60 protein-coding genes, 2 tRNA genes, 1 pseudogene and 1 riboswitch are annotated in these 57671 nt (G+C 37.9%); of the genes and pseudogenes, 8 read left to right on the top strand and 55 right to left on the bottom strand.

Annotation, left to right across the window (positions count from 1 at the left end):
• Window positions 1-28 precede the first annotated feature (28 nt).
• The 17 genes from lysS to HF876_RS12395 form a co-directional block, all read right to left on the bottom strand.
• Window positions 29-1519 carry a lysine--tRNA ligase gene (gene lysS, locus HF876_RS12475; RefSeq protein ID WP_169360382.1) on the bottom strand — a complete coding sequence of 497 codons (1491 nt, stop codon included), beginning with the start codon at window positions 1517-1519 and terminating at the stop codon, window positions 29-31.
• A gap of 159 nt (window positions 1520-1678) precedes the next feature.
• Window positions 1679-2704 carry a tRNA dihydrouridine synthase DusB gene (gene dusB, locus HF876_RS12470; RefSeq protein ID WP_169360381.1) on the bottom strand — a complete coding sequence of 342 codons (1026 nt, stop codon included), beginning with the start codon at window positions 2702-2704 and terminating at the stop codon, window positions 1679-1681.
• Complete coding sequence (locus HF876_RS12465; protein ID WP_169360380.1) at window positions 2701-2925, bottom strand: helix-turn-helix domain-containing protein; 225 nt, start codon at window positions 2923-2925, stop codon at window positions 2701-2703. The genes dusB and HF876_RS12465 overlap by 4 nt, the downstream gene beginning before the upstream one ends.
• Window positions 2877-3398 carry a 2-amino-4-hydroxy-6-hydroxymethyldihydropteridine diphosphokinase gene (folK, locus tag HF876_RS12460; protein WP_169360387.1) on the bottom strand — a complete coding sequence of 174 codons (522 nt, stop codon included), beginning with the start codon at window positions 3396-3398 and terminating at the stop codon, window positions 2877-2879. The genes HF876_RS12465 and folK overlap by 49 nt, the downstream gene beginning before the upstream one ends.
• Window positions 3392-3757 (bottom strand): dihydroneopterin aldolase, encoded by a 366-nt coding sequence (gene folB / locus HF876_RS12455; RefSeq protein ID WP_169360379.1) that lies wholly within the window; start codon window positions 3755-3757, stop codon window positions 3392-3394. Before folB ends, folK begins: the two co-directional genes overlap by 7 nt.
• Window positions 3758-3760: 3 nt before the next feature.
• On the bottom strand, window positions 3761-4618 hold the full coding sequence (gene folP, locus HF876_RS12450) for a dihydropteroate synthase (protein WP_169360378.1): 858 nt from the start codon (window positions 4616-4618) through the stop codon (window positions 3761-3763).
• Between the two features lies 1 nt (window position 4619).
• Window positions 4620-5459, bottom strand: a complete 840-nt coding sequence (gene pabC, locus HF876_RS12445) for an aminodeoxychorismate lyase (protein ID WP_169360377.1) — start codon at window positions 5457-5459, stop codon at window positions 4620-4622.
• Window positions 5460-6047 (bottom strand): aminodeoxychorismate/anthranilate synthase component II, encoded by a 588-nt coding sequence (gene pabA, locus HF876_RS12440; protein WP_169360376.1) that lies wholly within the window; start codon window positions 6045-6047, stop codon window positions 5460-5462. It lies immediately after the preceding gene.
• Entirely contained in the window at window positions 6044-7465 is a 1422-nt protein-coding gene (locus HF876_RS12435) for an anthranilate synthase component I family protein (protein WP_169360375.1), read from the bottom strand. Before HF876_RS12435 ends, pabA begins: the two co-directional genes overlap by 4 nt.
• A 133-nt stretch (window positions 7466-7598) precedes the next feature.
• Window positions 7599-8522: a cysteine synthase A gene (gene cysK / locus HF876_RS12430; RefSeq protein WP_169360374.1), complete on the bottom strand. Its 924-nt coding sequence runs from the start codon at window positions 8520-8522 to the stop codon at window positions 7599-7601.
• Between the two features lie 378 nt (window positions 8523-8900).
• Complete coding sequence (locus HF876_RS12425; RefSeq protein WP_169360373.1) at window positions 8901-9830, bottom strand: peptidyl-prolyl cis-trans isomerase; 930 nt, start codon at window positions 9828-9830, stop codon at window positions 8901-8903.
• A complete protein-coding gene (gene hslO, locus HF876_RS12420; RefSeq protein WP_169360372.1) occupies window positions 9814-10695 on the bottom strand; it encodes an Hsp33 family molecular chaperone HslO in 882 nt (293 codons plus the stop codon). Before hslO ends, HF876_RS12425 begins: the two co-directional genes overlap by 17 nt.
• Window positions 10696-11478, bottom strand: coding sequence for a type III pantothenate kinase (locus HF876_RS12415; RefSeq protein WP_169360371.1), 783 nt, complete (start codon window positions 11476-11478; stop codon window positions 10696-10698).
• 110 nt (window positions 11479-11588) lie between these two features.
• On the bottom strand, window positions 11589-13622 hold the full coding sequence (gene ftsH / locus HF876_RS12410) for an ATP-dependent zinc metalloprotease FtsH (RefSeq protein WP_169360370.1): 2034 nt from the start codon (window positions 13620-13622) through the stop codon (window positions 11589-11591).
• 154 nt (window positions 13623-13776) lie between these two features.
• The gene (hpt, locus tag HF876_RS12405) at window positions 13777-14319 is read right to left on the bottom strand and encodes a hypoxanthine phosphoribosyltransferase (RefSeq protein ID WP_169360369.1); all 543 of its coding nucleotides are present in this window, start codon (window positions 14317-14319) and stop codon (window positions 13777-13779) included.
• Window positions 14320-14334: 15 nt separating this feature from the next.
• Complete coding sequence (gene tilS, locus HF876_RS12400; protein ID WP_169360368.1) at window positions 14335-15726, bottom strand: tRNA lysidine(34) synthetase TilS; 1392 nt, start codon at window positions 15724-15726, stop codon at window positions 14335-14337.
• A 67-nt stretch (window positions 15727-15793) separates the two neighbouring features.
• Window positions 15794-18166 carry a SpoIIE family protein phosphatase gene (locus HF876_RS12395; protein WP_169360367.1) on the bottom strand — a complete coding sequence of 791 codons (2373 nt, stop codon included), beginning with the start codon at window positions 18164-18166 and terminating at the stop codon, window positions 15794-15796.
• Window positions 18167-18462: 296 nt separating this feature from the next.
• Between HF876_RS12395 and HF876_RS12390 the strand changes: the two genes are divergently transcribed.
• From HF876_RS12390 to HF876_RS12380, 3 genes are all read left to right on the top strand, one after another.
• Window positions 18463-18536 (top strand) — tRNA-Met (locus HF876_RS12390).
• Between the two features lie 7 nt (window positions 18537-18543).
• A tRNA-Glu gene (locus tag HF876_RS12385) sits at window positions 18544-18615 on the top strand.
• A 67-nt stretch (window positions 18616-18682) separates the two neighbouring features.
• Complete coding sequence (locus HF876_RS12380) at window positions 18683-19414, top strand: nucleotidyltransferase domain-containing protein (protein WP_169360366.1); 732 nt, start codon at window positions 18683-18685, stop codon at window positions 19412-19414.
• A gap of 462 nt (window positions 19415-19876) precedes the next feature.
• Here HF876_RS12380 and HF876_RS12375 read toward each other — a convergent pair whose 3' ends face one another.
• From HF876_RS12375 to HF876_RS12245, 27 genes are all read right to left on the bottom strand, one after another.
• Window positions 19877-20335: a DinB family protein gene (locus HF876_RS12375; protein WP_169360365.1), complete on the bottom strand. Its 459-nt coding sequence runs from the start codon at window positions 20333-20335 to the stop codon at window positions 19877-19879.
• 586 nt (window positions 20336-20921) lie between these two features.
• A complete protein-coding gene (locus tag HF876_RS12370) occupies window positions 20922-21353 on the bottom strand; it encodes a S1 domain-containing RNA-binding protein (protein WP_169360364.1) in 432 nt (143 codons plus the stop codon).
• 143 nt (window positions 21354-21496) lie between these two features.
• Window positions 21497-21895, bottom strand: coding sequence for an FtsB family cell division protein (locus HF876_RS19265; protein ID WP_251556968.1), 399 nt, complete (start codon window positions 21893-21895; stop codon window positions 21497-21499).
• Between the two features lie 11 nt (window positions 21896-21906).
• On the bottom strand, window positions 21907-22425 hold the full coding sequence (gene yabQ / locus HF876_RS19375; RefSeq protein ID WP_169360363.1) for a spore cortex biosynthesis protein YabQ: 519 nt from the start codon (window positions 22423-22425) through the stop codon (window positions 21907-21909).
• Window positions 22422-22724: a sporulation protein YabP gene (yabP, locus tag HF876_RS12355; protein WP_169360362.1), complete on the bottom strand. Its 303-nt coding sequence runs from the start codon at window positions 22722-22724 to the stop codon at window positions 22422-22424. Before yabP ends, yabQ begins: the two co-directional genes overlap by 4 nt.
• 170 nt (window positions 22725-22894) lie before the next feature.
• Window positions 22895-23185, bottom strand: coding sequence for an RNA-binding S4 domain-containing protein (locus HF876_RS12350; protein WP_169360361.1), 291 nt, complete (start codon window positions 23183-23185; stop codon window positions 22895-22897).
• Window positions 23186-23189: 4 nt separating this feature from the next.
• The gene (gene yabN / locus HF876_RS12345) at window positions 23190-24650 is read right to left on the bottom strand and encodes a bifunctional methyltransferase/pyrophosphohydrolase YabN (protein WP_169360360.1); all 1461 of its coding nucleotides are present in this window, start codon (window positions 24648-24650) and stop codon (window positions 23190-23192) included.
• Window positions 24651-24662: 12 nt separating this feature from the next.
• Window positions 24663-26273 (bottom strand): putative polysaccharide biosynthesis protein, encoded by a 1611-nt coding sequence (locus HF876_RS12340; RefSeq protein ID WP_169360359.1) that lies wholly within the window; start codon window positions 26271-26273, stop codon window positions 24663-24665.
• A gap of 85 nt (window positions 26274-26358) precedes the next feature.
• On the bottom strand, window positions 26359-26895 hold the full coding sequence (spoVT, locus tag HF876_RS12335) for a stage V sporulation protein T (RefSeq protein WP_169360358.1): 537 nt from the start codon (window positions 26893-26895) through the stop codon (window positions 26359-26361).
• An 88-nt stretch (window positions 26896-26983) separates the two neighbouring features.
• Window positions 26984-30511: a transcription-repair coupling factor gene (gene mfd / locus HF876_RS12330; RefSeq protein ID WP_169360357.1), complete on the bottom strand. Its 3528-nt coding sequence runs from the start codon at window positions 30509-30511 to the stop codon at window positions 26984-26986.
• 91 nt (window positions 30512-30602) lie between these two features.
• Complete coding sequence (locus HF876_RS12325; RefSeq protein WP_169360356.1) at window positions 30603-30833, bottom strand: anti-sigma-F factor Fin; 231 nt, start codon at window positions 30831-30833, stop codon at window positions 30603-30605.
• Window positions 30834-30879: 46 nt separating this feature from the next.
• A complete protein-coding gene (gene pth / locus HF876_RS12320) occupies window positions 30880-31443 on the bottom strand; it encodes an aminoacyl-tRNA hydrolase (protein ID WP_169360355.1) in 564 nt (187 codons plus the stop codon).
• Between the two features lie 235 nt (window positions 31444-31678).
• Window positions 31679-32293: a 50S ribosomal protein L25/general stress protein Ctc gene (locus tag HF876_RS12315; protein WP_169360354.1), complete on the bottom strand. Its 615-nt coding sequence runs from the start codon at window positions 32291-32293 to the stop codon at window positions 31679-31681.
• A gap of 79 nt (window positions 32294-32372) precedes the next feature.
• On the bottom strand, window positions 32373-33332 hold the full coding sequence (locus HF876_RS12310; RefSeq protein WP_169360353.1) for a ribose-phosphate diphosphokinase: 960 nt from the start codon (window positions 33330-33332) through the stop codon (window positions 32373-32375).
• Between the two features lie 25 nt (window positions 33333-33357).
• Entirely contained in the window at window positions 33358-34728 is a 1371-nt protein-coding gene (glmU, locus tag HF876_RS12305; protein ID WP_169360352.1) for a bifunctional UDP-N-acetylglucosamine diphosphorylase/glucosamine-1-phosphate N-acetyltransferase GlmU, read from the bottom strand.
• Window positions 34729-35092: 364 nt separating this feature from the next.
• Entirely contained in the window at window positions 35093-35407 is a 315-nt protein-coding gene (locus HF876_RS12300; RefSeq protein WP_169360351.1) for a DMT family transporter, read from the bottom strand.
• A complete protein-coding gene (locus tag HF876_RS12295) occupies window positions 35407-35748 on the bottom strand; it encodes a DMT family transporter (protein WP_169360350.1) in 342 nt (113 codons plus the stop codon). The genes HF876_RS12300 and HF876_RS12295 overlap by 1 nt, the downstream gene beginning before the upstream one ends.
• Before the next feature lie 62 nt (window positions 35749-35810).
• A riboswitch (guanidine-I (ykkC/yxkD leader) is annotated at window positions 35811-35909 on the bottom strand.
• Window positions 35910-36002: 93 nt separating this feature from the next.
• Complete coding sequence (spoVG, locus tag HF876_RS12290; protein WP_169360349.1) at window positions 36003-36290, bottom strand: septation regulator SpoVG; 288 nt, start codon at window positions 36288-36290, stop codon at window positions 36003-36005.
• 286 nt (window positions 36291-36576) lie between these two features.
• Complete coding sequence (locus tag HF876_RS12285) at window positions 36577-36948, bottom strand: RidA family protein (protein ID WP_169360348.1); 372 nt, start codon at window positions 36946-36948, stop codon at window positions 36577-36579.
• A complete protein-coding gene (gene purR, locus HF876_RS12280; RefSeq protein ID WP_169360385.1) occupies window positions 36926-37777 on the bottom strand; it encodes a pur operon repressor in 852 nt (283 codons plus the stop codon). The genes HF876_RS12285 and purR overlap by 23 nt, the downstream gene beginning before the upstream one ends.
• 57 nt (window positions 37778-37834) lie before the next feature.
• Window positions 37835-38701 (bottom strand): 4-(cytidine 5'-diphospho)-2-C-methyl-D-erythritol kinase, encoded by an 867-nt coding sequence (gene ispE / locus HF876_RS12275; protein ID WP_169360347.1) that lies wholly within the window; start codon window positions 38699-38701, stop codon window positions 37835-37837.
• 213 nt (window positions 38702-38914) lie between these two features.
• On the bottom strand, window positions 38915-39091 hold the full coding sequence (locus HF876_RS12270; RefSeq protein WP_144541539.1) for a small, acid-soluble spore protein, alpha/beta type: 177 nt from the start codon (window positions 39089-39091) through the stop codon (window positions 38915-38917).
• 131 nt (window positions 39092-39222) lie between these two features.
• Entirely contained in the window at window positions 39223-39486 is a 264-nt protein-coding gene (gene veg / locus HF876_RS12265; protein ID WP_144541541.1) for a biofilm formation stimulator Veg, read from the bottom strand.
• Between the two features lie 152 nt (window positions 39487-39638).
• The gene (gene rsmA, locus HF876_RS12260; protein ID WP_169360346.1) at window positions 39639-40520 is read right to left on the bottom strand and encodes a 16S rRNA (adenine(1518)-N(6)/adenine(1519)-N(6))-dimethyltransferase RsmA; all 882 of its coding nucleotides are present in this window, start codon (window positions 40518-40520) and stop codon (window positions 39639-39641) included.
• The gene (gene rnmV / locus HF876_RS12255; protein WP_169360345.1) at window positions 40517-41086 is read right to left on the bottom strand and encodes a ribonuclease M5; all 570 of its coding nucleotides are present in this window, start codon (window positions 41084-41086) and stop codon (window positions 40517-40519) included. Before rnmV ends, rsmA begins: the two co-directional genes overlap by 4 nt.
• 168 nt (window positions 41087-41254) lie before the next feature.
• Window positions 41255-42472, bottom strand: a complete 1218-nt coding sequence (locus tag HF876_RS12250; protein ID WP_169360344.1) for a G5 and 3D domain-containing protein — start codon at window positions 42470-42472, stop codon at window positions 41255-41257.
• 122 nt (window positions 42473-42594) lie between these two features.
• The gene (locus HF876_RS12245) at window positions 42595-43365 is read right to left on the bottom strand and encodes a TatD family hydrolase (RefSeq protein ID WP_169360343.1); all 771 of its coding nucleotides are present in this window, start codon (window positions 43363-43365) and stop codon (window positions 42595-42597) included.
• A gap of 619 nt (window positions 43366-43984) precedes the next feature.
• Here HF876_RS12245 and HF876_RS12240 point away from each other — a divergent pair.
• The 3 genes from HF876_RS12240 (at window position 43985) to HF876_RS12230 (ending at window position 45404) form a co-directional block, all read left to right on the top strand.
• A complete protein-coding gene (locus HF876_RS12240) occupies window positions 43985-44518 on the top strand; it encodes a spore coat protein (protein ID WP_169360342.1) in 534 nt (177 codons plus the stop codon).
• 31 nt (window positions 44519-44549) lie between these two features.
• A complete protein-coding gene (locus tag HF876_RS12235) occupies window positions 44550-44972 on the top strand; it encodes a spore coat protein (RefSeq protein ID WP_169360341.1) in 423 nt (140 codons plus the stop codon).
• Between the two features lie 216 nt (window positions 44973-45188).
• The gene (locus tag HF876_RS12230) at window positions 45189-45404 is read left to right on the top strand and encodes a spore coat protein (RefSeq protein WP_205964094.1); all 216 of its coding nucleotides are present in this window, start codon (window positions 45189-45191) and stop codon (window positions 45402-45404) included.
• A 562-nt stretch (window positions 45405-45966) separates the two neighbouring features.
• Here the strand turns inward: HF876_RS12230 and metG are convergent.
• Complete coding sequence (gene metG, locus HF876_RS12225) at window positions 45967-47940, bottom strand: methionine--tRNA ligase (RefSeq protein ID WP_169360340.1); 1974 nt, start codon at window positions 47938-47940, stop codon at window positions 45967-45969.
• 334 nt (window positions 47941-48274) lie between these two features.
• Between metG and HF876_RS12220 the strand changes: the two genes are divergently transcribed.
• Complete coding sequence (locus HF876_RS12220) at window positions 48275-48550, top strand: AbrB/MazE/SpoVT family DNA-binding domain-containing protein (RefSeq protein ID WP_144541581.1); 276 nt, start codon at window positions 48275-48277, stop codon at window positions 48548-48550.
• Between the two features lie 120 nt (window positions 48551-48670).
• Here HF876_RS12220 and rsmI read toward each other — a convergent pair whose 3' ends face one another.
• The 10 genes from rsmI to HF876_RS12170 form a co-directional block, all read right to left on the bottom strand.
• Window positions 48671-49543 (bottom strand): 16S rRNA (cytidine(1402)-2'-O)-methyltransferase, encoded by an 873-nt coding sequence (gene rsmI, locus HF876_RS12215; protein WP_169360339.1) that lies wholly within the window; start codon window positions 49541-49543, stop codon window positions 48671-48673.
• On the bottom strand, window positions 49515-49805 hold the full coding sequence (locus HF876_RS12210) for a GIY-YIG nuclease family protein (RefSeq protein ID WP_169360338.1): 291 nt from the start codon (window positions 49803-49805) through the stop codon (window positions 49515-49517). Before HF876_RS12210 ends, rsmI begins: the two co-directional genes overlap by 29 nt.
• Complete coding sequence (locus tag HF876_RS12205) at window positions 49792-50538, bottom strand: tRNA1(Val) (adenine(37)-N6)-methyltransferase (protein ID WP_169360337.1); 747 nt, start codon at window positions 50536-50538, stop codon at window positions 49792-49794. Before HF876_RS12205 ends, HF876_RS12210 begins: the two co-directional genes overlap by 14 nt.
• Before the next feature lie 62 nt (window positions 50539-50600).
• Window positions 50601-50957 (bottom strand): DNA replication initiation control protein YabA, encoded by a 357-nt coding sequence (gene yabA, locus HF876_RS12200; protein ID WP_169360336.1) that lies wholly within the window; start codon window positions 50955-50957, stop codon window positions 50601-50603.
• 24 nt (window positions 50958-50981) lie between these two features.
• Complete coding sequence (locus HF876_RS12195) at window positions 50982-51797, bottom strand: PSP1 domain-containing protein (protein WP_169360335.1); 816 nt, start codon at window positions 51795-51797, stop codon at window positions 50982-50984.
• Window positions 51790-52806, bottom strand: a complete 1017-nt coding sequence (locus tag HF876_RS12190) for an AAA family ATPase (protein ID WP_481900290.1) — start codon at window positions 52804-52806, stop codon at window positions 51790-51792. The genes HF876_RS12195 and HF876_RS12190 overlap by 8 nt, the downstream gene beginning before the upstream one ends.
• Before the next feature lie 58 nt (window positions 52807-52864).
• A complete protein-coding gene (locus tag HF876_RS12185; RefSeq protein WP_169360334.1) occupies window positions 52865-53305 on the bottom strand; it encodes a YaaR family protein in 441 nt (146 codons plus the stop codon).
• A gap of 24 nt (window positions 53306-53329) precedes the next feature.
• Window positions 53330-53659, bottom strand: a complete 330-nt coding sequence (locus HF876_RS12180) for a cyclic-di-AMP receptor (RefSeq protein WP_142643831.1) — start codon at window positions 53657-53659, stop codon at window positions 53330-53332.
• A gap of 49 nt (window positions 53660-53708) precedes the next feature.
• A complete protein-coding gene (tmk, locus tag HF876_RS12175; protein ID WP_169360333.1) occupies window positions 53709-54350 on the bottom strand; it encodes a dTMP kinase in 642 nt (213 codons plus the stop codon).
• A gap of 2 nt (window positions 54351-54352) precedes the next feature.
• Window positions 54353-55774 (bottom strand): aminotransferase class I/II-fold pyridoxal phosphate-dependent enzyme, encoded by a 1422-nt coding sequence (locus HF876_RS12170; RefSeq protein WP_169360332.1) that lies wholly within the window; start codon window positions 55772-55774, stop codon window positions 54353-54355.
• A 233-nt stretch (window positions 55775-56007) separates the two neighbouring features.
• Here HF876_RS12170 and HF876_RS12165 point away from each other — a divergent pair.
• Window positions 56008-56557 (top strand): annotated as a pseudogene (locus HF876_RS12165) (cupin domain-containing protein).
• Window positions 56558-57671: the final 1114 nt, after the last annotated feature.

Here is a 57671-nt window from a genome sequence, read left to right as displayed (position 1 = left end):
TAGTAGTAGTGTCCCTTTCTTAAACTCTTTAATCTCTATGACGCATAGTAGGGAATAATAAAACATCGCGAATAGATGGGGAGTTTGTTAATAACATTACCAAACGATCTATTCCAATTCCTAGTCCACCTGTTGGTGGCATTCCATATTCTAATGCCTCTAAGAAATCTTCATCCATTTCATGTGCTTCATCGTTTCCTGCAGCTTTCTCTTCTAATTGCGCTTCAAAGCGATTACGTTGATCGATAGGATCATTTAACTCTGTGAAAGCATTAGCATGCTCACGACGAACAATAAACAGCTCAAAGCGATCTGTAAAACGTCCATCCTCTGGATTTTTCTTCGCAAGTGGAGAAACTTCCACTGGATGTCCATAGATAAATGTTGGTTGTACTAGAGTTTCTTCTACTTTTTGTTCAAAGAATTCATTTAGTACATGTCCCACTTCCATAGAAGGTTTTACTTCTACTCCATGTTCTTTAGCCAAGGCATGAGCTTCTTCTTTCGTCATCTCTTTCCAGAAATCAACTCCTGAAGTCTCTTTGACTGCATCCGCCATATGCCAGCGTCTCCAACCAGGAGCAAGATTGATCTCATCATCTCCATACATAACTGTAGTAGAGCCAAGAACTTCTTGAGCAACATGTGCTACTAGATTTTCTGTTAGATTCATGATGTCTTTATAGTCAGCGTATGCCTCATATAACTCAATCATTGTAAATTCAGGATTATGACGAGTAGATACACCCTCATTACGGAATACACGGCCTATTTCATAAACCTTTTCTAAACCGCCCACAATTAGGCGCTTTAAGTGTAATTCAATTGCAATTCGTAAATAAAGCTCCATATCTAATGCATTGTGATGAGTAATAAACGGACGAGCGGCTGCTCCCCCTGCCACAGTATGTAACAATGGTGTCTCTACTTCTAAATAGCCTTGGCTATCTAAGTAACGACGCATAGATTGAATAATACGGCTTCTAGTGATAAAAGTGTTTTTGCTTTCAGCACTAGTCATTAAATCTAAGTAGCGTTGACGGTAGCGTTGTTCAACATCTTTTAAACCGTGGAACTTCTCTGGCATTGGACGTAAGGATTTAGTTAAGAAGGTAAACTCTGTTGCTTTTACTGACAATTCACCTACCTGAGTTCTAAATACTTTACCTCGAACTCCTACGATGTCACCTAAGTCTGCTGTAGTAAATAGCTCGTAAGCATCTTCACCAATTGCATCTTTTCGTACATATATCTGAATTTGGCCGCCTAGGTCTTGTATATGCGCAAACCCAGCTTTTCCTTTTCCACGCTTCGTCATGATTCGCCCAGCTATTATTACTTCGTGAGGCGTTTCTTCTAACTGCTCTTTTGTGAACTCTTCAAATTCAGAAACAACTTGATCACTTAAATGAGTTCTTTCAAACTTTCCGCCAAATGGATCTAATCCTTTTTCTTGTATCGTAGTCATCTTCTGGCGTCTCACCAAAAGTTGATCATTTAATTCTTCCATGTTAGACATTTCCTTCACTCCTTTTACAATCTATTATTCGCAAGTATCCTTTACGTTGCATTTATTGTACACAATTTCAGTGTTTACTTCATCTTTTATTTCTGTCACTGACCTGACGACTAAATAAAAAACGGAAAGAGCCGTCACTTGATGTGACAGCCCACTAAATTAAGCAAGAATTGTGCTAGCCTCATTATATTCCTTTAAAGACTCTTCTGCAAAGAAGCGCAAGTAATCCTTAAGCTCTTGTGCAGTTTCTGTTTGGTTAATCATATTTCTAGCCGTCCCGTTTCCACGGATTCCTTTAAGATACCAAGCTGCATGCTTACGCATTTCCCGGACCGCAATACGCTCTCCCTTAAGAGCAGTTAGACGATCAAAATGCAGTAAACATACGTCAATCTTCTCTTGCGCAGTAGGTTCAGGCTTTAACTGTCCCGTTTCAAGGTATTCTACTGTACGATAAATCATCCATGGATCACCTAATGCTGCTCGTCCGATCATTACACCATCGACGCCTGTTTCATCTAACATACGTTTTGCATCTTGTGGAGTGTTCACGTCCCCATTACCGATGACGGGAATATTAACTGATTCTTTCACTTGTCGTATTAGATCCCAGTTTGCTTCCCCCTCATACATTTGTACACGAGTGCGCCCGTGAACGGCAACGGCTGCTCCACCGGCACGCTCGACTGCTTGTGCATTTTCTACCATATATAAGTGTTCTTCATCCCAGCCTGTACGCATTTTTACACTTACAGGTTTTTTTACATTATCTACAACTGCAGATACCATCTCATATATCTTGTTAGGGTCTAAGAGCCATCTTGCCCCAGCCTCACATTTTATAATCTTATTCACTGGGCAACCCATGTTAATATCAATAATATCAGCTGAAGTGTGCTGATCAACATATTGCGCTGCAGCTACTAGTGTTTCTTTTTCTCCGCCAAAGATTTGCAAAGACAATGGATTTTCACGTTCATCAATGTAAAGCATGCTTAATGTTCTTTCATTTTTTTGAACAATTCCCTTATCGCTAATCATTTCTGCATAGACAAGTCCCGCTCCAAACTCTTTAACCGTTAGACGGAATGCTGAGTTACAAATACCAGCCATAGGTGCCAAAACCACCCGGTTATCCATTACATGGTTACCAATTTGAAATGGCTTAGTCGGTGCATTTGTCATTTATCTTCACCTGCCTCTATTTCTCCTTTTAATTCTTCTAGCTTTATATCAAGTATGGCAGCAATCTTTTCCAACTGTGCTTCGGTTGGAGCTCGCTTACCTTGTTCAATTTTCCCAAGTATAGACACAGACATATCCATTTCTTTTGCAAGCTCGACTTGCTTGATCATCTTTAACCTTCGAAATGCACGAATGCGTCGACCCCATCGAACTTTCTCCATAAATGGACGCCCTCTTTCTGGTCATGCACTAAATTCGAAAAAGCTTGTTTTGTCCGCGGATCGATTATATTAGGATTTAACTCCATAAGCGGAACAAGCACGAAGCCTCTTTCCGCCATCCTAGGATGAGGAATAATGAGGTCTTCTGTTTTCATATTTTCTTCATTATACAACAAAATGTCAAGGTCTACTGTTCTTGGACCCCAGCGAACTATTCTCTTTCTCCCCAGTAAGTCCTCTATTTCATTGCATTTTCCTAATAATTCATGTGGAGTAAATAAAGTCTTCAGTTCTACAACTATATTTAAAAATGCCGCTTGGTCCACGTAACCGACTGGAGCTGTCTCGTAGACCGACGACACCTTCAGAAACTCTATCTGTTGTGTCTCCTTCAATAAACCAACTGCTTCTTGTAAAAATTCTAATCGATTCCCTATATTCGATCCTAAGGAAATGTATGCTACGTTCATAATATACCCCTCGTTATATCAACAGCTACCGAAGTGTAGTGGCCTACTATAGGAGGGTTTGGTTTTACTAGATGTATTCGGCATCCACTTACTTTTTCCTTATACTGCTCCAGTATTCGAGAAGCAATTCTTTCCGCAACAGCTTCTATTAACAAGTAGGGTTTTCCCTCCACGATCTCCTTACAAAGCTCAAACACCTCAGCATAGTTAACCGTCTCGTCTAAATTATCTGTTTCCCCGGCTTTTTTTAAGTCACAGGCAAGAGTCACCGTTACTTTAAAAATTTGCCCGAGCTTTGTTTCCTCTGGAAGTGCCCCATGAAATCCGTAAAATTCTAAATCATTTAAATGTATATAGTCCATCTGTTAAGCCTCCGCTTTCATCTCGATGCCTTTACCTAATAAAGCATCCATCATTTTCGTCATTCTTGCCATCTCCTTGACATCATGAACTCTCACTATATGACAGCCAAGCTGGACACCATAGCATACTGTCGCTCCAGTACCCTCCATACGTTCGTCCACTGGCAAATTTAATACATTACCAATCATACGTTTACGGGAAGTAGCCAACAATACTGGGTAGCCCATATCCACGAGGTCAGCTAAATGCTGCATCATTAAAATATTTTGATCATGAGATTTTGCAAATCCTATACCTGGGTCTAACCAAATATTTTCATGAGGTACACCTGCTGTCCTGGCAATATGGATGCTTTCTTCTAAATCCTTCTTCGCCTCTATCCAAAGATCTACATAGTCCTCACCATCTCGATTGTGCATGAGTATAATTGGGACATTGAATTCGGCTGCCACATTGGCAATCTCCGGATCTTTCTTAGCTCCCCAAATATCATTAATGATGTGCGCCCCGGCCTCTATAGCTGCTCTAGCTACAGCTGATTTATACGTATCAATAGAAATGATTGCATCCACTTGTCGGCTAATAGCTTGAATGACCGGCACAACACGTGCAATTTCTTCTTCATCAGATATTGGCGTGTATCCTGGTCTAGTGGACTCTCCCCCAACATCTATTATTTTTGCTCCTTCGGCTACCATTTGTTTTGCTCTACCGACAGCCTGCTCTATCTCGTTGAACCTTCCACCATCCGAAAAGGAATCCGGTGTAACATTAAGAATGCCCATTATAATCGTTTCATTTCGAAAATCTAGAGTAACTCCTCCAGCTTTAAATGTTTGTAAATTATGTTTTAAATTCATGTTATGCTCTCCTTTTTCCCTGAATACACGCAACATATTGTTTGTGGAGCTCTTTGTAAACAGGACCGAGATTTCCTAAAAACTGTTTCCCGCCAATACTTTTAATCGGAACCAGCTCCTGAACTGCGTTTGTTATAAAAACCTCTTCCGCAGATTCTAAATGATTCTTTGTGTAAAAACCTTCTTCTATATCGCTTGTACAATTTTTTAAAATCCATTTTCTCGTCGTTCCATTTAATATTCCAGTCTCAACAGAGGGAGTATATACTTTCCCGCCATTTACCCAAAAGACATTTGAAGTAATACCTTCTGCCACATAACCTGAGGCATTTATAAAAATCCCTTCCTGAACAGCTAGTGAGTCTAGTTCAAGCCTAGCTTGAACATTGTTTGCAAAGTGGTGGGATTTATGACGAATGCTGCTCTCTGGAGTATTTCTGACAGTCTTTAACCATACTGCCGACTTCTCTTTACCACGTATCATCGGAGGAAGGGGCTTTCGATATAAAATAACGGTTGGTTCCTGATAATTGTTTGGCTGTAATCCCAGATCATGAATACCTGCACTAACGTTTAAACGAAAATACCCGTCTTCCCCTTTATTCGCTTCTGTTAATAAATTCACAGCCTCCAAAATGGCCTGCTTGTCATATGGCAAGTCTATACGAAAATCGGCCAGTGCCTCTGTGAGTCTCAACCAATGCTCATCCCATAAAAATACGTTGCCATTGTAAGTACGAAACGTTTCGAAAAAGCCAAGGCCATATAAGAAGCCATGATCATAGGCTGATACCGTTAATTCACTAGCTTTATATAATTGCCCATTCTTCCAAGCCTCCATTTAGGATAGCTCCTTAGCATAGCAGTGGTCATGCACAAAGTTTTGGATTAGTTTTTTTCCTTCCTCCGTCATGATAGACTCCGGGTGGAACTGTACACCCTCTACTGGAAAATCCTTATGGCGTATTCCCATTATTTCTCCCTCCGCTGTCCAGGATGTAATTTCGAGATTGTCTGGAAGTGAGCCCCTCTCTACTATTAAAGAATGATAGCGAGTAGCAAGGAACGGGTTAGGCATATTCTTATTAACACCTTTACCATCATGAAAGACCGGAGACGTTTTCCCATGCATCAGTCGTTCTGCACGAATTACATTCCCCCCAAACGCTTGGCCAATGGATTGGTGTCCCAAACAAACCCCTAGTAAAGGTATTTTCCCGGCGAAATAGGTGATTACTTCTAAGCTGATACCTGCCTCGTTCGGGGTACAGGGACCTGGAGAAACAACTATAACTTGTGGTGATAATTGTTCGATGTCTTCTATTGAAAGCTCATCATTACGAACAACCTTTATCTCTACCCCACACTCTCCGATATATTGTACTAAATTGTAAGTAAAGGAATCATAGTTATCAATCATTAGAATCATTTGCTTGCTCCTTCCGCCATAGCCTTTGCCTGCCATAAAGCCTTTGCTTTGTTTATGGACTCTTTATATTCTGCACTAGGCTTTGAGTCAATTACTATACCTGCTCCTGCTTGGATATGAGCCATTCTATCTTGTATAAATGCAGTCCGTATAACGATATTAAGCTCTATATCCCCGGTATATCCAAGCCATCCTATAGAACCTGTATATAGTCCTCTTCGAACAGGCTCTAACTCATCTATGATTTCCATGGTTCTTATTTTTGGTGCTCCAGTAATGGTTCCACCTGGGAACATTGCTCTAACTATTTCTGCATTTGTCGCCCCTTGGCGTAGCTGCCCCTTAACATTTGAAACAATATGCATGACATGGGAATAACGCTCAATCACCATAAACTCATTTACTTCCACTGTGCCATAAGCTGAAACACGCCCTAAGTCGTTCCTCTCCAGATCTACAAGCATGACGTGCTCAGCACGCTCTTTTTCATTTTCAATTAGCTCATTGGCCAATAAAAGATCTTCTGCCTCGTCTTTCCCTCTTGGCCTTGTACCAGCGATGGGTCTTGTAGATAGCTCCAGCCCCTTTTTCTTTACTAATAGCTCAGGAGATCCTGATACGACAGTAAACTCCGGTGACTGTATATATGCCATATAAGGAGAAGGGTTGAAGGTACGCAATGCCTCATACATTTCAATGGCAGATGCTTTTAACTCTTTAGATTGACGGACTGATAAGTTAACTTGGAAAACGTCTCCTTGAGCAATATATTCTTGAATTTTTAGCGTAGCTTCTTCAAATTCCTCTGAACTCATCGACACATATAGCTCCGATGAATCCTCTTGAACTTCCATTGCAGCTCCTGGCAAGAAGATTCTAGAGGATATGCCCTGATCGGCTGCCTGTTTGTATCGCTCTTCCATTTCCTCTAAATCCTCACTACTGCTAGAGAGCTTCATCAATGTTACTGTTTCAGTCTCCACATCCAACACAGCCCAGCTATCTAATAGATAAAAGTATATATCCGGTATATGCAAATCATCTTCTGAATGGGTTGGTAGCACTTCTATCTTTCTAGCATAATCGTAGCTAATAAATCCAGCTGCTCCCCCTTGAAAATCAGGAAGGCTGTTATCGTAAGAAATCTTATAGTTTGCAATGAGACGCTCGAGCTCATCTAAGGGTTCGCCCTCTATAGATTCCTCCCCTCCTTCTCTCCACTTAACATGGATACCCTTCTCCTCAGACCTAATAGTAGCTAATGGATTCCAGGCCGCTACAGAAATATGACCGCCTCTCCCACTCTCTAAGAACAGATGATGTGTTTCGTTTTTGGTAAGCTCTCTATATCCATAAAAAAATGCCTCTTTAGACATTTGGAATGAATGTGTATGAAGATGTAATCCCACTATTTTCATTTCCCCCCTAAAAACAATCTGACTTCATCTTAACGTGAAACTGTTACTTTTTGCCACAAAAAAGAGAGGAAGTAAACAAACTCCCTCTCGTTACATCAACTCTTATGAAATTAACTTTCGAAACATATATAAATTAGTCTTCAAATTGATAAAGAGGTGTACTCAAGTAACGTTCCCCGTTGTCAGGGATAACTGCAAGAACTTTTTTCCCTTTACCAAGTTGTTTCGCTAACTGAAGCGCTCCATAAATAGCAGCACCTGCAGATACTCCACCTAAGATTCCTTCACTTTTAGCAACTTCACGAGAAGTAGCATAAGCATCCTCGTTAGAAACTTGAATAATGGAATCATATAACTTAGTATCTAATACTTCTGGTACAAAGCCAGCGCCAATCCCTTGAATTTTATGCGGTCCTGGTTTACCACCAGAAAGGACACTTGAATCTTTTGGTTCAACTGCAGCAATGTGGATATTCGGGAATTTTTCCTTTAACACGCCACCAGCACCTGTAATTGTACCACCAGTACCGATTCCAGCAACAAATCCATCTAATTGGTCAAATGCTTCTACAATTTCAGGACCAGTTGTTAAACGGTGTACCTCTGGGTTTGCAGGGTTATTAAATTGTTGTGGCATAAACCAACCGTTTTCATTCGATAGTTCTAGCGCCTTCGCAATTGCACCCTTCATACCATCAGCTCCAGGTGTTAACACTAATTCAGCACCATATGCACGAAGTAAATTTCTACGCTCTAAGCTCATTGTGTCTGGCATTACTAATACAGCTTTATATCCTTTTGCTGACGCAATCATTGCTAGCCCGATTCCTGTGTTACCACTTGTAGGCTCAATAATTGTGCTTTCTGCATTTAATTTGCCTTCTTTTTCAGCATTTTCAATCATTGCTAGAGCAATACGATCTTTTACACTGCTTCCAGGGTTAAAATATTCTAATTTCACATAAACCTCAGCATCTTCTGGGCTAGTCACTCTGTTTAATTTAACAATCGGTGTTTTACCTATTAAATCTGCTACACTATTCGCTAATTTTGCCATTCTACGATTCACTCCTAATCCCTACTTGATTGATAGGTTTTATTTCCTATATCATATCAATCTTTGAGAACTACTGTCAATTAATACAGTTCGCCAAATAAAGTAAATTTTATTATTGACTACTCTTTTAAAATAAGCAGTTCACACACATTTCCATAATTACTAACCTACCCCTTTTACTACAGTACAAACAAAAATTTAAATTCTTGTCCTATATATTCTACGGGACTTTAGACTCTTATATACATTTGTTTTCAAAAATGAATCCATTTCGAGTAGCAGCATGGTATATTCCCGACAATCTCTTGCGTCGTCTAAAAAAAACGCCCTCCAATGTTAGATTCATCCAACACTGGAGGGCGGTTTAAAGTCTTATTTTTACTGTTCGCCATATATCCATTCTGCTTTATATTCCTGCCAGAATGATTCTTGTGTTACAGATTGATGTATTTGACTTAGTGCCAACTCTCTCTTTATATGACCTTCTACTTTCTCATAAGAGAATGCTTGTCCTTCAAATATATCCTTTACAAGTGCTATTGCATAACGGCCATCCTTAAGAGCGATAACTCCGCTAGTCTTTCCTTCTTTAACTTTCTCTAATGCCTCAACTAAAGCTTCATCTATCGAATCAGTACCTTTAGAGATATAACCCACGTCTCCACCTAAGCTTGCAGAACTTGGATCTGTCGAACGCTCTCTTGCCAGACCATCAAAGGACGATTCATCCTTGAGTTCTTTTAAAACAGCTTTCCCTTCCTCTTCTGTAGCCACGTAAATAACGCTAGTACGGTAGGAAGTTGGGATATTATATAGATTTTTATTATTTTCATAGAAATCCTTTATATCCTTTTCCTTTACATTAACATCTTTTGCTAATACCTTCTCTAAAATAAGGCGAGATCGAATTTTCTTTCGTAATATCTCATCGTCATATGCTTGAAGGGAAGTGTCTGTACCTTCCCTTGTGGACCTAATAAGCGCTAGCTCCAGATCTATCTCTGCGTCCGTTACTTTAATATCGTTTTTCTTCGCAGCAGCCTCCATGACTTCTGCGTTTACCATATCTAATAATACTTCTTTTCCATAAATTGTTTCCATGGAAGCCATCCATTGCTCTTTCGTAATAATCTTTCCATCAACTGAAGCGACTTCTTCGGATGCCTTTGCTTGTTGATCATTTGGTATTAACCAAGCTATAAACCAAAGTAAGTTTCCAAGTAAAAGTATACCTAGTACAATAAGTACCGGTTTCGTTTTTAAACGTCGTTTAGGTTGAGTTGGAACATTATTATGAATTGATTTCATCGATAAAAGACTCCAATTCATTTACTGAGTAATTATATTTTTCCATACAAAAATGACATTGAGCCTCAGCACCACCATCTTCTTCAATCATGTCCCGGATTTCACTTTCCCCAAGACTGATAATTGCACTACCAAATCGATCTTTAGAGCAATTACATTCAAACTGTACTGGCATCTCATTTAATATTTGAACGTTTTCTTTCCCAAGAATTTCAAATAATAGTTCCTCTGGAGTCAATCCTCTTTCGATTAACTTAGACACCGGCTCCATCTTATTTAAATGTTCTTCTATAATTGTAATAGTCTCGTCATCTGTCCCTGGTAATAACTGAATGATAAACCCACCAGCAGCCAAAATGGAGTTGTCTGGGTTAACCAATACTCCTAGACCTACTGAGGACGGAACTTGTTCTGAAATAGCGTAATAGTAAGTGAAATCCTCTGCAATTTCTCCAGAAACTATTGGTACTTGTCCCGTGAAGAAATCTCGCATTCCTAGATCTTTGACAATTGTTAAAGTACCCTCTGTTCCAACTGCACGACGAACATCAAGCTTACCTACTGAGTTTAAGTCGAAATGTACTTGAGGATTTGTTACATATCCACGCACCTCACCTTTAGCATTGCTATCGATGATCATAGGACCAATAGGACCGTTTCCTTCTACTTTAACTGTTAACTTATCGTCACCCTTTAACATTGCTCCCATCATAACTGCAGCGGTCATAGATCTACCTAATGCGGCAGAAGCAGTTGGCCACGTTTGATGACGCTGCTGTGCCTCACCTACCGTACCTGTTGTGCGAACTGCAAATGCTCTAACACTTCCTTCAAAAGCTAAAGCTCTAACTAAATAATCATTCATTTATCTCATACCTCTTTCATCTATATTTCGTTGATAAATTAAATACAATCCTTTTAACGTAAGAAAAGGATCAATCATATCCATAATCGTTGTTTCATTACCTATTAAAGGAGCAAGTCCTCCTGTAGATATAACTTTAGGATTCACTTTAGAAACTTTTTTCATCCTATTTACAATGCCCTCCACTTGCCCAACGTATCCAAATACGATACCAGATTGCATGGCGGAAACTGTATTTTTGCCGATTACATGCTCTGGAGTTGTAAGTTCTATTCTAGGAAGCTTACTAGCCTTTTCAAATAATGCTTCTGTTGAAATACCGATTCCCGGAGCTATAGCACCACCCAAGTATTCACCTTTTTCATTTACATAACAGTAAGTGGTTGCAGTACCAAAGTCCACAATAATTAAAGGTGCTCCATATTCATGAATAGCTGCTACTGCATTAACAATACGATCGGCACCGACTTCACGAGGATTTTCATATTTTATATTCAATCCCGTCTTTACACCGGGACCTACAACTAAGGGTTTTATACCAAAATACTTCTTACACATCGCTTCTAAGGAGAACATAATTGGCGGCACTACTGAGGAAATGATAATACCTTCTATTTGTTCGAAAGTTATATTAACATGAGAAAAGAGTGCTTTGACCTGCATCCCGAACTCATCCTCTGTTTTACGACGGTCCGTCTCCATTCTCCAGTGATGAATCAGCTGATCATTATGGTAAATTCCTAGGACAATATTTGTATTTCCTGTATCAAGCACAAGTATCATGAAGATTTTCCTCACTTTTACGTAGATTTCCAACACATCATACCATATTTCCCGAGAAATAAAAAAGCTGAGTGACTCGCCTAAAGACGAAAATCACTCAGCTATATATTTTATTTATCAGTTGGACGTTTTTCTTGAATTGGATCTGAAGTACTATCTGTACGTTCTTCTAGAATAGGACCTGTCTCATGAGACGTGCCTTTTTCTGATGGTAAATCACCGATTGTCGGATCAGAAGAAGCTCCTGTAGCATCGGAATCCTTTTCCTTACTCAAATCAACCTTTTGATCGTTTTGATCGTATTCACGAACAGGTAGTGTTCCATGCTCTTGTAAATGTAAAATTTGAGCAGCATCTAACGTTTCAACATCTAATAACGTATTTGCGATTAAATCTAACAAATCACGTTTCTCTGTTAAGATCTGTTTAGTTCGTTCGTATTGCTCTTTGATCATCGTTTGCATCTCATGATCAATTTCATATGCAATCTTATCGGAATAATTTTGCTCTGAGTTAAAGTCACGACCTAGGAAGACATTTCCTCCTTGAGTTTGACCAAATTGCATTGGTCCTAGCTTGTCACTCATACCATATTCCGTAACCATTTTTCTGACGATACCAGTAGCACGTTGGAAGTCATTATGAGCTCCTGTAGAAACTTCTCCAAAGACGATATCCTCGGCAACACGACCACCAAGTAATCCTGAAACTTTATCCAAAAGCTCTGGTTTAGTCATGAAGTAACGATCTTCTTTTGGAAGCATTACCGCATATCCACCAGCTTGGCCACGAGGTACAATAGTTACTTTATGAACGACTTCTGCGTCATCTAGTGTTAAACCTACTACTACGTGTCCAGCCTCATGGAAGGCAACAATTTTACGTTCTTTTGGAGATATTACTTTCCCAGATTTAGCTGGTCCAGCAATAACTCGGTCTGTTGCTTCATCAATGTCTGACATATCAATTTTTGTTTTGTTTCTTCTAGCAGCTACCAGGGCAGCTTCATTTAGAAGATTTTCTAAATCTGCTCCAGAGAATCCTGGTGTACGTTGAGCAATTGCTTTCAAATCCACCGTATCATCTAAAGGCTTGTTGCGTGCATGTACTTGAAGCACTGCTTCGCGACCTTTAACATCTGGGCGACCTACTGTAATTTGACGGTCAAAACGTCCAGGACGTAGAAGAGCCGGGTCTAGAATGTCTGGTCTGTTTGTAGCTGCGATGATAATAATACCTTCGTTAGCTCCAAAACCATCCATCTCAACAAGTAATTGGTTTAGTGTTTGCTCACGCTCATCGTGACCGCCACCAAGACCTGCTCCACGTTGACGACCAACTGCATCAATTTCATCTATGAAAATAATACAAGGCGCATTTTTCTTTGCATTTTCAAACAAATCACGTACGCGGGATGCACCGACCCCAACGAACATCTCTACGAAGTCAGAACCACTAATAGAGAAGAATGGCACTCCTGCTTCACCAGCTACAGCACGTGCTAGTAACGTTTTACCAGTACCTGGAGGACCTACTAAAAGAATCCCTTTAGGTATACGTGCTCCAATTTCTACAAACTTGCGTGGATCTTTCAAGAAGTCTACAACTTCTACTAACTCTGCTTTTTCTTCATCTGCCCCAGCAACATCTGGGAATTTCACTTTTTTCTTGTCGTTATCATACAGTTTTGCTTTACTCTTACCGAAGTTCATCACACGGTTACCACCGCCTTGAGATTGGCTCAATAAGAAGAAGAATAAAATGATGATAATCAAGAAAGGAAGTAGACCGGTAAAGAACTGTACCCAGCCACTAGTTTTTGAAGTTTCAATAACATCAATTTGTACATTATTTGCAGTTGCTAGTGAATCTATTCTCTCTAGCACTTTTTCACTATTGTAAGGAAGTTTAGTTAAAAACTTTTCTCCTTCTTCATAGCCCTTCATAGAACCTTCTATAAAGTAAACTCCTTGTTCAGGTTGCATTGAAAAGCTAGTAACATCACCTTTTGAAAGTGAAGTCATAAATTCATCATAACGAATATTTTTAGTAGGGGTATTATTTGTATTGAACGTAGCAAATATTCCTACAATCACAAAAAATATCAATAAATACAATATGGCGTAGCGCAATGCTCGATTCATTCCTAGCCTCCTCACAAGGTAAACAGAAAAACTAATGATTATCTTAACATACGTTTTTTTTGGCGTACAATGAAAAGCCTTCTAAAAAAGAACAAAATTTTAAGGCTTTGTTCATATCTATTAATGGCTTTCATAGAGCCTCGCAGCTTCTAATTTAAAAAGAGTAAACTTCTTTTTTAAGAACACCCACGTACGGTAAGTTTCTGTATTTTTCTGCGTAATCTAATCCATAACCAACAACAAAAGCATCTGGAACTATAAAACCAACATAATCAGCTTCTAACTTTACTTTTCTGCCTGTCGGCTTATCCAATAATGTGACAATCTTAATAGATTTTGCTTTACGATACTTGAATAGATCTACTAAATAGCTTAATGTCATCCCACTATCAATGATATCCTCAATAATTAAAATATCTCGGCCCTCTACACTTGTATTCAAATCTTTTACAATTTTCACTTCACCAGAAGAAACAGTAGCATTTCCATAGCTAGAAACGTCCATATAGTCCATTTCGATGTATGTATCTACTCGTTTCATCAAATCAGACATAAATGGCATTGCACCTTTTAAAATTCCGATAGCAAGGGGAAATTGGTCCGCATAATCTGCAGTAAGCATAGCTCCAAGCTCATTTGTTTTTTCTTGAATTTGTTCTTCTGTTAATAAAATCTCTAGAATATCTTTCTCTAGCATTTCTAGTCCCCCTAGTCATTTATCTCGCTTTACAAACATCACATAGTTCTGCGAGCTGTATTGCTTTGAAAATAATTCTCCGTAGCGTAAGCCAATTACTGCAATTATATCATTGTTAGCTTGCACAAGCAGTGGCCAACTCATCCTATCCTCTGGTAAGACCTTCTCATCGATAAATAAACGGGAAACTTTTTTAGAAGAGGACATTCCCTTGATACGTATTCGATCACCTTGTACCTTCTGTCTTATAGAAAGCGGAAAGTGGTGGTTTTCTAATTGTACAAACCATTTCTCTTGGGAAAGATCGTCTGTTAAGTTTCGCGTTAAGTAGATGGAAAAGCCAGCACCGCAATTGATCCAACAATCTTCCGACAAAACAAATTCCCCACGTATAACAGGTGCCGTTTTATGAGCGCTAAATTGTATGTGGTTGTAATGGCGAGTGAGATGAAAAGCATTTGGTAAGTGTAATACCTCATTACCTTCATGATTATTGCAAGCGGCGAGAATGGATTCAATCAATCGATCGTTAAGTAGTATATCGGAGTTTTTGTATAGATACTCTAATAGTAGTAGAATCACTCTTCTTTGTAAAGCAATGGGAACTGTAGAAAAGCTTAGAGAATCTATAACCAATGCCCCTTCCTCATTAACCGTCACAAGCTGTTCATACTTTTTGGCCGCTATCTCTTGAAGGTACTTTTCATCCTGAAGCTGTTTCTCTACAAAATGCATTATGCGATCGCTTATATTTGGATTTTCTTCTTTCAAGAGAGGCACTAATCGATGGCGAATTCGATTTCTTGTATATGTATGTTTGTCATTGCTTGGGTCATGTCTATGAAGTTGTTGTTGGTCCTTTAGATAGGTTGCAATCTCTTGCTTTGTAACACCTAAAAAAGGACGGATTATTTGACCACTTGAAAAAGGTCTCTTTTTTGGAATCCCCGTTATCGTGGAGCTAATAGTACCTCTTATTAACGACATCAAGACATTTTCTATTTGGTCATCTGCATGGTGTCCCAACAAAAGCTTGTTATAATTATAGGTTTCCATCACCTCATCGAAAAAGGAATAACGCTCCTGCCTACAAATAACTTGAACATTTCCCCCTTCTTGTTCTACTCTACTCATCACCTCTAACGCAGCAGAATAGAAAGGAAGTTTTAAACGATTAGCTAATTCCTTGACGAATTCGAGGTCCTCGGCAGACTCTTTTCCACGCAATTGATGATCTGTATGAACAATACCAAGCTCACAACTGTAAAAAACCGCAAGTTCCCTCATGGCTAGTACCACTGCAACAGAGTCTGTACCGCCAGAACAAGCGATAAGAAGACGCTCTTTTTCTTCAATCAATCGGTGCTGGTCTATATATTGCTTCACCTTTCGAACGAATGGATGCATCTTCTCATCTCTCCCTTAAAAATAATCTATCTTCATAATTCACTTCTCTATAAACATTTATACTAGTCTAGTGTACCATTTTTTCTTGAAATTTTGCGGCTTGTCTTGGTGAAAATATCGACCATTCCGGTACAGCATGCTTCACCTGCATAAAGATTACAGTTCTATCATCTCCTGGCAATGAGTAGGTTTCCTCTAAAATCTTCACAAATTTTTCTGCACTCATTGTAGGGTCCTGTAACACCTTTTTGTAGTAGGCCTCCTGTTTTTCTATTGTTGTATTTGCTGAAAACACACCATCTGATAGCATTAATAATATATCTCCATCTTTAATATCGACCTTTTTCGCCTCTATTGAAAAAGTAGGCAAAAAGCCAAATGGCACATGCTTACTTTCAATTTTACGCATCTCATTACCTCGAATTAGATACGTAGACATACTACCAGCTTTCCAGGACCACAACTCTCCCTTTTGTAAATCTATTAAAGCCAGATCTACCGTAGCATAGCTATCTGAGTCATCTTGTAGACTCATCATATAATGCAATGTATGCATAGTTGTCTCAGGATCCATTTTCTTATGAAGACATTCCCTCATAAACTGCATTACCCTCCTACTTTCCCTATGTGCCTCTACATTATTACCCATCCCATCCGATAAGATAACAGCTAATAACCCCGGGTGTAGCTGGAAAACGGCATGTGCATCTCCTGAATAGATTGTATTTTTACTAGAAGAAGTAAATATATCGTGTGAAACACTAAATCGGACAGAAGATTTAAATGATACTTGAATATGTTCATATGGGTGATGAACTTCTTTCATCGAAGTTATTTCAAAAGGCTCCTTCCATAGCTCATATAAAATCGGAATTATTAACCTTTCCCCTATCATTTTACCTCTTGCTTCTATTGGCAAACAGCAGACTACCTCCATCTGACCCACATCAATGTTCAATACATCTATTTGATAAAACGGAATATTGCATTGCTGAAATTTCTGTTTCACCTCTTCCTCCTGGGATGTATACAACGCAACATTATTTTCTAAGTTGTTCATCAGCTCACTCATATGATTTCCCATATCTCTCAATTTTAAGGCAAACATCTTTTTGCCATGCTGCATTTCATAGGCTAGCTTTCTTTTCGCCTCCCTCTCCTTTAATTCGTGCATTATTTGTAATGGTTTAACGCATTTAAACTGCATTTTCTTTTCTAACTGTATCCTCGCTTTTTTAGGTTGCTCCTCCCATTGTTGAATTAGACTCGGTATGCCGTTTGATTTTGCCCCCCAACATTTTTCATAATGAAAACAAGACTGACAAGTTACTAATGCTTCTACCCTCTCCTCACTTGCTGCTTTAGGTTCAAATCGATCTGATATAAAACGCGTAATGAAATCCACAAAGTGTTGAAATTCCTGTAACTGATGATTCACCTTTTCAGTCATCCACTTCTGTCTTCTCAATAAGACATGCGTCGTGTCAGGATAAAGCTGTTCCTTCAAATCCTTAATCCATGCAGAAGGAATCATAAAAAAGATTAGCGAGGCCGCTACCAATGAGCCGATATAAACCGAATCTAAGGGTAACGTTCGATCATATAGCAGAAAGAAAAATGTGGCTCCAAGCATACTGAATGCCTGCCAGAGCCTGCCAAATCTCTTATGGAGACCCGCTAAGAAGCCGGTCAAGGCATAAACCGCAATCATTCCACTAAAGCTTAAGGTGGAAATACTTAATACCGTGCCCGCCAGGACTGCCACAACAGTAGAAAGTTGAACACCTCCTACCGCGGCAGCAACAGCAATTACTAGGTGTGCAAGTATTAATGGAACCGAAACATAACCAATGATAAAGGATGACATACCAGTTAGCACTAGGGCCCCTATTAATAAAGCAGAGCCCATCCTTTCCATTGTCCATTTTTTATGGATCAATTCGGGTAATGGAATGAACAACTGAAACAAAAAGATTGTCATGAACAAGCTCAATACACCTTCGTACCCTATCGCTAACCAAACAGAAACTGGAACTGAGCCCCCATATGAAGCGAATTGCCAAAGAACCTGGATCAATACGACATCTATTAATACAAATAAGGGAATAGGGATTTTATTTATCAGCTTCTTTCCTTGAAGCGTAAAGAAAATACCCTGAAATACATGAATCATCAATTGCCCTAATCCAAGCGTCAAGCTTCCTAATAGTGCTCCTGCAAATGTCCAAGGAATAAATCGTTGAAATCTTAAGCTAACCAATGCCCAAATAGGCAAGAAAAATGGTACTGACGCTTCGAATAGAACAACCTGGGCTAAGAAAAATGAAAGTACAAAGAATGTCGCCATTAAGGTTAAGGTGACCTTTCTTGCTTGAATATTTTCAACTACCCTTCTCCATGTGAAACTTCTTTTTTGCTCTTGTTCGTAAATAGTTTTCATATTGTATTCCTCCCTATTCAACTCATGTTCGAAGTATACCTAGTGGATCTCAAAAAGTATGTCTCTTCCTGGCACCACTCTCAAAAACTTTTCGACCTGATATACCACGTTTTGAATTCCCTGAAATATTGAATGATGCATTTGGCCCTGGACCACTCGAAAACCAACGTATTCCTAGGTTATTATCCGCACATAAATTGTCAGTTTTTTTCGTAAATGAATATTTATGAATATCTTTTTAAAAAAGTATTGACACTTTGTCCAAACGCTTGTAATATGATATTTGTTGTTATAACGGCGGCCTAGCTCAGCTGGCTAGAGCGTACGGTTCATACCCGTGAGGTCGGGGGTTCGATCCCCTCGGCCGCCATTTATACGGCCCCTTGGTCAAGCGGTTAAGACACCGCCCTTTCACGGCGGTAACACGGGTTCGAATCCCGTAGGGGTCATCTTTAAAAAGAGGTTGCATACTTGCAACCTCTTTTTTGTTATCCTTTTATCAAAGGAGGCAGGTAAATGTTTAAGAAGAAAAGTGATCCACTTGTAGTAGCTGAGCATTTTGTTCAGCAATACTTTCCTCATTGTCTAGGAGCCATTTTAGCTGGGAGTGTTGTTCGAGGAGAAGGTACCTCCACCTCTGATTTGGATATTGTAATATTCGATGAGCACATTCTCACCTCCTATAGAGAATCTCTATACTTAGAAGGATGGCCAATAGAGGTATTTGCCCATAGTTTGAGCTCCTACAAGCAATTCTTTGAGCTGGATTGTGAAAGGGCTAAGCCTTCCCTTCCAAAGATGGTCGCGGAGGGAGTGGTATTAAAGGGGCAAGGGGTATTGTCCCCTATTCAAGAAGAGGCTCGCGTACTATTGTCGAATGGACCGAGGGAATGGTCTAAAGAGACTATTACGATGAAACGCTATTTTCTTACAGATGTTTTAGATGATTTTATTGGCTGTACAAATACCCAAGAGGAGCTATTTGTCGTCCATTCCCTCTTAGATCTAGCCAATGAATTTGTATTAAGAACAAATCGGCAGTGGACGGGTACGTCTAAATGGGGGTATCGTGCTTTGAAACAATTTGACGAATCATTTGCAATTAAATTTACAGAAGCCTTCGATGCCTATTACAAGCATCGTGAAAAAGAGAAGATTGTCGAGATTGTCGACGAGATGCTTCAGCCTTATGGTGGGCGTTTGTTTGAAGGGTTTTCTTTAGGCAAGCCTACCAGTGATGATCACTAAGCATAGTTAACCTAATGCAACAGTTGGAGATATATCTGTACGATAATATATCGGAAAGACTATGCGCCTGCAAAGAAAAATGGAGATTATCATATTGTAGATCATTTATAATCTTCTAAACCTAGTGTTTAATTAGTTGATTCATATTAGAATCTTCAAATATTAATTCTTTCTAAAATTTTGTAGTAGGATACTTAAATCTTTCCAGAATGTATTTTTATATTGCTTGAAATTGTGCAGAACATTAATTTGCATAGTAGGAATACTAAGTGATTGAAGTGAAAGGCGGCGACTCCTGCCGGAATAGCATGAGGTGAAGCCCCCACAAGCGCAGCGACGAGGAGGCTGAGGCCATGCCGGCGGAAAGCGTCCGACTGGAACGGAAATCGCAATTTCTTATTTACTTCCCAAAGAACAAAACCCGTAGACCTTTTGAAAATGGTCTAACGGGTTTTTGAGAGGTTAGTTATTATATTCCGGTGTTATTTGTTTTTGATGATGTAGGTCATGCTCGATGAAGTCTGTAAAATAATTTCGTATAGTACTTGAATGGTCACCAATATAAAAGTACTTATCCCATTCTACTTCATCAATTTTCTGAAGCTCTGCCATGATCGCTTCACGTTGCTTTTTTGCATGAGCAAGGGTTTCTTTAAATGTTTGTTCATGAGCAAGGGCTGCAGCTTTTGCATTGAAGTCTTCGAAATTCGGGTACGCTTGATGTTTTTCCCCTTCTTTCATTAGAGGTAAACGCTCCTGCAAGGTAAACTTATCCCACTCTGCCAGATGCATTACAATCTCGTTTGGAGTCCATTTCCCTTCTCGATAAGGAGTATTTCCTTCATCCTCACTCATCTTCTCAAGAAAGGTCAACCAACGTAAGTAGTTTTGATGTGCATGTAGAATTTCATCCTTAGTCATCACTCATCCTCCTACACTAAATCCTAGATTTAACTATTCATTCTCTTTTTCATGGTTGTACTAAGTAAATATTACCTTAGTTGTGTGTATTTTGAAAATATTTTAAATACAAAAGCTTTGTTAAAGTTATTGGTTGATTTTGACTGAAAAAAATTTTTTTTAGTGACTGTAAACATAAACAAAGGAACCTTCAAATGGCTATTAAGAACATAAATAGATGATGAAATTGGGGTTGGTGACAGTTTTTAGCTTTGTTTATGCGAGTAAATTTATTAGCGCTTTATGATGCCAAAGCTGTTCCCATTTATTGATTGGAGCACCAGACGGCGACTCCTACGGGATGAGTGAGACAGATAAGACATTACAACCACGCGCGTAAGCGATGGGTGATGGCTTATCGCTCACCCCGAGGAAAGCGTCCGGCTGGTGCGAAAAATCAATTCTACTCTCTGATTTAAGATTTCTTTGCAACATAAAATAAATCAACCCTAACCTTTAACATAGCCAATACAAAAAAGGCACTAGCTAAGCTAGCACCTTTCTACATCTATTAAACATTTTTTCTACCGATAAAACAGACAGCATGTTATCCTCGTTTTGCGCCTCTACCACCGCGTTTAGATTCAGTTGCGCGTTTTAACGTAGTCAAACGATCTTCACTATCCTTTAAGAATCTCGCCATTTTTTGCTCAAAATTCTCTTTGCTCGGACGATCACGATCGTTCGGGCGGTTATTGCTGCGTGGACGCTGAGGACGTTCTGGTCTCTCTGGTCTTTCTGCTTGTGGCTTTGCTTTACGAATAGATAAGCCGATTTTGCCATCCGCTTCAACATTCATCACTTTAACTTCTACCATGTCGCCCACTTTTAAATGATCATTAATATCCTTCACATAGTTATCTGCAACTTCACTAATGTGAACTAGACCAGTTGAGCCTCCTGGAAGCTCGACAAATGCTCCGAAGTTAGTGATTCCTGTTACTTTACCTTGTACCTTGCTGCCTACTTCAATTGACATAAAAAAAATGCTCCTCCTTAAAATTTAAGCGGTCCTTAAAAAATGAATTTGTATAGTTTTTTTATACATATCCTATCTTTTATTATAGCTAACAAAAAAAGAGTGTCAACAAGACCACTCTCTTCAAATTGGTTTTTTTTAATTTACTTATCATTTTCCTCTGGAAGAGAGAAGATAATTTCGCCTTCCTCTGAAAGGAAAAACTCTTTTCTTAATAGCTTTCCGATGTAATCATCATCATTTAACTTGGAGATTTGGATTTTGAGCATTTCTTGGTCTTCTTGAACTTTTGCTAGTTCCTCTTCAACCTGGACCTGCTGTTCCTTTTTCTCTGCTAATGTTTGATGGCTGTTCACAAGGGTCATTATTAAAAATCCAGTTACCGCTATTGAAACGATAAAGAATGCTGCTAACCGTCTAAATAACCGAACTTTTTTAGATTTTATTCGAGATTCGCGACGTTGAACAGAGCGTAAATAATCTGTATTTATAGATGCCACTTGTTTTTCGTATGGTTCTTTTTGTATTTGTCTCTGCCTCACATCGTTCTCTCCTATCTTTTCTTATATTTTTTCTTATATTTTTGGTATCTTTTATTATAACTTATTTTTGGCAATTTCTGTAGTGCCAATAGCTTTAATTTTTTGTATGGAGTACGGAATGGTTTTATTATTAAACTGATAATAAATATGATAAAAGATATAATTTTTCCAAGAATCCTTAAAATGGTCCGAATTATGAACCAAATCGGCTTTACTACCAAACGCAAAAAGATTCTTCCAGCTAACCGAAAGACGGGCTGAAAAAATAACTGGTAAAGGAGGATTCCTAACACTTGTGCAAGTGGATCATAAATTCTCCAAATCCCGTCTCGTACATTAAAAAGAATGTAAAAGGTCGCTAGTCCCATTAAAATCCAAATAACTATTTCTAACACTACCTGATATTTAAAAACAAAGGAACGCTTGGGAGTATGCCCCGTTATAAAACGCGTTCCTTCTATTACAGCACCAACTAAAATACCGCTGCCAATCATTAGCATTAAACTATAAAACTGTAGAGAAAGTGTCATCCGAATAATTTATGAAGTAATCCTCTAGCACCGTCTGAACTTTGTTCCTCATCGTACTCCATAGATCGTACAATGCCCTCCAAAGTTAGAAGTCCTTTATCAACATCTAGATGGACAATCTTCAAGTCCTCTCCTTTGATATGAAGGGTTCCTTGAGATGTACGTACATAAAATTCCTGCTGATCAAATCGTTCGATTGCTTTTACAGATGTTAAGTCCATTCTTTTACGATTTCTAAGTGAAATTAAGTGATCCCCCGACGGAATTGTGATAGTTTGATTCTCTGCTTGATATTGCATATACTCTCTCCTCTCCTTGTCCTAATCTATTGTATGCTCCATATAAAAAAAGCATGACACAATCTCATGCTTTTTTTTAAAAGAATTTATTCTTAATAGATTTAGCCTGAAAGGAAGACTATCATCTTCCAATTTAAACGTAATCTTTGAAAACCAAGATAATCTTTCTCCTAATCTTCATCATCGATGAACTGAGGGTCTACCTTCTCTAATCTCTCTTCTTTAATAATGGTGAACATGGATGTAGCCTCTTCTTTTTTAGCAGAATCTTTAATCCCGTCCACGGATGCAGTCACAACCTTTTGGCCGAAACGAATAGATAGCTCGTCACCAACCTTAACGTCAGAGCTAGCCTTTGCCACCTTATTATTAATGGTAATACGTCCTTGGTCCGCTACCTCTTTAGCTAATGTTCTTCTTTTAATAAGTCTTGAAACTTTTAGAAATTTATCTAATCTCATATCCTCACTGCCTCTCTAATTTTTTGGCATCCTTCCAAAACTGGTCAAGCTCCTCTAAGTTATAATCTTCAAAGCTTCCTCTGTTTTGTTGAACACACCGTTCTATATATTCAAATCTTCTTTTGAATTTTTGATTTGCTTGCATCATGGCAAGCTCAGGAGATAGTCCGTAAAAACGTGCTAAATTCACCACGGTAAACAATAAATCTCCCAGCTCATCTGTCTGCGCTTCCTTATCATTAGATACGAGCTCAGCCTTCCACTCCTGCAGCTCTTCCTCAAACTTATCCCAAGCTCCAGAAACCTCTGGCCAATCAAAGCCAACTTTGGCAGCTCTTTTTTGATAATTAAAGGAGGTCAATAGAGACGATTCTGTTCGTAATTCATCCTCTAATAAAGATTTTGACGTTTTCTTACCTTCTTTTTCTTTAATCTCCTGCCAATTACTTAATACTTGTTCTGTACTATTTGCTTCTACATCTCCAAAAACATGCGGATGTCTTCGAATCATTTTTTCAGTTATAGAAGCTAATACATCCTCTAAGCTGAAGTATCCATTGTCTTCTCCAATTTGAGCATGTAAGAAAACCTGTAATAGTACATCTCCCAGCTCTTCTACAATATGATCGTCATCTTCCTCGTCTATTGCTTGAAGTAGCTCGTAAACCTCTTCAACTGCATATTTTTTCAAGGTTGTATGTGTTTGTTCCTTATCCCAAGGGCACCCATTAGGACCCCTTAGCTGGGCTACCACCTCTCGAAGAGTTTGCCACTCCTTTACACGACTTTCTTTTTCATGAATAGGCGGAACGTATAAGGTGGTTAAATTATTTAATTCCATTTCCCGATCCAGTTCAAATAAAGGCACCTTTTTTAAAACTTCTTCTGAGGAACCTGCCGCTGTCACTATTGTGACCTCGAAATCGTCCGGATACTTTTCCATTAGTGTTAGCTTAACGTCTGAAGCACTAAAGGAATCATAAACCTGCCCTATTAAAACGTGAGAATTCATCTGTATATCATCTCGCTTAAAGCTAGTTCCGTCTATCAATTGAAACCCTTCTATAGGATCTATGCGAAGAGCTCCAAAAATAGGGTCTAGAAAGCTCTGCCCGCCCTCTATAGTAATCGTTGCCTTGCCTTGTTTTTCAGCCTGAACCAATAGTTGAACGGTTTGCTCCGCTACTAAAGGGTGACCAGGAACAGCATAAATTATCGGATTTACAGCTGACAGCTTCAGAAGATTTTCCACTATCTCTTTATACACATTCTCAAATTGATCATTCTTTTCATAAATAGCATCGAAGCTAGTCCATGTTACGCCCTCTGTTTGGAGCTCCTGAAGGACTGGATGCTGTTCTGTACGAACGTATAAATGAGTAGCATTTTTTAACTTTTTATAAATCCCTAGTGGAAGCTGATTTAAATCACCAGCCCCAAGTCCGATTATTGTAATTTCGTGCATCTTCTCACAACCTTACTTTTCTTTATTTAGCCAAAGCTGAAGCTTGGCCATTCTTCTTCCAAAGGGAAGTAAGAACCATTCTTTCTCTGCAATTACACGTCTTTTCGTCAATACAAAGATAAAAACTATTGCACCAAGCATTACCGAACTAAGTGAAATGACTACTGCCTCCACTCTGCTAGATAAAATTCCAACTGGAAAATGATCTATAAGCCTAGTATAAGCAATAACGATTACGAACATAACTAATGATGCATGAGCAACTCCCTTATAAAAACTGTTGGGAGCGAAGCGTATTTTCCACTGTTTTTTAAAGTAAAGCAACATCAATATACATGCAATAGCTAAACTAGCATTCCCCGACCAGGCAGCACCAATTACACCATAACTAGGTATTAGTATACCGTTTAATATCCATTTACAGCACACACAAAGTAGTAAGATTAGAGTTGGAACTCTCACCTTTCCTCCACCTTGAAGCATAGCCATGAATGTTAATATTAAAGACATCCAAATAATCTGCAAAGAAAATACCATGAGAGTAATAGATTCTGCACGCGTTTTAAACAGCATTTCGTTTAAATAAGGAAGTACTGCAATAAGTCCTAATGCGGCAGCAATTCCAAACGTAAAGGCTATTCTAAACGTCAACTGCATAAATGGTTGGGCCGTTCTTCCTTTGTCTTTATTTAAACGATGTGCAACAAGAGGCACGATAGAAAGAGAAAGGGTAGAGGCGATGACAATCCCAAGCTGTACGAGTGGTTGGCCTCGATCATATACGCCCTTTTTCTCCATCGCCTCTTGTCTACCCATTCCATTATCTATTAGTAACTGAAATACTGTGAAGGAGTCTACCAGTTGAAGAAGTAAAAATAGCAATGCACTTATACTTGCACTTATACTTAGCATCGTCAGTTGCTTTACGATGGGCCATACAGGCACCGGTCCTACATTTTCTTCTTTACCTGTTTTCTTTGTTATCTTCCAATAGACTATTCCTAAGAAAACTACTCCTCCCAATTCTCCAGCAACTGCTCCATACATCGCCATACTACCCGCTTTATATAAATCCAAGCTATTTAAGAGAACTATCCAGGTCCCGAGCAAAATAACCGAAACACGAATGGCCTGCTCTAGTACCTGAGCATAAGCAACCGTGCCCATTCGTCCCTCTGCTTGAAATTCTCCTTTTAGGACTGCAAGGAGCGGCATAAGCAGAATGACATAGGATCCTGCTCTTAAAAGCTGAGCTAGTTGGACATCTCCCATAAAACTGCCTAATAAGTTTGCACCAAAAAATAAGAAAACAAAAAATATAATAGAGATAATTCCGATATAATAAAAAGCAATTTTTCTTATTTTAGGGATTGCAAAGGTTTTCCCATTCGCTTTATAATCAGACAAAATTTTGGAAAGTGCTATAGCAAAGCCAAAAGAAGTCCAAGTTGTAATAATCGCAATAAAAGGATAAACCTGTTGGTAAATGTAAAAGCCTTCATCGCCGACTAGGTTTTGAAAGGGTACGCGATAAACTGCACTAAGTAGTTTCACGATAATTGCTGCCACCGTTAACATGGCAGCGCCCTTCATATACGATTTCATATTCCAATCATTACTCATTTTTAAAATCCTTCTTCCATCCAGCAATAGCACTATTATACATGAATATAAAGAATCCTTCCTCTTGTACAAGAGGAAGGTTCATTTAGCTCTCCATTTGTTTTGCTAAGAAATTAGCTGCTGTTTCGATAGCTTTCATTTCTGCTTCTCCGATAAAATGCACTTTAGAGAATAGGAATATAGCGCCTATCGGATCACCAGAAGCAATGATTGGAGCGATACAGTAGGATTTAACTGTTTCAACTACTCCCGGTACCCATTCTACTGAGTTTTCATGCTTTTCCACTACCATTGTTCTATTATTCACTACATCCTCAACGTCGGAACTTAAACGACGTTTTAAATAATCCTTCTTAGATAACCCTGCTGCAGCAATCATTTCATCGCGATCACTAATAAGTACTGGCGTACCTAACGTTTCATAAAGCGTTTCAGCATACTCTTTTGCAAAGTCTCCAAGCTCACTAATTGGAGAATATTTTTTTAGGATAATTTCTCCTTCTCGGTCTGTAAAGATTTCTAAAGGATCACCTTCTCGTATACGAAGGGTTCTACGTATTTCTTTTGGAATTACAACTCTACCTAGATCATCAATTCTACGTACTATGCCTGTTGCTTTCATGTAATGTGTGCCTCTCTTTCGACAGAATGGAAATTAAAGTTCATTTCTGCCATAGTATGCCTCACATTACCCAATAATATGCAATACGTTAATTTACTTCTAATTTCTTTTTTGCTTTAGGTAATAAACTCATTATTTCTTCTAATACATCAAACGTATTTAACTTTCCTATTTTACGTTCATCTATGGTGACAACTAAGTTGCCCTTATCTACATTAAAGCCTACAGCACGACCAAACTTCATCGTTTCCTCTAACAGTAATGCACCATCAATAGATTGTGTTCCAGACTCACTCAGCCTAATGGATGTTATCTTATTGGCTTCTTTAATAGATTCTATTCCAGCAATTTTACCCCAGACCTTCATACGAGCAATTCTAAGAAGTACTTCCGTTTCTAGAGGCATATCTCCAAAACGGTCCTGTAATTCTTCAACAATGTCCAAATACTCTTCTTCTGTTTCCATTGCCTTGACTCGCTTATACATTTGAATTTTTTGATATCCATCTGCAATATACTCATCTGAAATATATGCTTCTACTCCTAATACAATTTCAATATCTTGTACTTCTTCTTTTTTAGTTCCAGTTTGTTTTTCTTGTATAGCTTCTTCTAGCATTTGCGTATATAGATCAAATCCTACCGAATCAATAAATCCGTGCTGCTGTGAGCCCAATAGATTTCCTGCTCCTCGGATAGATAAATCTCTCATCGCTATCTTGAAGCCAGATCCAAGCTCTGTAAATTCCTTAACCGCCTGTAGCCTTTTTTCTGCTACATCAGTTAACACTTTGTCCCTTTGATACATTAAGTAGGCATAGGCCACACGATTAGAACGACCTACGCGTCCACGTAGCTGATACAGCTGGGACAGCCCCATTTTATCCGCATCATGGATGATCAACGTATTAACATTCGGTATATCAATTCCAGTTTCTATAATAGTAGTTGTCACAAGGACATCATACTCTCCCTCTAAAAAGCTGATAATGACAGACTCTAGCTCCTTCTCGGACATTTGCCCATGTGCATAGCCTACTCTAGCCGTTGGGACTAACATTTGGATCTCATCAACCTTGCGAGTGATGTCCTCAACGCGGTTGTATAGGAAAAATGCCTGTCCTCCCCTAGCCAGTTCTCTCTCAATAGATTCCCTAACTAAAGCTCCGTTATATTCCATTACATATGTTTGCACTGGGAAACGGTTTTTAGGGGGAGTTTCGATAACGGATAAATCCCGTACTCCAATCATCGACATATGGAGGGTACGAGGAATTGGAGTGGCAGTAAGCGTTAAAACATCAACGTTTGTTTTAAGCTGCTTAATCTTTTCTTTATGCTTAACTCCGAAACGTTGCTCCTCATCCACTACCAATAGCCCTAAATCTTGATATTCTACATCCTTTGACAGGATACGGTGAGTTCCAACTACTATATCCACTAGACCCTTTTTCAGTCCGGTAATTGTTTCTGCCTGTTGCTTCTTTGTGCGGAAACGGCTTAGCATCCCTACCTCAATTGGGAAGTCTTGAAAACGTTCCAACATCGTTTCATAATGTTGTTGCGCAAGAATGGTAGTAGGACATAGAAATGCTACCTGTTTTCCTTCCATCACAGCTTTAAAAGCAGCACGGATCGCAACCTCGGTCTTACCATAGCCCACATCGCCACAAACTAGACGATCCATCGGTCTTGGTCTCTCCATGTCTCGTTTAACCTCTTGAATTGTCCGTAGCTGATCCTCGGTTTCCTCATACGGGAAAGCTGCCTCAAAGGTGTGCTGCATCTCTCCATCAGGCTCAAAAGCATATCCAACCTCAGCCTCACGCTTAGCGTAGAGCTTGATCAGCTCATCTGCAATATCTTGAACTGCCGCTGAAACTTTGGATTTTGTTTTCTTCCAATCGGTTCCGCCTAATTTATGAAGCTTTGGATCCTTTTCCCCTGAAGCAACATACTTTTGGATAAGATCTATTTGATCTACTGGTACATAGAGTTTATCCTCGCCTCGATAACGTATATGCAAATAGTCTTTATGAACGCCGTTCACAAGCAAGGTTTCTATTCCTATATATTTCCCTATCCCATGATGGATATGTACAACATTGTCTCCAGGCTTTATTTCTGAATAGCTTTTTATACGTTCAGCGTTCGTCACTTTTTGTGTACGAGATTTTTTCTTACTCTTTTGCTTAAACAATTCCGAATCCGTTATGACGGCTATTCTTTGAAGAGGTAATTCGAAACCTGCTTCCAGGTCTCCCTCTACGATAAAAATTCCTGGGTTATTTAAATCATTTGTAGACGTACCAATCTGAGAAACTATTTCATAATCTTCTAGAACCGCATGGACTTTTTGAACACGGTCTTTACCATCTGCTAAAATAATTACTCTAAATTTACCTTGAGCAAATCTCTCCGTTTCATTTTTTAGCAGATGCATTTGTCCATGGAAATTTTGCATAGGCTTACACGAAACGCTCATCGCCTTCTTTATAACAATGCCAGAAAAAGTACGTGAAAATAATGATAGGTACACCTTATAGTTAGAAAGCATATGAATGATTTCTTTCAAGTGGTACGATGGTTTTACACTGTGGACAGTCTTTCCTTCTTCTAATAAGGAAAGATACCAATCATTTTCTTCTTTTTCCAAAGTCTCTGTTACTTCTTGGATTCTTCCAAGCTCATCGAACATAACAATTCCTTGTGGATCAAAATAACTTCCTAAAAAGCTGTCTTCTTCTATCAAGGAGATGTACTTCATAAACTCCTTTGGTTGTTCTCCTTGTTTTAAAAGTTCTATATCCTGTTGTATATTTTGATAAAATTTTTCTTTAATATCCGACAGCTTAACCTTTTTCAAGCTTTCCGCTAATGCTTCCTCGAGCTTTTGTGCTAGCATCATTTTTTTCTCTTTTGTTAAAACATATTCAGTCGCAGGTAAAATACGAACGTCTTTTAATTTTTTTAATGACCGTTGATCCTCTGCAGAAAAGGTACGAATGGAATCTACTTCTGTGTCAAATAACTCTATCCGAATAGGATCTTCCAAATATAGTGGATATATATCTATAATACCGCCTCGTAATGCAAACTCTCCTGGAGTGGTAACCATAGGCTGACGTACATAACCCATGTCTACTAAACCTTGCAGGAAATTGTCTAATACAAGATCCTCTCCCTCCTTCAGGGAGATGGAGCTATTTTTCCAATCCTCTACGTTCCCCATTCGCTTTTTCAGGCCAGACACTGGAACAATATAGACACCTTTTTTTATATTTAACATGTGATCTAATGTTTCTAAACGTTGTGCACGCAATTCGGGGCTGGCAATAGTTATATCTGCAGCTATCAATTCATCGGCTGGGTATAAACGAACTAAGTCTTCTCCAATTAGCTTGACTAAATCCTCAGCAAGCTTTTGAGCGTGTAAAAGGTTCGGTGTAACAATCAGAATGGGTTTATCTAATTCCTTATGAAGCATTTTAGTAAAGACAGCACGTGCGCTTCCTGATAGACCCGTGATTAATGTTTGGTCTATACCATTCTCTAAATCTTTCACTAGCTTTTGCATTTGTTTATCTTCGATTAATACATTACTTAGTAATTCCATTTTCACCCACCCTTATCTAATAAACATACAAACGATTTACGCTACAATTAAAAACAGAAAAAGGCTTTGTGCACGAAGTGTGCCAAAGCGTTTACTGTATCCATTTTTTTAATGCATAATAGCTAGGAAACTTTTGCAAAGAGGTTTGACACTCTTCACAAATACACTGTATCGTATAATCTCCCTCAGCCCCCGGTTGTATATATATGTGTTGTTCTTCTGGCTCAATATTGTGTTTTTCTAAAAAAGCCTCGTCTATGGAATCGAATGGTAGCTGACCAACTTCTGTTTCACAATGGCGACATCTATAACGAATCGGCATAGCCATTAACCCCCTTTTTAGGAAGTATAGGCTTTTACTTCAACTTTTATGCACCATTAAAAACATTCATTACTTCAAGAAAGCTCTTCGTAAACCATTGTTCGCAAGCATCCGCGCTCTTTTTAATCGCTAAATCAATTTCTGGTTTTTCTTCATTGGTGAAATTGGAGAGTACATAGTCTGGAACCTTCATCCCGTTTTTTGGACGGTCCACTCCTATTCGAATTCGATTAAATTCCTGTGTACCCAAATGTTGAATGATGGACTTAATCCCGTTATGACCTCCCGCACTTCCCTTTTGGCGAAGTCGTAGCTTCCCGGCTTGTAAGTCTAAATCATCATAAATAACAACTAATTCCTCATCCTCTACATCAAAATAATTCATCATCGGAACGATACATTCTCCCGATAAATTCATATATGTTAAAGGTTTTAGAAGCATCACTTTTTCAGTTCCTACAAAGCCAGCGCCGTACATTCCATTAAATTTTGATTGATTGAGGGGAATGTTTAAACGCTTGGACAGTTCATCTATTACATGAAAACCAATATTATGTCTTGTTCCTTCATATTGCTTGCCTGGGTTTCCTAGGCCAACGATCATTTTCATTTCTTTCCATTCCTTTTAACCTTATTTCTTTTATTTTAACATAAGAGGGATGAGTAAAGCCCATAAATCAGTTTGTTCACTTGGAACATCACCTTCTTTTAAAGCAAAAGAATGGAACCCAGTTCCTAAACTAATAATTGTATCGGTGCATAACTAAAGACGAGAATGTCGATTAAACATCATTCTCGCCTTTAGGATTGCTTGCATAATTTTAGTAGGGACTCACCCTATTACTTTATTCCTCTGAGGATGCTTCTTCTGTTCCTTCGGCATCTGCCTCAGCTTCTGTTTCAGTATCCGATTCTGTCTCAACTCTTGGAGCAGATACAGTTACTAAAGTATAGTCGTCATCTTCGACTATTTTATAATCTACCTTTTCACGAACGTCTCCAACTGTTAGCGTATCACCGATAGCGATATTAGTTACATCTACTTCTATAGAATCTGGAATATCGGAAGGTTTTACAATAACAGTAAGTTCTCTGTTTGGCTGTTGAAGTAATCCACCCTCTGAGACACCTACAGAAGTTCCAGTTGTGTTAACTGTTACACTTACTTCTAATTCTTCCTTCATATTAATCGCGAGAAAGTCCGCATGAATCATTTGAGCCTTTAATATATTCATTTGATAATCATTCAATACAACGTTTAGAGATTGACCTTCTACATCAATTTTCATTACGCCATTTCTACCAACTTCACGTAATGTTTTTATTAAATCTTTTTCATCTACCGCAATTGGTTGAGACTCTGTTTCAAAACCATATACAACTGCCGGTATGTACCCACTATTTCTTAGCTTGGTATTGTTTTTATGTTCTCTCTTTTGTGCTTTAATAATTGTAGCCATAAATAAAATCATCCTCCCGATGTAATTGGTAACTAAAGATAAGATACCCTTCGGGAGGATGATTCAAACATCTATGAGATTAATCAAACAAAGTACTTACAGATTTTTCTTCAAATACACGAACAATTGCATCACCTAATAATTTTGCAACTGATAGTTCTTTAATTTTTGGTGAGTGCTTATCTTCTGGTAATTGAATAGAGTTTGTAATAACCAATTCTTTAATAACAGAGTTATCTATACGTTCAATTGCTGGCCCCGATAGCACTGGGTGTGTACAACATGCATACACTTCTTTTGCACCGCTTTCCATTAAGGCCGCAGCAGCAATCGATATAGTTCCCGCAGTATCAATAATATCGTCGATTAAAATTGCCGTTTTTCCTTCTACATTACCAACTATGTTCATTACTTCTGCAACATTAGGGCGTGGACGTCGTTTATCAATAATAGCAATTGGCGCTTTCAAACGGTCTGCCATTTTACGTGCACGAGTAACTCCACCATGGTCAGGTGAAACAATAACAATTTGAGAAGGATCTAGGTTTTTCGTTAAGAAGTAGTCAGATAAGATAGGCACAGCTACTAAATGATCGATTGGAATATCGAAGAAACCTTGGATTTGTGGTGCATGCAAGTCTAAAACAATTGCGCGAGTTGCTCCAGCAGAAGTTAGCAGGTTAGCTACTAGCTTAGCTGTGATCGGTTCACGAGCACGAGCTTTTCTGTCTTGTCGAGCATATCCGTAATAAGGTAATACAACACTTACGGTACGAGCAGAAGCACGTTTAACTGCATCTAACATGATTAATAATTCCATTATATTTTCGTTTACAGGACCTGAAGTGGATTGAACGATAAATACATCACATCCACGTATGCTCTCTTCGATATTAATTTGGACTTCGCCATCGCTAAATCTTGTTACAGTACTTTTCCCTAGCGGAACTCCAACCTCTTTTGCAATTTCTTCTGCTAATTTCTTATTCGAATTAAGAGTAAATATTTTTAGTTTGGCATTTTCATATCGATGAGTCATGATAATCCTCCTGAATAGTAATTGGTTATTTTAGATTGAGTTTGTTTACGTAGCCTTCTTTGTTTTCTTGTCGAGCACGACCAATAGCAAGTGCTTCACCTGGAACATCCTTAGTAATCGTAGATCCTGCTGCTATATATCCCTTTTTACCGATTGTTACAGGTGCAATGAGATTAGAATTACATCCAACAAATGCATCGTCTTCAATAGTTGTTACAAATTTATTTTTACCGTCGTAATTAACCGTAATAGCTCCGCAACCAATATTCACATTAGTTCCTATAGATGCATCGCCCATATAGCTTAGGTGAGAGATTTTACTTCCATTGCCAACTACTGATTTTTTCACTTCCACAAAGTTACCAATCTTAACTTGGTCACCCAATTCCGAGTCTGGTCGTATGTGTGCGAATGGGCCTACTGAGGTATGGTTACCAATTTCACTTGATAATACTACAGAAGAGTGAATAGTTGTTTCATCACCAATGACACTAGAGACTATGTGGCTATTTGGGCCAATTGTACATTTTTCTCCGATAATTGTCTTACCCTCAATGATAACTCCTGGCTGTAGAACAGTGTCAGAGCCAATTGTTGCTTCACTGCTTATATATGTACTTTGAGGGTCTATAATAGTTACGCCTTCACGCATATGGTGATGGGCTATTCTAGCACGCATAATTTGTTCTGCTTGCGATAGTGCAACACGATCATTAATTCCAAGAGTTTCATCAAAGTCTTTCGCTGCATATGCAGAAATAACTTCTCCATCTTGTTGTAAAATCCCAATAACATCAGGTAAATAATACTCACCTTGGGTATTTTCATTTTTTACTAATTTTAATGATTTAAATAATGCTTCGTTGTCAAAGCAGTAAGTACCAGAGTTAATCTCTTTGACAAGCTTCTCTTCTGAATTTGCATCTTTGTCTTCTACTATAGACTTAACGTTCCCTTGCTCGGTACGAATAATTCTTCCATAACCAGTTGGATCTTCAGCTATTGCAGTCAATATAGTAGCTTTTGCATTTGTTTCTTTGTGATGCTTAAGCAATTCCTTAATAGTTTCTGCAGTTATTAGAGGAGTATCGCCACACACAACAATAGTTGTTCCCTTCAGGTTAGAAAGAACTTCTTCTGCTTGTAAAACAGCGTGTGCCGTACCTAGTTGCTCTGATTGTAAAGCATATTCGCTTCTGCTCCCAAGCTTACTTTGTACAATTTCAGCACCATGACCAACAATAGTCACAATCTTTTCTACCCCTACCTGATCCATGTTATCAATAACATGCTCTACCATTGGCTTTCCACACACAGGATGTAATACTTTATATAGACTAGATTTCATACGAGTGCCTTTACCAGCTGCCAAAACAACTGCATAGGTATTTGTCATTTGATATTCCCTCCAGTGGGCTAATTTCCTCTTTTGACTATATAGGAAAAGAGGGTTTTTTTCAAGGAATTATCTCTTGACAAATACATGACAAAACAAGTAATATATATATTTTTTTGTTAAATCATACTTTATCTTTATATAACAAATCTTAATGATTAGATTGACTATGACATATATCTGCTTTTTAATAATTGATTTATGCTTTATTGTAGTAACTTTTCCAGAATGATGATAATTTATAAAATTGACTCATTTGCTAAATAAATTATAGTGAAATTATATTTTTTTGCGAAGGGAGGCGGCATCTATAAATAGTTTATTCCACCTTTAGCCTAAAGATTTATCATCACACTCAATCATCTTATGATACGAGTTTTAGACCAACAGCGGCTCCTAAAATCATTCCTATAAAAATTAGTCGTTTCGGGTCTTTAGATTCTCCATATAAAACCATCCCTAATATCGCTCCTCCAGAGGCTCCAATACCTGTCCAAATAGCATACGCTGTTCCCATGGGAAGAGTTTTCATGGAATAAGCCAAAAGAAGAAAACTTGCTCCAAATCCGAGTATTAAGAGTACTGCCGCTTGCCAATTACGATCTTTATGCAATTTACTTATCATCGCCACTCCGAACATTTCACAAACCCCTGCTAAAATTAATGAAATCCAAGCCATTAAGATTCATTCCTTTCCTGAACTTTTTCCTTTGTAATTAATTTCAACCCAATTACTCCTGCAAGTAATAGTACGATTAAAAGTACTTTTTCTACTTGAAATGGTTCGTCAAAGAATAGAATCTCAGAAAAAACAGTTCCTGCTGTACCTATACCAACGAAAACAGCATAAACCGTACCTACGGGAAGTTCTCGACCAGCCATAATCATTAAATAGAAACTGATAAAGATAGCAATAACTGTTCCAGCCCAAGTCCAAAAATCGTCTGCATGCTTTAATCCAATAACCCAAAAAACCTCAAATACTGCAGCAATGAACACTTTAATCCATGCTTTATCCATCTAAAAAAACCTCCAATTATTATTTTTCTCAAAAAAAAGCCTGAGAGAAACTATTAAACAGTTTCTCCCAGGCTTTTATCCTTCCGTGACACAGCAATGCTGTGAGTTTTCTCTCGGTCCAGACCAACATTGACAGTTGCGGAACCCTAGAAAACATTCAAAGTATTTTATTATGGATATTATATCGTTGTCTGTTAGTAAGTATAAGATTCTAATAGCCTTTTTTAGAACGCTAACTACAACTGAAGCTAGTCTTATATAGTCGCTTCTTCCACTTCCGCTATTACATCATCACTTAAATGATAGGCATATAGCACAGCATCCTGAATTTTAGATCGTGTGCCTACATTTATAGGATGAGCTATATCTCGAAATTCCCCTTCTGGTGTTCGCTTACTTGGCATAGCCACAAATAACCCTGCATTTCCTTCGATAACTCTAATGTCATGGACTACAAACTCGTTGTCTAGTGTTATAGAAGCGATTGCCCTCATACGCCCATCGGTTAATACTTTACGCAACCTCACATCTGTCACTTCCATATAATCTCTCCTTCCCCCTAGTTGCAAATATCTATATTAACTTACTATTCCACAAAAATTTAAAAATTCCTGCTTTGTTTTGGAATATTTTTAATATTATATACATTAAAAAATTATTAAAAAATAGTATAAAAGACGAGGGGATTTTACAAAACGTATTTGGAGTATGACTTGAGGTTCTTGTATCCTTATTGTTCGATGAAATGCTTGTGGGAGTGACAATAAAGTATACTTAAAGAAAATCTAAAAAAGCACATAATTTCCGAAGAAAGCATGTGCCTTAGCTTTAAATAACTGCTATAACTTCAATTTCTACCTTTACATCTTTAGGTAAGCGAGCAACCTCTACAGCTGAACGAGCAGGCTTGTGATCACCAAAATGTTTTTCATAGGCAGCATTGAATTCAACAAAATCGTTCATATCTTTTAAAAAGACAAGAGTTTTTACTACCTTGGACAAAGAAGAACCAGCTTCAGTTAGAACAGCTTCTAAGTTAGCGAAAACTTGGTCAGTCTGTTCCGTAATAGAACCATCAATTACTTCTCCTGTTGGCGTTAATGGTATTTGACCTGAGCTGTAAAACATTCCGTTAACTACCATACCCTGGACGTATGGACCTATTGCAGCTGGAGCCTTATTCGTTGATACTATTTTCATTTGATTTTCCACCCCTCGTGAAATAATTTCCCTCGGTTAAAGCGATCGTACCGTCTTTTTCATTTACTTCATGTAATTTTAATAAAGACAAGTAATTCTCAACCAATTGTTCCCCTGTATGCTCAGCTTCCACTAAGACAGCTATGCCTGCAAGCTCACAGTTAAACTCCTCAAGTAAGCTTTTCATACCATTGATGGTTCCCCCAACTTTCATAAAGTCGTCGGTAATTAGCACACGCTGGCCTTTTTCCATACTTCTTTTAGAAAGAACCATTGTTTGAATTCTTCTAGCTGAACCAGAAACATAATTTATGCTGACAGTAGGTCCCTCTGTTACCTTACTATCTCGTCGTACTACAACTACAGGAACATTTAAGTGTCTTGCAATAGCATGAGCAATAGGAATACCTTTTGTCGCAACTGTCATAATAGCATCGATTTTTGTATCGACAAATGCAGAAGCAAATACCTTCCCTATTTTGTTCATTAGCATCGGTTCACCCAAAAGGTCAGTCATATACAAATAACCACCTGGTAAGAGACGTTCCGCTTTAGAGAGTTGGTCCATTAATTCCTGAGCTATTTTCTTAACATCCTGGTCTGTCATAGTAGGAATAAATTTAACTCCCCCTGTGGCACCAGGTACAGTCACAAGTATGCCTTTGCCTCTTTCTTCAAATGTTTCTTTTACTATCGTTAAATCTTCACTAATAGAAGATTTTGCAGACTGATATAAAGCAGCAAAATAAGTTAAAGGGATTAGTTTATGTGGATGCTCCATTAAATATTGAGTCATGTCCACTAACCGTTCACTTCTTTTCCATTTCATCATTTTCCACCTCTAATCACGAATATTTTAAACAAAACTTACCACAATTATACGTGTTTAAGCAAGTGGTTCTCTATCTCCCATTAGCCTAACGGCATATACCTCATCACAGAAACCTCGGAGCCCGTTATATATTCTCTGTACTCGTGATTCTTGGTTTACAAGTCCAAATACAGTTGGACCACTACCACTCATTAATACAGCATCAGCTCCGAAGCGTTGCATTTGCTCTTTTAGGTTGGCAACTTCAGGGTATAGTTTTAATGTTACATCTTCTAAAACATTCCCAAGTGAGTTGCACATCAAATCGTAATCCTTATCCTTAATAGCATTTACCATTGCTGTTGTTTTCGGGTGAATTATTTGATCAATTTTTAAATTTCCATATACATCTGCAGTAGATACCCCTAACGTTGGCTTAGCTAATATCACCCAACAGTTGGCCGGTGCCGGAAGCTCTTGGATTTTTTCTCCTCGCCCGGTCGCCAATGCAGTCCCACCGTATACACAAAATGCCACGTCTGACCCTATTTTTGTTCCTATTTGAGCTAGCTCGTCTATAGTGAGATTTAATCCCCAAAGAACATTTAGCCCCTTTAAAGTTGCCGCAGCGTCACTACTGCCACCTGCAAGTCCTGCTGCAACTGGTATATTCTTTTCGATTTTAATAGAGACGCCAGACTTCACCTTGTACATTTCTTTAAGTATCTTTGCCGCTTGATAGGCAAGGTTACGATGATCATTTGGAACAAAACGATCGACTGAAATAATATGTATAGCTCCGTCTTCTCTTATTTCTAGCCCGATGCGGTCTGCTAAATCTACAGTGGTCATAATCATTTCCACCTCATGATAGCCATCAGGGCGTTTATGTAATACATCAAGTGTTAAATTTATCTTAGCAGGTGCTTTCACATAGTACATCCCATCTGCTCCTTTTCCTACTTATGCTGTTCCCTATTTTACCATAGTCCTTCCTTTTTGAAAAAAATGAGAACAATAAGAAAAGTATAAGCATTGGCTGTGCCCCATTAAACGAATGATGGAATGGAAGAAGTGATAAAAAAAGAAAAGGCATAATCGCCTTTTCTTTGCTAGTTGTATTATATTTTGGATATCGAACTTAGGTAATCTTGTTTATTTACTTTGGTTGTTCATTTGTTGTTCAGCCATTTCAATTGCACGTTTTACCATATTACCTGCGTCTCGGGATTTAATCCCACCCCAGCCTTCTGTTTTGACTACATCATAAAATCCAAGATCCTTGGCAATCTCTTCTTTTAATTCCTTAGACATAATCCCTCTTCTAGCCATATGGTGAATCCTCCTCAAAACAACTAGCAACGTTAGTATGTGCATTTAAAAGAAAAAAACTCCTATCCACTCATTCAAATGGGATAGGAGTTTTTGCCATATAAAAACGTAAAAATAAAAGTTCTAAACAATCATTTTACTACAATTGAATTATTTGCTTCATCATAAATAGTGATTTCTACTGCTTCTGTCAAAATGTCTGCGTAACTATAAGATACCCGTTCAAAAGAATTTTCATCTTGATCCAAATCGATTACGAACACTGCATGATAGGTTTCTCTTAACACCCCTGCACGTTCAATTGTTTTCTTACGACCTCCGTTTGCTTTTAATTGCAAACGTTTCCCTAAATGATGATCTAATGACTTTTTAATATCAGCTAAAGTTTTTGGCATTCCGCTTACACCTCACTGACTCAATCCTAACACATATCCATTTTTTTGTCAAACAAAACATTTTATCAACTTACACATACTCTTGTCAACGTTTTTATTAATCGTTTTTACTACTTTATTTATTAACATTACTAATATTGTAACAAGTAAATTTAATGGAAATTTGGATACAACTCATCTGCTAGCCTTCCAAACTCTTCAATACTCAGCGTTTCTCCTCTACGTGTGGGTGATACGCCTACCTTCTCCAGTGCTTGAATGATTAGTTCCTTCTTTTCCTTCCCATTAGGAAGGGAAGATTGTAGGTTATTTATTATCGTTTTTCTTCGTTGCACAAAAGAACCTCTTGAAACTTTAAATAAGAAATCCTCATCTATCACTTGTACTGGCGGAGTTTCATGGCGAGTTAGCTTAATTACCGCAGAGTCTACGTTTGGCGGTGGCATAAAGACAGCCCTAGGAACAGTCATAGCTACTTCGGCTTTCATATAATACTGAATTGCAATTGACAAAGACCCATAAGCCTTGGTCCCCGGTGAAGCAGTAATTCTATCAGCCACCTCCTTCTGCATCATCACAACCATCCCCCGTATAGGCAAACGATCCATTAATAGCTTCAGCAAAATTGGGGTTGTTACATAGTATGGCAAATTAGCTACAACCATGACATCTTTATAATCAGTTAACTTTTCCTCAAATACTTCTACCATATTCGCTTCAAGAATATCCTTGTGAATGATTTCTACGTTGTTATATGGTGAGAGTGTATCTGCTAACACAGGCAACAAGCGCTGATCTATTTCAAAAGCGATTACTTTTCCAGCTTCTCTTGCTAGATGTTCTGTTAAAGCTCCTATTCCAGGGCCAATTTCAATTGCGGCTGATTCACTTGTTAAATTGGCATGACTAACGATATTTCTAAGAATATTAGGGTCTATTAAGAAATTTTGTCCTAAGCTCTTTTTAAAAGAAAAACCATATTTTTTTAGTATTTCCTGTGTGCGTATAGGAGTTGCTATATCTTTTTGTGTCATTTCGTATTGTCCTCCAAATCGAGTTGCTGAATCGCTGCTTCCAGCTGTTCCTTATTTATTTGAAATATAGTTAGTCTCTTTTGTAGCTGCTTCCCATTGGTATAGCCTATTTTTAATATCTCTCCAAGTCGTGTCCTTCTGTCTTTTGCATGCGGGTGTCCAATGAGCTTTCCTGCAATTAGCACTTCTAGTGGAATGGCAGGAAAAGTAGTTTCCATGTCAGTTTTAGGGGTATACACATGACTAAGAGCTTGTCGAATATCTTCATCTTTAGCATGTTCAATGCCTAGTCCCTTACCATTTTTCGCTATTGTTTTTTCTTTTGATAAAAAAGCATGCTTCACTCCAGGAATTTGTTGTTCTATAATGGCACGAATTCTTCTGCCAGGGTAATCTGGGTCAGTGAATACAATGACACCTCTTTTATCTTGAGCGTGCTGAATTTTGATAAGTGTTTCTTTTGATATGGCAGAACCATTAGTTTCTATAGTATCAGCTTCAACTGCTCTTTTTATAGCAGTCGTATCATCTTTTCCTTCTACGACGATTATTTCATTTATTCGCAAGCGTTTTACCTCTTTTCCACTTCTATACTAGCCTCTATCATAACGCAAAAAAGCTCTCCCTATCAACGAGAGGGAAAGCTATACGAAAAATGATATACAATGTCGTATAAAGCGAGTACGTAGTTTACCCGATAACTGTATCTACGCCTGCTTTACATACCTTTTGTATTATTTTAAAACTTTTACACGAACTTTTTTACGCCCGAAATCATAGGCTTGCGATTTGGAAGCCATAAATAAGTCTATTTTTTTCCCTTTTATAGCACCACCAGTATCTCCAGCCACCGCATAACCGTAGCCTTCGACCCATACCTTAGACCCCAGAGGAATAACACTAGGATCTACAGCGATCACTTTTACCTCTGGATTAGACTTTAAATTAATACCAGTTGCTGTCACACCTGTACACCCATTACAGTTAGCTGTATACGCTGTAGCTGTGACATAAAACTCGCTTCCCTTGGATGGGGCAGCCGAGGTTTTAGTTCCACGAGATACATTTGCACTTGCAGTCATTACTTTAGTTCCAACTGCTACAACTTTCTTTTTAGGCTCTTTAGTAACTTTTTCACTCACTATGTTACGGGAAACTTCTACCCCGTTTTCTTTAACTACCTCATAAGTGCGCGCAACAGAACCTTTTTCACCTGTTTCAACGACTTTTTCTTTTCCCTTAAGCAGAGAATCATCTTTCTTTGTCACTACTGCAAAGTTTGTTTCTTCCTCAACTACATCGGTGACCTTTTCTACTCTCACTATTTGTATTTCAGAATTAGGAAGTATAAGTTCATCCATTTTCTGTTCTACACGGTCCAATTCATTTAATGAAATGTTATGTTTTTTTAAAAAGTCAGCGACCGTAGTCGAAGTGGACCATAATTTTTGTTCTTCCTTGCCATCTATAAGCGTGACTTCATATGCCTTTTCAATTGCAATTCGATTATCGGGTCCCACCTCTGCATCTGCAGCAGGGGTAATCGCATCATGTTCTGTATAAGCAACATTTGCCTTTGCTAGTATTTCTGATACTACATCATCAGTAGTCTGGACAGTTTGAATTTTACCGTCTACTGTGATTTCTATTTGTCTTGCCTGCTCCCACTCAATCTTAAGATTATTTTTGATTGAAGTGTTCACTGAGGGATGTAAAAAATCATCGTTAGAGACCACTAGATTATTTTCTTCTAGTAGTTCTCCAACGGTATTGGCATGTGTTGTTATTTCTTGTTGTTCTCCGTTAACTGTTATAGCAACAGTTTTCTTTGTTCCTTCGTATAATACGAACGAAACCACTGCAAAAAACAATAGTAAAGATGCAATCGTTACTAGTGTTTTCTTGCTCCTCAATGAATGAAAGAACAGGTTTTTCATGGTATTATTTTGCATGAAAAACGCCTCCTTGTTCACTCGTGTGATTATATAGAGTACTTTTAAGCTTGTCAACACTTTAGGTTTTTATCCAATTTTTACCTCAAGGTGGTTTACTATACAAAAATAAGGGTCATTTGTTAGTCATCTATGTGAAAAAAACGCATAGCATTGCTTGTTGTAGCTTCTGCTACTTCCTCCACTGAAATACCCTTTAATCGAGCAATTTCTTCTGCAACAAGTGCAACAAGTGCAGGTTCATTTCTTTTACCTCTATGAGGATGTGGAGCCAAATAAGGAGCATCTGTTTCGATTAATAAATGCTCTAATGGAATCTCTGTTGCGACTTCTTTAGGTTTCTTCGCATTTTTAAAGGTTACTGGTCCACCAAGTGAAATCATAAAGTTCATATCAATACATTGTTTTGCTGTTTCTACACTTCCCCCAAAGCAATGCATAATTCCCCCTGTTAGATGAGCCTCCTCCTCTTGAAGAATCCTAATCACGTCTTCCGTTGCTTCTCGATTATGTATAATGATTGGCAAGTTAACCTTTTGCGCTAAGCGTATTTGCTTGCGGAAAATAGTCTGTTGAATTTCTTTAGGGGACTTATCCCAATAATAGTCTAGCCCTGTTTCACCAATACCTACTACTTTCTCATGTGCAGATAACTCTTCGATCCACTGTAAATCTTCCTCCGTACAATCAATTGCATCCACTGGATGCCATCCAATTACGGCATAAATAAACGGGTATGTTTCTGCTAACTCCATTGCACGTTCAATTGTTTTCCGATCAAAACCAATTACGACCATCTTCTGAACATTTGCCTCTAAGGCTCTATCAATTACTTCCTGAAGGTCTTCATCATATTGATCTGCGTTTAAATGGACATGTGTATCTATTAGCATATACATTCTCCTATCTGATATTTATTTTACAATCTTTTTAATTTACATACATCACAATATTATTACAATTACATTAAATGAGTCACATTTTCAAATTTTTTGATTAATTTCATACGATAAAACAATAAATTTCCTGAATCATTTTCATAATTAATTTGTAAGAACTTGAACAATTTGATAAAAATAATGACATTTATATGCTTTTCGCAGGGTTAAGTAAACCGTCACTTGCGTATGTTTGGGATGGTTCAACTGTCTCAATCATACCCCTAGAGTCACCGCCTCCCCCTTCACTTCATAATAGGTATTATGTAATTAACCCACCTATGTTTGATAATAATTGCTCGGTTTAGTTGATAATAAAAATTTATTCACCCATTTTCTTTAAATCTAATTAATCTTGCTTATTTTTCTATAGGCAAGATTATTTAGTTTGCTCGAATCGTCAAGATTATCACAGCAATTATACGTTCACAAAATAATTAAGCATAAAAAACATAGTCTTTTTAATAGTCAAACAAACTATGTCAATAAATATCTTGTTCATATGATACAGAAGTGAGGTTGAAAGGATTCATTTCTTATAACCAAGCTAGAAAATAGGAAAGGAGATTTTAGAATGAGTCAACCACAAAGTAAACGATATAGTGACACTAGTTATCAACCAGTAAGAGACTGCCAACTATGTAGCAGCCTTGATGCCAAAGATAGCGAGCTAAAAAACCATCATTATCAGAATGATCATGAACTTAGTGATCATCATGATAATGATTTTAGTGAGGCAGCTGTTGTTGAGGAAGGCGATCAATTGATATCTGTAGACCAAGAATCCGATGAACTAATTTGGATTAAGGATTCCTGTAACGTAACAGTTCAAACAACTGATACTCAAGCATCCGTGTCTCTTCAAATTGGACTACAACTTGCAATTGCTCTAGTAGTAAGTATTGCAATTGGTGATTCTAATCAGGGTCAAGCTATTGCACAAGATATATTCCAAAAGTTTAATGATGAACAATCCAATAAGCAAAAAATCATTATTTATAACTCAAAAGACGTTAATATCGTGACTACCGATACAGATTTAGCCGTGAACATTCAGGCTATGCTTCAAGTATTAGTTTCATTAGTTGTTAAACTAGACGTTCTTTAAATTTTTTAAAAAGAAGAAAAGAGGTGAAAATATGAATAAATGGAAAGCATTAGATCATTGCGATGACAATGATCATAATAATGCGGATGTACAGCAAAATGGAGCACAAGTAGTATCTACTAAGCAACAATCATATGAGTGGATTGTTGTAAAGAATTCAGAAGGCGTAGACATCCAAACAACAGACACACAAGCAGCATTGTCCTTACAACTAGGAATTCAAGCAGCTATTGCTGCAGTTATCACCATTACTTTAGGAGATACAGATCAAGCTAGAGCTGTTGCCCAAGACATGAAGCAGTTTATAAAAACTAAACAACAAAATGTCCAAAAAACTATTATTGAGGGATCCAAAAATGTAAAAGTTACAACTACAGACACAGATCTAGCAGTAAACATTCAGGCTATGCTTCAAGTTCTTGTATCTTTAGTAGCTAAGTTAGATATTTTATAATATATCGAATCAATTTAGAAATATTTAATTTGAGTAAGTGCGCTTCAAATTTGGTTTGAGCGAGTCACTTTTAAAATATTTTCTAATTAACCTCCAATTAAGGTTATTGTTGAGACGGTCTATTCGTTGGGTTTGAAAACGTAAAAGATTCCACGCTCCTCTTAAATTATAGTTGCATATAATAATACGAATGATATTAGAGAAGGAGTGAAAGACGTGAGCGAGATACCCAAAAAAGCAAATGCAATTCCTAATAAGGTCATTGATTTAATAGTGAGTGATACACTACGTAAAAATGGCGTAGATCTTGATGATGTTAAAGGAAAATTATCCACTGAGCAAAAGCAATTACTCAAAGAACTAGTGGAAGAACTAACCTTACAAGTGGACCAATTTATTGATCCGACATCCGAAAAAAAGAATGATGACTGAAAAACAACGTTGCTTATTAGTAATTGACAAATAATTTTAAGATGTATTAATTAGAGTAACATGTCTTTAATTTCCGCTATGGTGGAAGCAGTGAATGAGAAGAGCAGGAAAGGTTCTATAGGATTACACTGTTGTGAAGGCTTGTCTGCCTGCTCATCCCACTGTATGTTTCAACATTAATATACAAGTTATACTGCCAATACTATTTTAGGAAACATATTTAAACGCCTATGTTATAGGCGTTTAATTTTTTATAGCTTTGTTAAAGTTATTGGTTGATTTTGACTAACCATTCTTTTTTATAGTGACTGTAAACATAAACAATAGAACTTTCTGATGAAATTGGGGTTGGTGACAGTTTTTAGCTTTGATCACAACCACGCGCGTAAGCGATGGGTAATGGCTTATCGCTCACCCCGAGGAAAGCGTCCGGCTGGGGCGAAAAATCAATTCTACTCTCTGTTCTAAGATTTCTTTGCATTATAAATCAACCCTAACCTTTAACATAGCCTTTTTTATTTATAAAAAAACTGCCGCTCACGCGACAGTTTTAATTGGCTTATTATTTTACTTGTGCACCATTTTCTAGTTTTTCATCAACAGTTGCTAGAGTTAAGTATCCATCTTTTTCACCAGCTAAAATCATCCCTTGGGAAAGTTCTCCACGAAGTTTTACCGGTTTCAAATTAGCTACTACAATTACTTTTTTCCCTACTAGCTCCTCTGGTTTATAATGCTTTGCTATTCCTGAGACAACCTGACGTTTTTCATACCCCAAGTCTAATTGTAATTTTAATAATTTGTCTGCTTTAGGAATAGCTTCACATTCCAATACTGTTGCTACTCTTAAATCAACTTTAAAGAAGTCATCAATAGAAATTTCCTCTGATTGCTCTTGCTCTTGCTCTTCCTCTGCTTCTTCCTCCACCTCTTCTTGTAGAGTTTTGACAGAACCGCGCATTTGCTCACGTATAAAAGCTACTTCTATATCTACGTCTAAACGAGGGAAAATTGGCACTCCTGTACTAATAACTTGTGTACCCTCAGGGATGACATTAAAATCACCAAGTTTCTCCCATTGTAGCTGAGCGTCAGTTAAGCCTAACTGCTCCATAATTTCTTTTGGGCTATTTGGCATAAATGGTTGGATTAAGGTAGCAATCTGACGAAGACTTTCCGCTAAGTTAATCATAACACTAGCAAGTTGCCCTTTTTTTGCTTCATCTTTTGCTAGAACCCATGGCTGAGTCTCATCAATATATTTGTTTGTACGAGACACAAGAGACCATAAATCTCCTAATACAAGGCTAAACTGCATTTTCTCCATATTGACTTCATATTTTTCTATTGCTTCTTTAGCAAATTGATGTAAAGTTGCATCAAATTCTGTCGCTTCTCCTTGGTTAACAGGAATATTACCATCAAAGTATTTGTTGATCATCGAGACTGTTCTATTTAAAAGATTCCCAAGATCATTGGCAAGGTCAAAATTCGTGCGTTCTACAAAAGATTCCGGTGAAAATACACCATCTTGTCCAAATGGAAGCTCACGAAGTAGGAAATAACGTGTCGCATCAAGTCCATAACGCTCCACTAGCATCTCTGGATATACAACATTTCCTTTTGATTTTGACATTTTACCGTCTTTCATCATGATAAATCCATGTGCAAACACTTTTTTCGGAAGAGGTAAATCTAAAGCCATTAAGAAAATCGGCCAATAAATCGTATGGAAACGAACTATATCCTTCCCTACCACATGTACATCTGCTGGCCAATATCTTTTAAAAAGGGTATCGTCATCTGACATATAGCCTAATGACGTTATATAGTTTGTTAAAGCATCTACCCATACATATATGACATGCTTTGCATCTCCAGGAACACGAATTCCCCAGTCAAAGGAAGTTCTCGATACAGATAAATCTTCTAGACCTGGCTTGATGAAGTTATTGATCATCTCATTTTTTCTGGATTCCGGTTCTATAAACTCTACATTGTTTTCATAGTATTCCAATAAACGTCCCGCATACTTCTTCATATTGAAGAAATACGATTCTTCTTTTACCTTGTGAACTGGTCTACCACAATCCGGACAATTTCCTTCATCCAATTGAGTTTCTGTGAAGAAGGACTCACATGGCGTACAGTAGGACCCCTCATATTCTCCTTTGTATATATCTCCTTTGTCTAGGAAGGTTTGAAAGATTTTTTCTACTGCTTCTGTATGACGGCTTTCTGTTGTTTGTATAAAATCGTCATAAGATATATCCATAGTTGCCCAAGTTTTCTTAGCAGCTAATGCAATTTCGTCCACATATGCTTGTGGCTCCATCCCCGCTTCTTGCGCTTTTTCCTGTATTTTTTGACCATGCTCGTCCATCCCAGTTAAAAAGCGAACGTCATAGCCTCTTAATCGTTTATAGCGTGCCATTGCATCGGAAGCTACCGTTGTATAAGCTGTTCCAATATGGAATTTACCACTTGGATAGTAAATAGGGGTCGTAATATAAAATGTTTTATCTTGTGCGCTCAATGCTAATTGCCTCCAATGCTGAATCTTCTATATACTTTATTCTATCGAAATGGGGTAGTTGTTTCAATCTATACCTCTGAAGCAATTTTGTCGAATTTTCTTTATGACTTACATTATTTCCATTAATAGCAAGATTATTCCTAAGAATGATATAATAATTATTTTTATTAGGTATATTATGTAAACATAGTCATATTTTTATCATCCATTCTAATAAAATCAGAAGAATAATTATTGACCAATATGGTAGTACTTGGTATGATTAAGTACATAAAAGAGGTTAATGTCGAATTTTGGCGAAAAATATACACTCTTGAGAGGAGAAACTTTAATAATGAAATCTACAGGTATAGTTCGTAAAGTTGATGAGTTAGGACGCGTTGTTATTCCTATTGAACTTCGTCGTACACTAGGTATAGCAGAAAAAGATGCGCTTGAAATATATGTTGACGATGATAAAATCATCTTAAAAAAATATATGCCAAACATGACTTGTGCAGTTACTGGTGAAGTATCAGATGAAAATCTTCGTCTTGTTGGGGGCAAATTAATTTTAAGCCCAGAAGGTGCAGAACAATTAATTAAAGAAATTCAAAGCAGCTTAAAATAAGAACTAAAAAACATCCGTGCAGACGGATGTTTTTTTTAACCTTTGAACTTTAAAATATGCCATGAGGTTATATAAGAATCGATCCCCTACTCAATCGATTTCATAGCTAGGGAAATTTCGCTATTCTACGTGATAACTTTGGTAAACCTCTCTTTTAGGTAACCCTCGTTGAATGGAAACTTCTTTAATCGCATCCTTTGATTTCAGTTGCTTTTCCTGTATTAAATGCTCGACATGTTCTTCAATGCTTAAATCTTTCCACCAAGCTTCTTCTATTTCTTCTTTAGCTTCATTGCCAGCAAGCACTATACAAAATTCACCACGAATTTCATTTGTTTCTGCCCATTCGACCGCTTCGTCTATTGTACCTCTTAAAAATTCCTCAAATTTCTTTGTAAGCTCTCTCGCTAATACAATTTGACGTGTTCCATCCATAATTGCTTGCATATCTTTTAAAGATTCCTTCAGACGGTGAGGAGACTCATATAATAGAATTGTTTCTTGTCTCTTTTCTAGTGTTGTAATTTCCGCTTTTCTTTCCTTCTTATTTCTGCTAAGGAATCCGTAAAAAAAGAACGGTTGCGTAATCATTCCTGAGGCTATTAGAGCACTTATAGCAGCATTTGCTCCTGGAACGGGTACCACTGCAAATCCTTCTGCTATTGCTTTTGCAGCAATATCCGCTCCTGGATCTGAGATGCACGGTAGACCAGCATCACTTACCAATGCAACTTGTTTCCCATCCCTCAATATTTCTAATATTTTCTCTCCACCAGCTAGCTGGTTATGGTCATGATAGCTTGTTAAGGGAGTAGATATCTCAAAATAGTTACATAACTTCTTCGTATTCCTAGTATCTTCTGCTGCTATATAGTCGACTTCCTTCAAAATACGAATAGCACGCATAGTCATATCCTCTAGGTTACCTATTGGGGTAGCTACTAAATACAAACAACTACTGTTTTCATGTTCTGTTGATTTTTGTGAATTCATTTGCTGACTCACCTCTCATATGAGCTATTTTTTGTTTTCTTGTAAGTTGCTTAAAAGCATATTCTGCCTGCATTGCCTCTTGTTTTGACTCAAAAATTTCCTTATAAATACACTTAACTGGGAGTCTTGCCCTCGTGTACTTTGCTCCTTTTCCTTCATTATGAACCTTGATACGCTTAAACAAATCATTTGTATAACCAGCATAGTAGGAGCCGTCATTACATTGTAATACATAAAAAGTATGCTCTTTATTTGTCTCCATACAGCATCTCTTTAACCTCATCTGTGTATTGTCCATCTTCTCCGTACACATAAAGAGGAGGTAAAATTTTCAAATCTGGTTTTCCATCCTTAATAGCCTCGATCAATAATGTATTAGCTTCCTTACCTTTTTTGGGATAAACAAACCGAATACGTTTTGGCTCTAGTCGGTTGGCTCGCATAGAGGTGACAATATCTAACAACCTACCAGGGCGATGCACAAATGCCGCTTTCCCTCCCTGTTTGAGTAGCTCACTCGCTGATTGCACCGCTTCTTCCAAGGTAAGATGTATCTCATGCCTTGCAATAGCTAGATGTTCCTTGAGATTTTTGTCACTTGCTTCATGTGCTGGAAAATAAGGAGGATTACAGGTTACCACATCATATTTTTCAGTTCCAATTTTACTTGCTATACCTATAACATTATCTTGCATAATATGAATTTGTTCTGTTAGCTTGTTATACTCGACACTTCTCGTTGCCATATCAGCTAACCTTTCCTGCAATTCAATCCCCACTATTTCAGCTTGTGATCGTGCACTTAGGAAAAGAGGAATAGCTCCATTTCCCGTACATAGATCTACCATTTTTCCTCTTTTAAAAGGGACATATGTAAATCTTGCTAATAAAACTGCATCTAAGGAAAAGGAGAAAACAGAAGGGCTTTGTATAATTCTTAAATCCTCTGCCAATAAATAGTCTAGCCTTTCATCATCCTTTAGCCATTGCTCCATAACTTAAACCTCCATAAAACAAAAGACTGACACCCACCTATGGAGTGGCATCAGTCAATTGATTAGACATTTTGTTTATTTAAAAAAGATAAGCAAAATAAACAATCTTCTTCCTTCCGAGCGCTTCCGAAATGAACATGACATACATGGTAACCTTCCTGATAAAGCCTTGCTAGGTTATCATAGCCTTCACCTATATCTGCCTTGTTTAATCGTTTTTCTCGTATCTTTTCGTCCATTACTTCTTTTCCATGTATTTCATCAAGTCTTTGTCTTAAATGATTGTTCTCTTCTTGTAACGCTTGACGTTCTTCTATCATAATCGCTACAAATTCTTTCAAAGCGCGAAATTGGAGCTGCGTGGACTCTAACTGTTTTTCAAATTCTATAATTGTATCAAAAAAATTACGGTCCATCACCTATTCACCTCATTGCCCCGTCCATTATACTGGATTTTTAGCATAGTTTACAACCTCATCTAACGTATAGTCTAATATACGAAGTGGATCACTTAACTCAATACGTAAAATTCTCTCTAAAATATTCATGCTGACCACTTTTCCGAATCCATCTGGTGTCTCAATTTTATCACCAATGTCAGGCATTTGCTCTCTTGCAGCCTCATATTCGTCATTTTCATACTTTAAGCAGCACATTAGACGTCCGCACAATCCGGAAATCTTAGAAGGATTCAATGATAGGTTTTGATCTTTTGCCATCTTAATAGATACTGGCTCAAAATCACCTAAAAAGGTTGAACAGCAAAGCATTCTTCCACAAGGACCAATACCACCAAGCATTTTTGCCTCATCTCGCACCCCTATTTGTCTGAGTTCAATACGAGTTCTAAATACAGAAGCAAGATCCTTTACTAAGTCACGAAAGTCTACTCGACCCTCCGCCGTGAAATAGAAGATAATTTTGTTTCGGTCGAATGTATATTCAACGTCTACAAGCTTCATCTCTAATTCTCTTTGTAATATTTTTTCGGTTCCCAATGCTAATGCCTGGGCCGATTCTAAACGATTTTCTTCCACTTGGATTTTGTCCTTCTCAGTAGAAGGACGGACTACTTGCTTCAACGGTAAAACGACATCGTTTTCTCCTACTTGTTTAATAGGTACGACGACTTTCCCATATTCTACGCCACGAGCAGTTTCAACAATTACATAGTCATCTTTCTCTAAAGCGTAGTCTACTGGATCAAAATAATATATTTTACCCGCTTTCTTAAAGCGGACTCCTACAACATTATACAAAACTATACCCCTCCTGCAGGTTAAGCATCAGCTGCTCCATCATCAGTGTCCGGTTCATATTTCTATGCAAATTTTGCTTTGCATCTAAAATCAATTCTAACTGTTTAGACAATTGCTCATACGTCTTTTGTAATGCTATCTGTTTCCAGAATGAAATCATATCTGGATAGGTACAAACTGCGAGTGGAGTTGCTTTTATAGCTACTATATCACGATAAGCAAATAGTAGTAAATCTAATACTTGTTCTGCACTTTCCTTTTCTTTTAGCAAGGGACCAAAATCTTCATGTATGCACATAAGCGCATCCTGAACACTTTTTTCACTTGCTTCCACCAATTTTATCACTGATTTCCTTGCAAGTCCAAATTGCTCGTCTTTCGCTAAAATTAGAGCTTCTTCTACTTGATTCGTCATTCTACTAACTGTAGAAGCCATTGAATCAGTAATTCCCTCTTCCATTAACTTCTTTTTTAATACTCCCTGTGGCATGGTGGCTAAGCCTATATGCTGACATCTGGACCGTATTGTTGGTAATAAGGCATGCATCTTATCGGTCAATAGAATGGCAGTAATTTCGCTCTGAGGCTCCTCTAAAAATTTAAGTAATGTATTAGAGGAGCTTGTGTTCAATCGATCTGCTTCATGTATTACATAAACCTTTCTTCCTCTTTCAATAGAGGTTTTGCTCATCTCATGTATTAATTCATCTATTTGATTTCTTTTTATATTTTGACCATCTGGTTCCAGTTGAGTAATGTTCAAATGATTAGATGATTTTAATCTTTTACAGTTTCGACATGTTTCACATGGAACATTTTCTGTCGAATTTTCGCAAAACATAAGCTGTACAAAAAATTGCATAACTTTCGTTTTCCCTGTACCATTAGCACCTTCAATAATGTAGGCATGTCCAATACGATTTTTGGCTACTATAGATTGGATTTGTTTAATAGCAGTAGGTTGTATTTTTTCTATTCCTTGAATGGACCATTCTTCTTCCATGCTCATAGTGGTTCCACCTCTCTAAAAAATCCCGTGTCTCGCACGGTGCGATAACACGGGAACATTACGTATATAGATTAATAAGTAATCCTTTAATTTCGCCTATTTTATCTAGTAATTCTATAGAGCTTTTTTCTTGGCTCAGAATTTCTTCTGCTAGCTCTACCAATTTTTCATCTATAGTCTCTACGATTTTTAACTTTCTTCCTTCACCAAATCGATTCCATGTATGAGATTGCTTTAATCCCATTCCAAAATCTACAGCTTCCTCTAGAAACTTTTTAATCAGCATTTTAAACTTAGCCATATCACGTAGATTTCTAGACCTTGCTAAACGATCTCCTGCTGTCGTAATATCTCCTAACAGTTTCGTTAAGGCTTCGGTTTGCATCCGCTGATCCTGCTTTGTAATCATTTGCCCAAACTTTGCAGATTGAATATTGTTCTGCATAGTATCCTTGCGTATCTTATCTATCCCTACTCGTACATCTTGATTTATCTTCAAATTTTTCGATCCTTTCCTTCATTATTAAAAATGATGGAATTGTTCAATTGGAAGAACAAATACTGTAGCTCCTCCTACCTCTACTTCCACTGGGTACGGAATGTAAGAATCAGCATTTCCTCCCATAGGTGAAACTGGGGCTACCATCTGTTCACGTGCTCTACAATTGTCTCTTATTAATTCTAACGCAGAAGATACTAAGGAGTCATCTGTACCGATCAGAAACGTAGTATTTCCAGATCTTAAAAACCCACCTGTACTAGCAAGTTTTGTTGCACGAAACTTTGCTTTCGTTAACGCATTTGACAATCTGTTACTATCTTGGTCCTGCACTACGGCTACTATTAATTTCATCGCTACTCACTCCCACTTTTCTATTCTGTTTATTTTATTATAGCATTAATTACCTAAAAATTTCTAATTCCATTTTTACTACTTTATAGGTATCTTCTAATACTTCTTCGAGCTTTTGAGAAGCATCTATTACTTTAATTCTGTCTGGATATTGTTTTACTAAGTTAAGGTAGCCTTCTCTAACCTTTTCATGAAATTGAAGACTCTCCACATCTAGCCTGTTTTTTTCTCTACTGCTATGTGCATTAATTCTTTCTAACCCAACACTAGGTTCTATATCAAAAAGAATCGTGCGGTCGGGCATAGTCTGTCCAATTGCAAATTGATTGATTGCTAATATTTCTTCTACCCCTATTCCTCTTGCATGTCCTTGATATGCAAGCGAACTATCAATAAAACGATCACAAATAACAATTTTACCAGCTTCTAGAGCAGGCAAAACTTTTTCAACTAAATGCTGTCTCCTTGCTGCAGCATATAATAATGCCTCCGTACGGCTATCCATCATTGTATGCTCGTTATCTAAAATTATTCCTCTTATTTTCTCCGAGATATTAATGCCTCCAGGCTCTCTTGTCATCACGACTTCAAAGCCCTCTTCCATTAATCTTTTTCCAAGTAATTGCATGACAGTTGTCTTGCCTGCACCTTCTGGACCCTCGCTTGTTATAAAATACCCTTTTTTTTGCACTATTAATCCTCCACAACATAAATTAGCTTTTCATCGAGTCTATGATCCCCCTGGAAGGTAGCTCCTTTATCAATCCATTCCTCCAGTTCAGTTAACATAGAAATCGTAATCTTTTCTCCTGGAATGAACAATGGTACTCCCGGTGGATACGGAATGAGTATTCCTTTAGCTATTCTTCCTATGGAGCGAACATAGGGAACCCACTCGCCTTTTTTCTCATTTAAGAGGCTCATATTCATTTCAATCGTAGAAACAGATTTAAACGATTTATTTCTTATATCTTTAGGAATTATCGGTGTTTCTTTTTTAAGCTCATCTACGGCCATTTTAATTCGTTTTCTTACTTCTGCAAAAGGGTAGTCTTGGTCCTTTTTTAGCAAAGGAAGAATTATTAGTACCTGATAAGTATCCGCAAGCTCCGCATATACATGTTGTGCTTCTAAAGCCTGTTGAACTTGAAAACCAGAATAGCTCCCAACACGTATTAGTAATTTCAGTGGATCATTTACTTCTATTACTTCCACTAGCTTAATCGTTTGGAGTGCCTGAATGAACAAATCTCTTTTATATAATAACTGTTTGAAATCCATTTCATTGTATCTTTGTACATAGCTTCTTGCATCATCTAAGGATGCCATTAATAAATAAGAAGGACTGCTTGATTGAAGCATCCTTAAATACTTGTTTACTTGAGAAACTTTTATAATAGAAGAATTCATATGTAAGTACGAACCCATTGTCATAGATGGTAATGTTTTGTGTGCAGATTGTACTACTATATCTGCACCGTAATCAAGAGCAGATAATGGAAAACCGCTGTTTGCCTTAAAATGTGCCCCATGTGCTTCGTCTACTAGAACTGGAATACCTTTTGTATGGCAATAATCGATAATCTCTTTTATTTCATTAGAAGCCATTCCATAGTAAGTTGGGTAAGTGAGTAGAACACCTTTTACTAAAGGAAACTCTTCTATTGCGCTTTTAATGGTGTTGGCAGAAACAAAGGTTGTTGTCTTTGTGCGAGAATCCCATTCTGGTGTGACAAAGATAGGTTCAACACCTACTAGCTCGATTGCATGAAAAATTGACTTGTGAGCATTCCTCTGTACTATTAACTGTTCTCCATACTGGCATGTTGTATATAGCATAGCTAAATTCCCAACAGTCGTTCCATTGACAAGAAAATAACTTTTTTTTGCCCCGTATGTAGAGGCTAACAATTCTTCCGCTTCTTTAATCGCTTCTTCTGGATGATGTAAGTCATCTAAGCCTTTAAGTTCTGTAAGGTCATAGGATAAGGCGTCCTTAATAACCTCAGGAAGATTGGATAACACCCCATGTTTATGTCCTGGTACATGAAAGGAGATATTCTTTTGACTATGAAATTTTTCAAGCGCTTCTACTAAAGGTCGTTTTTCATGCATTTCTTATACCTCACCAAACTTTATTATCTTTCTATTATACATGAAATAAGACATGAGATAAGGATAGATGGTTTGCACCTATTTTTGGACAGAAAGGGCAGAACTTTATTAAATATTTATTTTCCGGGAAATTATTTTATTGTATGAATATAGCTCCTACTGCACAACAAATTGGATTCACACATATTATGCGGAGAATGTATAGCAATGACGATATAGAAAGGAGTTGCTCTATGGTTTTCCCGTTTGACTACACCTCCCCATCCGCTCAATTCACTTTTGATGTGAACACAAGTACCTTGTTTAAAAAAGATAGCCAAAACTTTATTAATGTTTTAGGGATTCAGCAATTAAACACACTAGACAATGTATCTTTACTTGATATTTTTCTTAGTCCAAACAATGTGATTGAGCCCCATTACCACCAAAATGCTGCCGAGCTTGTCTATTGTATTTCTGGTGCATTAACCGTCTCATTATTGAATCCTTTTACCAAGCAAATGCAACATTTTCCGCTTTCACCTGGCCAAGTAGCAAATGTACCTCAAGGATGGTGGCATTATGAAGTAGCTACAGAGAAACATACACATCTACTAGCCATTTTTAATGCACCAACACCCGAAGTAATACTCGGATCAGATATCCTGAAGTTGACTCCAGCAAATGTTATGGCCCAGACGTATTGTTTAGATGAAACTCTTTGGGGAAAAAGCAATTGCACCAGTAGTCCCTTCCACATTTATTGGTCCACCTGCGAGCTGTAACAAAACTACTGAAAGTTAATTCTTAACATAATGAGTTGCAGACAAGATGACATGGACTATTCCCATGTCTCTTTTATGTTTTTTCACACTTACTTAGCGGGAGATTGATTTTTGTTTTAAGGCTATGTTAAAGATAAAAGTCGATTTGAAAATGCACGAAACAAATAACTTCTGCCTCTCTACTTTTCCTAGTGGGTTTTAAGTGAATTTTTTTGGCTAAAAATTACGGTGTTAGTTCCATAAAATAGCCGTAATCGTTAACCTAACAAAGGCACTATTGCTATTGATAATACTAAACTTATTAAGAATGTAATTAGCCAATCTCTTTTTTGAGTTGTTTTAAGTAGTATATTCAATACAGACCCAATACAAATACATACTATAAATCCGACAACAATATTAATGAGTTCCATGAGATACCTCCTAACAAAAATATTTTCCCATTTACCCACAAATTCATTGGCACAACTAGTCTAAGCCGTTCGTATTTAAAGGTCAGCCCAAATTGGTTGACCTTTTTGTATTGATTCTTATTATAACATTCTTCCTTGCTCCCTCGAACCCTTTGTCTCTTCGCTTTTTCCTGTAAAAGACAAAACAAAAAAGCCGCCACCGATTACTCGGTAACGACTTCCTTTGGTGCCCAGCGACGTCCTACTCTTGCAGGGGCGACCCTCCAACTACCATCGGCGGCTGCGAAACCAGATGGGCGGCAGATTTCTTCGTCAGCCGCAGTCGTTCGGTTCTCGCGTATGCCATACGCTCCGATCCTCTCTTCCTTGCTTTCTCGAACTCTTTGCCCCTCCGGCTTCTCGCCCACTTGCTTAGAGAGAGAGTGCCTTCGGCTTTTTTTTCATTTTAAACAAAACAAAAAAGTCATCACCGATTACTCGGTGATGACTTTTTTTGGTGCCCAGCGACGTCCTACTCTTGCAGGGGCGACCCTCCAACTACCATCGGCGGCTGCGAAACCAGATGGGCGGCAGATTTCTTCGTCAGCCGCAGTCGTTCGGTTCTCGCGTATGCCATACGCTCCGAGCCTCTCTTCCTTGCTTTCTCGAACTCTTTGCCCCTCCGGCTTCTCGCTCACTTCCTTAGGGAGAGAGTGCCTTCGGCTTTTTCTGTAAAAGACA

It is taken from the genome of Psychrobacillus sp. BL-248-WT-3 (genome assembly GCF_012843435.1).
Taxonomy (GTDB): domain Bacteria; phylum Bacillota; class Bacilli; order Bacillales_A; family Planococcaceae; genus Psychrobacillus.
The sequence above is the reverse complement of the archived record's forward strand: the minus strand, read 5'-3'. Positions and strand labels throughout refer to the sequence as shown.

What these genes read in the sequence shown, in the direction of transcription:
- HF876_RS12285 (WP_169360348.1), bottom strand. Translation starts at nt 36,948, where the DNA reads ATGAAAATAGTATCAACGAATAAGGCTCCAGCTGCAATAGGTCCATAC.
- lysS (WP_169360382.1), bottom strand. Translation starts at nt 1,519, where the DNA reads ATGTCTAACATGGAAGAATTAAATGATCAACTTTTGGTGAGACGCCAG.
- yabQ (WP_169360363.1), bottom strand. Translation starts at nt 22,425, where the DNA reads ATGACACTTTCTCTACAGTTTTATAGTTTAATGCTAATGATTGGCAGC.
- HF876_RS12205 (WP_169360337.1), bottom strand. Translation starts at nt 50,538, where the DNA reads ATGGAGCAATGGCTAAAGGATGATGAAAGGCTAGACTATTTATTGGCA.
- HF876_RS12190 (WP_481900290.1), bottom strand. Translation starts at nt 52,806, where the DNA reads ATGAGCATGGAAGAAGAATGGTCCATTCAAGGAATAGAAAAAATACAA.
- HF876_RS12340 (WP_169360359.1), bottom strand. Translation starts at nt 26,273, where the DNA reads ATGAGTAATGATTGGAATATGAAATCGTATATGAAGGGCGCTGCCATG.
- HF876_RS12310 (WP_169360353.1), bottom strand. Translation starts at nt 33,332, where the DNA reads ATGACTCATCGATATGAAAATGCCAAACTAAAAATATTTACTCTTAAT.
- folP (WP_169360378.1), bottom strand. Translation starts at nt 4,618, where the DNA reads ATGAATTTAAAACATAATTTACAAACATTTAAAGCTGGAGGAGTTACT.
- HF876_RS12395 (WP_169360367.1), bottom strand. Translation starts at nt 18,166, where the DNA reads ATGAAAACTATTTACGAACAAGAGCAAAAAAGAAGTTTCACATGGAGA.
- yabN (WP_169360360.1), bottom strand. Translation starts at nt 24,650, where the DNA reads ATGCACGAAATTACAATAATCGGACTTGGGGCTGGTGATTTAAATCAG.
- HF876_RS12415 (WP_169360371.1), bottom strand. Translation starts at nt 11,478, where the DNA reads ATGATACTTGTGCTTGATACAGGAAATACAAATATTGTCCTAGGAATT.
- HF876_RS12270 (WP_144541539.1), bottom strand. Translation starts at nt 39,091, where the DNA reads ATGGCTAGAAGAGGGATTATGTCTAAGGAATTAAAAGAAGAGATTGCC.
- spoVG (WP_169360349.1), bottom strand. Translation starts at nt 36,290, where the DNA reads ATGGAAGTGACAGATGTGAGGTTGCGTAAAGTATTAACCGATGGGCGT.
- glmU (WP_169360352.1), bottom strand. Translation starts at nt 34,728, where the DNA reads ATGACAAATACCTATGCAGTTGTTTTGGCAGCTGGTAAAGGCACTCGT.
- HF876_RS12170 (WP_169360332.1), bottom strand. Translation starts at nt 55,774, where the DNA reads ATGCATGAAAAACGACCTTTAGTAGAAGCGCTTGAAAAATTTCATAGT.
- HF876_RS12250 (WP_169360344.1), bottom strand. Translation starts at nt 42,472, where the DNA reads ATGCAAAATAATACCATGAAAAACCTGTTCTTTCATTCATTGAGGAGC.
- hslO (WP_169360372.1), bottom strand. Translation starts at nt 10,695, where the DNA reads ATGAATGATTATTTAGTTAGAGCTTTAGCTTTTGAAGGAAGTGTTAGA.
- HF876_RS12210 (WP_169360338.1), bottom strand. Translation starts at nt 49,805, where the DNA reads ATGGAGACAAATAAAGAGCATACTTTTTATGTATTACAATGTAATGAC.
- HF876_RS12180 (WP_142643831.1), bottom strand. Translation starts at nt 53,659, where the DNA reads ATGAAATTAATAGTAGCCGTAGTGCAGGACCAAGATAGTAACAGATTG.
- HF876_RS12300 (WP_169360351.1), bottom strand. Translation starts at nt 35,407, where the DNA reads ATGGCTTGGATTTCATTAATTTTAGCAGGGGTTTGTGAAATGTTCGGA.
- HF876_RS12325 (WP_169360356.1), bottom strand. Translation starts at nt 30,833, where the DNA reads ATGCCGATTCGTTATAGATGTCGCCATTGTGAAACAGAAGTTGGTCAG.
- veg (WP_144541541.1), bottom strand. Translation starts at nt 39,486, where the DNA reads ATGCCAAAAACTTTAGCTGATATTAAAAAGTCATTAGATCATCATTTA.
- tilS (WP_169360368.1), bottom strand. Translation starts at nt 15,726, where the DNA reads ATGCATCCATTCGTTCGAAAGGTGAAGCAATATATAGACCAGCACCGA.
- HF876_RS12245 (WP_169360343.1), bottom strand. Translation starts at nt 43,365, where the DNA reads ATGCTAATAGATACACATGTCCATTTAAACGCAGATCAATATGATGAA.
- pabC (WP_169360377.1), bottom strand. Translation starts at nt 5,459, where the DNA reads ATGGAGGCTTGGAAGAATGGGCAATTATATAAAGCTAGTGAATTAACG.
- HF876_RS12435 (WP_169360375.1), bottom strand. Translation starts at nt 7,465, where the DNA reads ATGAAAATAGTGGGATTACATCTTCATACACATTCATTCCAAATGTCT.
- HF876_RS12220 (WP_144541581.1), top strand. Translation starts at nt 48,275, where the DNA reads ATGAAATCTACAGGTATAGTTCGTAAAGTTGATGAGTTAGGACGCGTT.
- folB (WP_169360379.1), bottom strand. Translation starts at nt 3,757, where the DNA reads ATGGACTATATACATTTAAATGATTTAGAATTTTACGGATTTCATGGG.
- HF876_RS12425 (WP_169360373.1), bottom strand. Translation starts at nt 9,830, where the DNA reads ATGAAATCAATTCATAATAATGTTCCAACTCAACCTAAACGACGTTTA.
- HF876_RS12380 (WP_169360366.1), top strand. Translation starts at nt 18,683, where the DNA reads ATGTTTAAGAAGAAAAGTGATCCACTTGTAGTAGCTGAGCATTTTGTT.
- HF876_RS12465 (WP_169360380.1), bottom strand. Translation starts at nt 2,925, where the DNA reads ATGGAGAAAGTTCGATGGGGTCGACGCATTCGTGCATTTCGAAGGTTA.
- rsmI (WP_169360339.1), bottom strand. Translation starts at nt 49,543, where the DNA reads ATGAATTCACAAAAATCAACAGAACATGAAAACAGTAGTTGTTTGTAT.
- dusB (WP_169360381.1), bottom strand. Translation starts at nt 2,704, where the DNA reads ATGACAAATGCACCGACTAAGCCATTTCAAATTGGTAACCATGTAATG.
- HF876_RS12350 (WP_169360361.1), bottom strand. Translation starts at nt 23,185, where the DNA reads ATGAGATTAGATAAATTTCTAAAAGTTTCAAGACTTATTAAAAGAAGA.
- HF876_RS12235 (WP_169360341.1), top strand. Translation starts at nt 44,550, where the DNA reads ATGAATAAATGGAAAGCATTAGATCATTGCGATGACAATGATCATAAT.
- purR (WP_169360385.1), bottom strand. Translation starts at nt 37,777, where the DNA reads ATGAAATGGAAAAGAAGTGAACGGTTAGTGGACATGACTCAATATTTA.
- HF876_RS12315 (WP_169360354.1), bottom strand. Translation starts at nt 32,293, where the DNA reads ATGGCTACAATTATTAAAGCACAAAAGAGAGAACATAAAAACAATACC.
- cysK (WP_169360374.1), bottom strand. Translation starts at nt 8,522, where the DNA reads ATGGCAAAATTAGCGAATAGTGTAGCAGATTTAATAGGTAAAACACCG.
- ftsH (WP_169360370.1), bottom strand. Translation starts at nt 13,622, where the DNA reads ATGAATCGAGCATTGCGCTACGCCATATTGTATTTATTGATATTTTTT.
- mfd (WP_169360357.1), bottom strand. Translation starts at nt 30,511, where the DNA reads ATGGAATTACTAAGTAATGTATTAATCGAAGATAAACAAATGCAAAAG.
- HF876_RS12375 (WP_169360365.1), bottom strand. Translation starts at nt 20,335, where the DNA reads ATGACTAAGGATGAAATTCTACATGCACATCAAAACTACTTACGTTGG.
- hpt (WP_169360369.1), bottom strand. Translation starts at nt 14,319, where the DNA reads ATGCTAGAGAAAGATATTCTAGAGATTTTATTAACAGAAGAACAAATT.
- HF876_RS12370 (WP_169360364.1), bottom strand. Translation starts at nt 21,353, where the DNA reads ATGTCAATTGAAGTAGGCAGCAAGGTACAAGGTAAAGTAACAGGAATC.
- rsmA (WP_169360346.1), bottom strand. Translation starts at nt 40,520, where the DNA reads ATGACACAAAAAGATATAGCAACTCCTATACGCACACAGGAAATACTA.
- HF876_RS12295 (WP_169360350.1), bottom strand. Translation starts at nt 35,748, where the DNA reads ATGGATAAAGCATGGATTAAAGTGTTCATTGCTGCAGTATTTGAGGTT.
- spoVT (WP_169360358.1), bottom strand. Translation starts at nt 26,895, where the DNA reads ATGAAAGCAACAGGCATAGTACGTAGAATTGATGATCTAGGTAGAGTT.
- ispE (WP_169360347.1), bottom strand. Translation starts at nt 38,701, where the DNA reads ATGTACTATGTGAAAGCACCTGCTAAGATAAATTTAACACTTGATGTA.
- yabP (WP_169360362.1), bottom strand. Translation starts at nt 22,724, where the DNA reads ATGCAATATCAAGCAGAGAATCAAACTATCACAATTCCGTCGGGGGAT.
- pth (WP_169360355.1), bottom strand. Translation starts at nt 31,443, where the DNA reads ATGAAAATGATCGTTGGCCTAGGAAACCCAGGCAAGCAATATGAAGGA.
- pabA (WP_169360376.1), bottom strand. Translation starts at nt 6,047, where the DNA reads ATGATTCTAATGATTGATAACTATGATTCCTTTACTTACAATTTAGTA.
- HF876_RS12240 (WP_169360342.1), top strand. Translation starts at nt 43,985, where the DNA reads ATGAGTCAACCACAAAGTAAACGATATAGTGACACTAGTTATCAACCA.